The 52,803-nt window shown below is 70.6% G+C and carries 42 protein-coding genes, 5 tRNA genes and 3 pseudogenes; 26 read left to right on the top strand and 24 right to left on the bottom strand.

Features of this window, described 5'->3' with window-relative positions; translation table 11 throughout:
* Positions 1–283: pseudogene (locus V8688_RS15180) on the top strand (hypothetical protein); the annotation flags it as partial.
* On the opposite strand, the gene V8688_RS15175 reads toward V8688_RS15180, so the two are convergent.
* From V8688_RS15175 to V8688_RS15165, 3 genes are all read right to left on the bottom strand, one after another.
* Complete coding sequence (locus V8688_RS15175; RefSeq protein WP_342801067.1) at positions 284–1,675, bottom strand: M1 family metallopeptidase; 1,392 nt, start codon at positions 1,673–1,675, stop codon at positions 284–286.
* 108 nt (positions 1,676–1,783) lie between these two features.
* Positions 1,784–2,449, bottom strand: coding sequence for a DUF3239 domain-containing protein (locus tag V8688_RS15170; protein ID WP_218717501.1), 666 nt, complete (start codon positions 2,447–2,449; stop codon positions 1,784–1,786).
* Positions 2,450–2,543: 94 nt separating this feature from the next.
* The gene (locus V8688_RS15165; protein WP_342801066.1) at positions 2,544–4,211 is read right to left on the bottom strand and encodes a DNA repair helicase XPB; all 1,668 of its coding nucleotides are present in this window, start codon (positions 4,209–4,211) and stop codon (positions 2,544–2,546) included.
* Between the two features lie 312 nt (positions 4,212–4,523).
* Here V8688_RS15165 and V8688_RS15160 point away from each other — a divergent pair, with 312 nt between their 5' ends.
* On the top strand, positions 4,524–5,168 hold the full coding sequence (locus tag V8688_RS15160; RefSeq protein WP_218717503.1) for a LysE family translocator: 645 nt from the start codon (positions 4,524–4,526) through the stop codon (positions 5,166–5,168).
* A 132-nt stretch (positions 5,169–5,300) separates the two neighbouring features.
* On the top strand, positions 5,301–5,990 hold the full coding sequence (locus tag V8688_RS15155) for a trimeric intracellular cation channel family protein (RefSeq protein WP_308248422.1): 690 nt from the start codon (positions 5,301–5,303) through the stop codon (positions 5,988–5,990).
* Positions 5,991–5,998: 8 nt separating this feature from the next.
* Here V8688_RS15155 and V8688_RS15150 read toward each other — a convergent pair whose 3' ends face one another.
* On the bottom strand, positions 5,999–7,177 hold the full coding sequence (locus V8688_RS15150; RefSeq protein ID WP_342801065.1) for a pyridoxal phosphate-dependent aminotransferase: 1,179 nt from the start codon (positions 7,175–7,177) through the stop codon (positions 5,999–6,001).
* 261 nt (positions 7,178–7,438) lie between these two features.
* On the opposite strand from V8688_RS15150, the gene V8688_RS15145 reads away from it, so the two are divergent.
* A complete protein-coding gene (locus V8688_RS15145) occupies positions 7,439–7,567 on the top strand; it encodes a hypothetical protein (protein ID WP_316573465.1) in 129 nt (42 codons plus the stop codon).
* 48 nt (positions 7,568–7,615) lie between these two features.
* Here the strand turns inward: V8688_RS15145 and sigJ are convergent, their stop codons facing one another.
* Complete coding sequence (gene sigJ, locus V8688_RS15140; RefSeq protein ID WP_218717506.1) at positions 7,616–8,509, bottom strand: RNA polymerase sigma factor SigJ; 894 nt, start codon at positions 8,507–8,509, stop codon at positions 7,616–7,618.
* Between the two features lie 67 nt (positions 8,510–8,576).
* Here sigJ and V8688_RS15135 point away from each other — a divergent pair, with 67 nt between their 5' ends.
* Positions 8,577–9,155 (top strand): GNAT family N-acetyltransferase, encoded by a 579-nt coding sequence (locus V8688_RS15135; protein ID WP_218717507.1) that lies wholly within the window; start codon positions 8,577–8,579, stop codon positions 9,153–9,155.
* 90 nt (positions 9,156–9,245) lie between these two features.
* On the top strand, positions 9,246–9,785 hold the full coding sequence (locus V8688_RS15130) for a class I SAM-dependent methyltransferase (protein WP_342801064.1): 540 nt from the start codon (positions 9,246–9,248) through the stop codon (positions 9,783–9,785).
* Between the two features lie 355 nt (positions 9,786–10,140).
* Here the strand turns inward: V8688_RS15130 and hrpB are convergent, their stop codons facing one another.
* Both hrpB and V8688_RS15120 read right to left on the bottom strand, forming a co-directional pair.
* Positions 10,141–12,993, bottom strand: a complete 2,853-nt coding sequence (hrpB, locus tag V8688_RS15125) for an ATP-dependent helicase HrpB (RefSeq protein WP_342801063.1) — start codon at positions 12,991–12,993, stop codon at positions 10,141–10,143.
* Positions 12,994–13,076: 83 nt separating this feature from the next.
* A complete protein-coding gene (locus tag V8688_RS15120) occupies positions 13,077–13,589 on the bottom strand; it encodes a hypothetical protein (protein ID WP_342801062.1) in 513 nt (170 codons plus the stop codon).
* 192 nt (positions 13,590–13,781) lie between these two features.
* On the opposite strand from V8688_RS15120, the gene V8688_RS15115 reads away from it, so the two are divergent.
* Entirely contained in the window at positions 13,782–14,399 is a 618-nt protein-coding gene (locus V8688_RS15115; protein WP_342801061.1) for a LysE family translocator, read from the top strand.
* 51 nt (positions 14,400–14,450) lie between these two features.
* Here the strand turns inward: V8688_RS15115 and V8688_RS15110 are convergent, their stop codons facing one another.
* The gene (locus V8688_RS15110; RefSeq protein WP_316573460.1) at positions 14,451–15,539 is read right to left on the bottom strand and encodes a 3-deoxy-7-phosphoheptulonate synthase; all 1,089 of its coding nucleotides are present in this window, start codon (positions 15,537–15,539) and stop codon (positions 14,451–14,453) included.
* 314 nt (positions 15,540–15,853) lie between these two features.
* Between V8688_RS15110 and V8688_RS15105 the strand changes: the two genes are divergently transcribed.
* A complete protein-coding gene (locus tag V8688_RS15105; protein WP_218717512.1) occupies positions 15,854–16,672 on the top strand; it encodes an NAD(P)H-binding protein in 819 nt (272 codons plus the stop codon).
* Between the two features lie 43 nt (positions 16,673–16,715).
* On the opposite strand, the gene V8688_RS15100 is transcribed toward V8688_RS15105, so the two are convergent.
* The 4 genes and pseudogenes from V8688_RS15100 to V8688_RS15085 form a co-directional block, all read right to left on the bottom strand.
* Complete coding sequence (locus V8688_RS15100) at positions 16,716–17,186, bottom strand: carboxymuconolactone decarboxylase family protein (RefSeq protein WP_218717513.1); 471 nt, start codon at positions 17,184–17,186, stop codon at positions 16,716–16,718.
* A 94-nt stretch (positions 17,187–17,280) separates the two neighbouring features.
* A complete protein-coding gene (locus tag V8688_RS15095) occupies positions 17,281–18,144 on the bottom strand; it encodes an oxidoreductase (protein WP_218717514.1) in 864 nt (287 codons plus the stop codon).
* A 76-nt stretch (positions 18,145–18,220) separates the two neighbouring features.
* Positions 18,221–21,583: pseudogene (locus V8688_RS15090) on the bottom strand (amino acid adenylation domain-containing protein); the annotation flags it as partial.
* 198 nt (positions 21,584–21,781) lie between these two features.
* Positions 21,782–22,003 (bottom strand): annotated as a pseudogene (locus V8688_RS15085) (phosphopantetheine-binding protein); the annotation flags it as partial.
* 161 nt (positions 22,004–22,164) lie between these two features.
* Between V8688_RS15085 and V8688_RS15080 the strand changes: the two are divergent.
* Complete coding sequence (locus V8688_RS15080) at positions 22,165–23,784, top strand: AMP-binding protein (RefSeq protein ID WP_342801060.1); 1,620 nt, start codon at positions 22,165–22,167, stop codon at positions 23,782–23,784.
* A gap of 118 nt (positions 23,785–23,902) precedes the next feature.
* On the opposite strand, the gene V8688_RS15075 is transcribed toward V8688_RS15080, so the two are convergent.
* Entirely contained in the window at positions 23,903–25,159 is a 1,257-nt protein-coding gene (locus V8688_RS15075; protein ID WP_342801059.1) for a salicylate synthase, read from the bottom strand.
* Between the two features lie 223 nt (positions 25,160–25,382).
* Here V8688_RS15075 and V8688_RS15070 point away from each other — a divergent pair, with 223 nt between their 5' ends.
* Both V8688_RS15070 and V8688_RS15065 read left to right on the top strand, forming a co-directional pair.
* Positions 25,383–27,812 carry a glycerol-3-phosphate 1-O-acyltransferase gene (locus V8688_RS15070; protein WP_218717518.1) on the top strand — a complete coding sequence of 810 codons (2,430 nt, stop codon included), beginning with the start codon at positions 25,383–25,385 and terminating at the stop codon, positions 27,810–27,812.
* Entirely contained in the window at positions 27,812–29,230 is a 1,419-nt protein-coding gene (locus tag V8688_RS15065; RefSeq protein ID WP_218717519.1) for an HAD-IB family hydrolase, read from the top strand. Before V8688_RS15070 ends, V8688_RS15065 begins: the two co-directional genes overlap by 1 nt.
* Positions 29,231–29,248: 18 nt before the next feature.
* Here the strand turns inward: V8688_RS15065 and V8688_RS15060 are convergent, their stop codons facing one another.
* The 3 genes from V8688_RS15060 to V8688_RS15050 form a co-directional block, all read right to left on the bottom strand.
* Complete coding sequence (locus tag V8688_RS15060; RefSeq protein ID WP_342801058.1) at positions 29,249–30,454, bottom strand: Dyp-type peroxidase; 1,206 nt, start codon at positions 30,452–30,454, stop codon at positions 29,249–29,251.
* Positions 30,447–31,007: a copper chaperone PCu(A)C gene (locus V8688_RS15055; protein WP_308248423.1), complete on the bottom strand. Its 561-nt coding sequence runs from the start codon at positions 31,005–31,007 to the stop codon at positions 30,447–30,449. The genes V8688_RS15060 and V8688_RS15055 overlap by 8 nt, the downstream gene beginning before the upstream one ends.
* 80 nt (positions 31,008–31,087) lie before the next feature.
* Positions 31,088–31,639 carry a hypothetical protein gene (locus V8688_RS15050; protein WP_342801057.1) on the bottom strand — a complete coding sequence of 184 codons (552 nt, stop codon included), beginning with the start codon at positions 31,637–31,639 and terminating at the stop codon, positions 31,088–31,090.
* Positions 31,640–31,792: 153 nt separating this feature from the next.
* On the opposite strand from V8688_RS15050, the gene V8688_RS15045 reads away from it, so the two are divergent.
* The gene (locus V8688_RS15045) at positions 31,793–32,233 is read left to right on the top strand and encodes a DUF6069 family protein (protein ID WP_342801056.1); all 441 of its coding nucleotides are present in this window, start codon (positions 31,793–31,795) and stop codon (positions 32,231–32,233) included.
* 55 nt (positions 32,234–32,288) lie between these two features.
* Here the strand turns inward: V8688_RS15045 and V8688_RS15040 are convergent, their stop codons facing one another.
* Complete coding sequence (locus V8688_RS15040) at positions 32,289–33,008, bottom strand: polyprenol monophosphomannose synthase (RefSeq protein WP_255587442.1); 720 nt, start codon at positions 33,006–33,008, stop codon at positions 32,289–32,291.
* A 124-nt stretch (positions 33,009–33,132) separates the two neighbouring features.
* The gene (locus V8688_RS15035) at positions 33,133–33,816 is read right to left on the bottom strand and encodes a GAP family protein (RefSeq protein ID WP_218717523.1); all 684 of its coding nucleotides are present in this window, start codon (positions 33,814–33,816) and stop codon (positions 33,133–33,135) included.
* Between the two features lie 150 nt (positions 33,817–33,966).
* On the opposite strand from V8688_RS15035, the gene V8688_RS15030 reads away from it, so the two are divergent.
* The 5 genes from V8688_RS15030 (at position 33,967) to V8688_RS15010 (ending at position 37,797) form a co-directional block, all read left to right on the top strand.
* Positions 33,967–34,983 (top strand): RNA-guided endonuclease TnpB family protein, encoded by a 1,017-nt coding sequence (locus V8688_RS15030; RefSeq protein WP_342801055.1) that lies wholly within the window; start codon positions 33,967–33,969, stop codon positions 34,981–34,983.
* A complete protein-coding gene (locus V8688_RS15025; RefSeq protein ID WP_255587452.1) occupies positions 34,899–35,081 on the top strand; it encodes a transposase in 183 nt (60 codons plus the stop codon). Before V8688_RS15030 ends, V8688_RS15025 begins: the two co-directional genes overlap by 85 nt.
* Before the next feature lie 83 nt (positions 35,082–35,164).
* On the top strand, positions 35,165–35,473 hold the full coding sequence (locus V8688_RS15020; protein ID WP_218717525.1) for a hypothetical protein: 309 nt from the start codon (positions 35,165–35,167) through the stop codon (positions 35,471–35,473).
* Positions 35,473–36,753 (top strand): hypothetical protein, encoded by a 1,281-nt coding sequence (locus V8688_RS15015; protein WP_342801054.1) that lies wholly within the window; start codon positions 35,473–35,475, stop codon positions 36,751–36,753. Before V8688_RS15020 ends, V8688_RS15015 begins: the two co-directional genes overlap by 1 nt.
* 9 nt (positions 36,754–36,762) lie before the next feature.
* The gene (locus tag V8688_RS15010) at positions 36,763–37,797 is read left to right on the top strand and encodes a hypothetical protein (protein ID WP_218717527.1); all 1,035 of its coding nucleotides are present in this window, start codon (positions 36,763–36,765) and stop codon (positions 37,795–37,797) included.
* Positions 37,798–37,952: 155 nt separating this feature from the next.
* Here V8688_RS15010 and V8688_RS15005 read toward each other — a convergent pair.
* Positions 37,953–38,026 (bottom strand) — tRNA-Asp (locus V8688_RS15005).
* 120 nt (positions 38,027–38,146) lie between these two features.
* Here V8688_RS15005 and V8688_RS15000 point away from each other — a divergent pair.
* From V8688_RS15000 to V8688_RS14970, 7 genes are all read left to right on the top strand, one after another.
* Positions 38,147–38,779: a helix-turn-helix domain-containing protein gene (locus V8688_RS15000; RefSeq protein WP_342801053.1), complete on the top strand. Its 633-nt coding sequence runs from the start codon at positions 38,147–38,149 to the stop codon at positions 38,777–38,779.
* A 30-nt stretch (positions 38,780–38,809) separates the two neighbouring features.
* The gene (locus tag V8688_RS14995; protein WP_342801052.1) at positions 38,810–42,031 is read left to right on the top strand and encodes a carboxyl transferase domain-containing protein; all 3,222 of its coding nucleotides are present in this window, start codon (positions 38,810–38,812) and stop codon (positions 42,029–42,031) included.
* 110 nt (positions 42,032–42,141) lie between these two features.
* Complete coding sequence (locus V8688_RS14990) at positions 42,142–43,362, top strand: acyl-CoA dehydrogenase family protein (protein ID WP_218717530.1); 1,221 nt, start codon at positions 42,142–42,144, stop codon at positions 43,360–43,362.
* A complete protein-coding gene (locus tag V8688_RS14985) occupies positions 43,362–44,144 on the top strand; it encodes an SDR family oxidoreductase (RefSeq protein WP_316573445.1) in 783 nt (260 codons plus the stop codon). The genes V8688_RS14990 and V8688_RS14985 overlap by 1 nt, the downstream gene beginning before the upstream one ends.
* On the top strand, positions 44,137–45,174 hold the full coding sequence (locus V8688_RS14980; RefSeq protein WP_342801051.1) for a phosphotransferase family protein: 1,038 nt from the start codon (positions 44,137–44,139) through the stop codon (positions 45,172–45,174). The genes V8688_RS14985 and V8688_RS14980 overlap by 8 nt, the downstream gene beginning before the upstream one ends.
* A gap of 12 nt (positions 45,175–45,186) precedes the next feature.
* Positions 45,187–46,170 (top strand): NADPH:quinone oxidoreductase family protein, encoded by a 984-nt coding sequence (locus tag V8688_RS14975; protein WP_218717532.1) that lies wholly within the window; start codon positions 45,187–45,189, stop codon positions 46,168–46,170.
* 16 nt (positions 46,171–46,186) lie between these two features.
* A complete protein-coding gene (locus V8688_RS14970) occupies positions 46,187–46,864 on the top strand; it encodes a TetR/AcrR family transcriptional regulator (protein WP_342801050.1) in 678 nt (225 codons plus the stop codon).
* Between the two features lie 41 nt (positions 46,865–46,905).
* Here the strand turns inward: V8688_RS14970 and V8688_RS14965 are convergent.
* The 4 genes from V8688_RS14965 to V8688_RS14950 all read right to left on the bottom strand — a co-directional run bounded on the left by V8688_RS14965 (position 46,906) and on the right by V8688_RS14950 (position 47,978).
* Positions 46,906–46,982, bottom strand: a tRNA-Phe gene (locus V8688_RS14965).
* A 58-nt stretch (positions 46,983–47,040) separates the two neighbouring features.
* Positions 47,041–47,114: transfer RNA gene (locus tag V8688_RS14960), tRNA-Asp, on the bottom strand.
* Between the two features lie 27 nt (positions 47,115–47,141).
* A tRNA-Glu gene (locus tag V8688_RS14955) sits at positions 47,142–47,214 on the bottom strand.
* Positions 47,215–47,306: 92 nt separating this feature from the next.
* Positions 47,307–47,978 carry a TetR family transcriptional regulator gene (locus tag V8688_RS14950; protein WP_218717534.1) on the bottom strand — a complete coding sequence of 224 codons (672 nt, stop codon included), beginning with the start codon at positions 47,976–47,978 and terminating at the stop codon, positions 47,307–47,309.
* A gap of 795 nt (positions 47,979–48,773) precedes the next feature.
* On the opposite strand from V8688_RS14950, the gene V8688_RS14945 reads away from it, so the two are divergent.
* Positions 48,774–48,849 (top strand) — tRNA-Lys (locus tag V8688_RS14945).
* Positions 48,850–49,045: 196 nt separating this feature from the next.
* Here the strand turns inward: V8688_RS14945 and V8688_RS14940 are convergent.
* Positions 49,046–52,099: a TIR domain-containing protein gene (locus V8688_RS14940; RefSeq protein WP_342801049.1), complete on the bottom strand. Its 3,054-nt coding sequence runs from the start codon at positions 52,097–52,099 to the stop codon at positions 49,046–49,048.
* Positions 52,100–52,359: 260 nt separating this feature from the next.
* Here V8688_RS14940 and V8688_RS14935 point away from each other — a divergent pair.
* Positions 52,360–52,803, top strand: a 444-nt coding sequence (locus V8688_RS14935) for a DUF937 domain-containing protein (RefSeq protein ID WP_342801048.1), incomplete at its 3' end; no start/stop codon positions are given.

Here is a 52,803-nt window from a genome sequence, read left to right as displayed (position 1 = left end):
CGAGGCGCGGCAGGAACTCGACGACGCCGAGGCCGCGCTGGCCACGGCTCGCTCCGCGCGCGACGAGGCCGAAGCCGCCGCCGCGCGGGCGAAAGCCGCGCTCGACGAGATCGAGGCCCGCATCGACGAACTGCGCGCCGACCTCGAGCACGCCGAGCAGCAGCGCCATTTCGCCCGGACCGCCGACCATCGGGCCAGGGGCGAACTCACTTCGGCGCGCAGCCAATTCGAGCGCATGCAGCGGCTGACCGATCGCGCGCGAGCCCGCCTGGACGAGGACTGACTACCGGCCCAGCGTGCCCGGGTACAGGAACGACTCGCGCGGCGGCGTGGTCGCGTCCAGCCATTCGGCCAGGAACTCACCGAGCGGCAGCGAGGTCCGGCTCTGCAGGAACTCCCGGAACTCCGGCATCGAGGCGTTGCCGTCGCGGTGCGCGTTCACGAAATCGCGGATGGCGGTGAAGAACACGTCCTCGCCGAGCAGTTTGCGCAGCGCGTGCAGGAACAGCGGGCCGCGATAGTAGACCGAGGTGAACTCGTTGCCCGCGCCCGGACTCGCGAGCGCGACCTCCCAGAACTCCGGATCATCACGGTATTTCGCGATCTTCTCGCGGTACTTGGTGTCGACGTCGGCGTGGTCGATCCGCTCCGGCCACAGGTAGTCGGCGGTGTAGCTGGCGAAGCACTCGTTCAGACAGATGTCGGACCACTGCCGCACCGACATCGTGTCGCCCCACCACTGGTGCGCCAGTTCGTGCACGACGGTGTTCAGGTCGGTCCACGGCGCGTAGGTGGGCCGGGTCTGGGTTTCCAGCGAGAACGGGATCACGGCGTCGACGTAGATGCCACCGGCGACGTCGAACGGGTAGGGCCCGTAGAGGTTTTCGAGGAAGGCGAGGATCTCCGGCAGGCGCTGCTCGTCGTCGCGATTGCCCTCCGATTCCGGCGCGAAGGCGCTGAGCACCGGCGTGCCGTCGGCGGTGCGCTGTTCGAGGAAGGTGAAGTGGTCGACGGCGATCGTGGTCAGGTAGCCGATGACGGGTTGCCGCGTCTCCCAGGTGGTGTGCAGGCGGCCGTCGACGACCTCGTGCCGGGTGCGCTCGCCGGTCGACATCACCTCCCACTCGGCGGGCACCGTGGCGTGCAGTGTGAAGGTCGCCTTGTCCAACGGGGTGTCGTTGAGCGGGTACCAGGTGCCGGCGCTGTGCGGCTGGCCGACGGCGAACGCGCCGCCGCTGGGCGCGTAGGTCCAGCCCTCGCCCTCGGTGTCGGCGACCGGGCCCGCGTAGTCGACGACGACGCGCATGGGCAGGCCGGGCGGCAGCGGCAGCAGCGGCGTGACGACCAGTTCCTGGTCGCCGTCGTGGGTGAAGCCCGCGGGCTGCCCGTTGATCGTCACCATCAGCACCTCGGGGCCGCGGTAGTCCAGATCGAACTGGGCCAGCGGATGAGTCGCGCGGGCGTCGACGGTCGCGGTGCCGCGTAGGACATAGGTGGCCGGGTCGTAGTCGACCACCACGTCGTAGTGAGCGACGTCGTAGCCGCCGTTGCCGTCGAGCGGGTAGTAGGGATCACCGAGTCCCGGCGCGCCGATCAGGCCAGGGTCGGCGTCGACCGGGCGCACACCCAGCGCCAGCAGGGCGAGCACCGCGCACACTCCGGCCGACCATCGCATCCTCGACTGACACCTTTCGCCTGCTCCGGCTCGGATCCCGCGGACACCCTCCATCGTCGCAGGCACGCCGCGCAGGTCCTAATACGCGCGGTCGGTGCGAGCCCGCGCTCAGCCCAGGTCGCCGGGCAGCTGCTGCGGGTCGAGCAGCAGCCGTTTGGTCGCGGTCCGCTTCACCCGCGCGGCCAGTGCCAGATTCTCGGCGAGCAACCGCCATTCCCGTTCGGTGATGGCGTCGCGGGCCCGCTCGATCACCAGGCGATCACGCGTTCCCCAGGCGATCGGCATGGCCGTGACCAGCTGCCATCGTTCGCCGACCTGGCGCGGCGCGCGATCGGTGCGCACCGCCACGGCGGGCACGCGCTCCCCCGGTTCGGGCAGGTGTCCGGGCAGCGCGCGCACCTTGCGCGTGATCAGCGCCCAGCTGCGCGTCGGCGCGGCGGGCTCGGCGATGTCGACGAGGGCGAGCAGCACGATGCCGGAGTCCTCGGCCTCGGTGACCACGGCCGGCACCAATGCGCCGTCCTGGTAGAGCTTTTCGATACTGGAGCGGTGCGGGGTCCACAGCGCGACCCACAGCGCGATCGCCGCGACCAGCACGCACACGACGGCGAGCAGAAACCCCCAGGCCTGCCCGCTCCACAGCAGGGCGGCCGTGGCCGCGACGGCGAGCCCGGCGACCAGCAGGGCGACCACCCGCAACCTGCGTAACCCGGTGAACGTCTCGTTGACCGCATGAGCGTGCTCACGGTCGACCACGAATTCGAAGCGGCGCACGGTTCCTTCCTAGCACAAGTTGCGGAGGAGTTGCCTCCACTTATCTGCCGAGGACTTCACCGCACGGTACCGCGTTCCGACCGGGCGATCGTCGCTACGCGCCGTCGCCGATGGGCGGTCCGAGCAGATCGTCGGCGTCGGTGATGCGGTAGGCGTAGCCCTGCTCGGCGAGGAAGCGCTGCCGATGGGCCGCGTACTCCGCGTCGAGAGTGTCGCGGGCGACCACCGAATAGAAATGCGCCTGTCCCCCATCCTGTTTCGGCCGCAGCAGCCGGCCGAGGCGCTGCGCCTCCTCCTGCCGCGAGCCGAACGTGCCCGAAACCTGCACCGCCACCGAGGCTTCCGGCAGATCGATGGAGAAGTTCGCGACCTTGCTGACCACCAGCACCGGCACCTCGCCGGACCGGAACGCGTCGAAGAGCGCCTCGCGTTCCTTGTTCTTGGTGGCGCCGGTGATGACCGGCGCGTTCAGGTCAACGCCCAGCTCCTCGAGCTGGTCCAGGTACGCGCCGATCACCAGCGTCGGCGCGTCCTTGTGCTTGGCCAGGATGGACTCCACCACCGGGATCTTGGTGCGCGCGGTGGAGCACAGCTTGTAGCGCTCTTCCGGCTCGGCGGTGGCGTAGGCCATCCGCTCGGCGTCGGTGAGCGTCACCCGCACCTCGACACAGTCGGCGGGGGCGATCCAGCCCTGCGCCTCGATGTCCTTCCACGGCGCGTCGTAGCGCTTGGGACCGATCAGCGAGAAGACGTCGCCCTCGCGGCCGTCCTCACGCACCAGCGTGGCCGTCAGGCCGAGCCTGCGCCGCGATTGCAGGTCGGCGGTCATCCGGAACACCGGCGCGGGCAGCAGGTGCACCTCGTCGTAGATCACCAGGCCCCAGTCCCGGCTGTCGAACAGCTCCAGGTGCTTGTACTCGCCCTTGGTCTTGCGGGTGATCACCTGGTACGTCGCGATGGTGACCGGGCGGATCTCCTTGCGCTCGCCGGAGTACTCGCCGATCTCGTCCTCGGTGAGCGTGGTGCGCGCCAGTAGCTCACGCCGCCACTGCCTGCCCGCGACGGTATTGGTGACCAGGATCAACGTGGTGGCCTTGGCCTTGGCCATGGCTGCCGCGCCGACCATCGTCTTGCCCGCGCCACACGGCAGCACGACCACGCCGGAGCCGCCCGCCCAGAACGAATCGGCGGCCATCTCCTGATAGTCGCGCAGGTGCCACTTGCCCGCGGTGTAGTCCAGGCCGATGTCGTGCGCCTCGCCGTCGACGTAACCGGCCAGATCCTCGGCGGGCCAGCCGATCTTGAGCAGCATCTGCTTGATGTGACCGCGCTCGGAGGGGTGCACGATCACCGTGTCGTCATCGATCCTGGCCCCGAGCATGGGCGCGATCTTCTTGTGCCGCAGCACTTCCTCGAGCACCGCGCGGTCCAGGCTCACCAGGCACAGCCCGTGCGCCGGATGCTTGACCAGCTGCAGCCTGCCGTAGCGGCCCATCGTGTCGACGATGTCGACCAGCAGCGGTTGCGGCACCGCGTAGCGCGAGAAGTTCACCAGCGCGTCGACGACCTGCTCGGCGTCGTGACCGGCCGCGCGGGCGTTCCACAACGCCAGCGGCGTGATCCGGTAGGTGTGCACGTGTTCGGGCGCGCGCTCGAGCTCCGCGAACGGCGCGATGGCCTGCCGCGCGTTGCCTGCCAGCTCGTGGTCGACCTCGAGCAGCAGGGTCTTGTCGCTCTGCACGATCAGCGGACCGTCGGTCACTGTGCTCCTCGGCGGCCGGGGCCGCAGGTTCGGGGCCTCGTGACCCCTCGGTTCAACGCTCGAGACTCGCGCCTGCGCTTCGAGCGTTGAACCGAGGGGCGGCCCCGAACGGGCTCGTCGAGCTCGCCCTGTGCGGGGTGCGTTCGGCCTGGATGTTTGACGTTGGCGCCGCCGCGGGCGGATCGCTTCGGCGGCCTTTGTCGATTGTACGGACCCGAGCCGACACGACCTGGGGCGAAGCGGTGGGTGAGCGGTCCAGCAGGTGTCGACTGGACCGCGACAAGGCCCGGCTGACCAGGTCAGACTCAGGGCGTGCTTCAGACTACGGCGGTACTCGGGGTTGGTGCGGCGGCGCTCGGCATGGTCCTCACGCCGGGGCCGAACATGATGTATCTCGTGTCACGGACGGTGGCGCAGGGCCGGCGCGCCGGGTTGATCTCGCTGGCCGGGGTCGCGGCGGGGTTCGGGGTGTATCTGCTGGCCGCGGCGGCCGGGATCACGGCGGTGTTCGCGGTGGTTCCGGGGCTCTACCTGGGGCTCAAGCTCGCCGGGGCCTGCTATCTGCTGTGGCTGGCCTGGCAGGCGGTGCGGCCGGGTGGGGTGTCGGTCTTCGCGCCGGTCGACCTGCCCGTCGACCCGGCCCGGCGACTGTTCACCATGGGATTGGTCACCAATCTGCTCAATCCCAAGATCGCGATCATGTACATGGCGCTGATCCCGCAGTTCGTCGATCCCGAGCGCGGGGCGCTGTGGTTGCAGAGCCTGTCGCTCGGTGCGATCCAGATCACCGTCGCGCTCACCGTCAACGCGCTGATCGTGCTCGGCGCGGCCGGGCTGGCCGGGTTCCTCACCGCCCGCCCGCTCTGGCTGCGCACCCAGCGGTACCTCATGGGCACCGCGCTCGGCGGCATCGCGATCATGCTCGCCACCGACCGCGCCCGCCCGACCCCGGCCTGACCCCCGCACGACCCGACGCGCTGTCGGAGCTCGCCGGCGCGACCACGGGCACGCGACACGTGTGGCCGGGTCGCCCTCGCCGCACCCCGCCGTGTCACGCTGCTGTGTGGCGCAGGCGAGAAGGAGCGAGTGGTGAGTGTTGGGGTGCTGGTGGCGATGGTCGCGGCCGGGCCGTCGGCGACGGAGCTGGATTCGGCGCTGACCGCCGTGCATCACAGCGGCGAGCTGATGGGCGTCGTCTCGTTCGCGGCATCGGGCGCGCTGGTGGCCGTGCGCAAGCGGCTCGACCTGTTCGGCATGGCGATCCTGGCCACCGCCACCGCGCTGGGCGGCGGCATCGTGCGCGACCTGCTCATCGGGCGCACGCCGCCGGGCGCGTTCACCGACCTGACCTACCTGTCGGCGTCGCTGCTGACGGCGCTGGTCCTGTACTTCATCGCGCCCTCGCGCCGGCTCACCAAGGGACCGCTCGAGATCGCCGACGCGATCGGACTCGGCCTGTTCTGCGTCACCGGCACGGTCATCGCGTACTCGGCCGGGGTGGGCGCGCCAACCGCCGCGCTGCTCGGCATGACGACGGCCATCGGCGGCGGTGTCCTGCGCGACGTGCTCAGCGGCGAGGTGCCCAGCGTGCTGCGCCCCGACCAGGACCTCTACGCGATCCCGGCCCTGTTCGGCGCGGCCGCCACGGCCACCCTGCTGCACTTCGACCTGTACCGGTCGTGGACCGGGCTGCTCGCCGCCGTCGGCGCCATCGGCTTCCGCCTGCTGGCCCGCCACTACCAGTGGCACGCGCCGCTGGCCCGGCACGCTCGCGACTGAGCGCGCCCTCAGCGCACCGCTATGCCCGCGCGCAGGCGGCGCACGCCTTCGTCGATGGTCTCGTCGCGCTTGCTGAAGGTGAAGCGCACCAGGTGTTTCCAGTCGTCGGCGTGGTCGGCGAACACACTCACCGGCACCGCGGCGACGCCGAGCCGGGCCGGCAGTTCCCGGCAGAACGCCATCCCGTCCTCGGCGCCGAGCGGGCGGATGTCCGCACACACGAAATACCCGCCGGAACTGGCCGCGACGCCGAACCCGGTGTCACGCAACGCGGCCGAGAGCCGAAGCCGCTTGTCGGACAGGCTGTCGCGCAGGGCGTGCACCCAGTCGATCTCGGCGTTGATCGCGTGCGCGACCGCGGGCTGGAACGGTCCACCGCCGACGAAGGTGAGGAACTGCTTGGCCGCGAGCACACCGTCGAGCAGCGGCGCCGGCGCGCACACCCAGCCGATCTTCCAGCCGGTGACATTGAACGTCTTCGCCGCGCTCGACACCACGATCGTGCGCTCGCGCATGCCCGGCAGCGTGGAGATGCTGATGTGCTCGACGCCGTCGTAGACCAGGTGCTCGTACACCTCGTCGGCCAGCACCAGCAGATCGTGCTCGCGCGCCAGCTCCGCGATGGCGGTGAGGTCGGCGCGGTCGAGCACCGCGCCGGTGGGGTTGTGCGGTGAATTGATCACCAGCATGCGGGTTTTCGGGGTGATCGCGGCGCGCAGGCTGTCCAGGTCGAGGACGAAACGATCACCGTCGGCGACCAGGCGCGCGGTGCGCCGCTGCGCACCGGCCAGCGCGACCGAGGCGGCGTAGGAGTCGTAGTACGGCTCGATCAGCGCCACCTCCTGCCCCGGTTCGACCAAACCGAGCACGGCGGCGCTGATCGCCTCGGTGGCGCCGACGGTCACCAGTACCTCGGTGGCCGGGTCGTAGGCGGTGCCGTAGCGGCGGGCGCGGTCGTCGGCGATCGCCTGGCGCAGCACCGGCATGCCGCGGCCCGGCGGGTACTGGTTGAGCCCGTCGGCGATGGCTGCCCTGGCGACCTCGAGCATGCCCGCGGGTCCGTCGGTATCCGGAAATCCCTGCCCCAGATTCACCGCGTCATGGCGGAGGGCCAGTTCGGTCATCTCGGCGAAGATGGTCGATCCGAACGGGCGCAAACGGGAGACAGTGGGCGGCGCAGACGACATCTCCGCAGCGTATCCCACTTTTCGGCACCGTTGCCGACCGATAGCGAACACGCATGTTTCACAAACATTTTGCGGGGTTGACCTGCACTATTGTGCGATCACCCAGGCTGAGCTAGCCTCGCCGTGTTCTACCTCACACACCACAGCGTGGTGGCATATCGAAAGGGGCTCCTTATGGCCTCACCCTTGCTCGATTTCATTGTCGACCCGGCTGCGTCGGAGGTTGCCGGTTCGGCTCTGCGGTTCATCCACGATCACCTGATGGGCAGCCCCATCGTCGACTACTTCACCGGCTCGGCGACCCCGGACAACAACATGGGTTCCTCGACCGGGGACATGAACCTCGGTTCGTCCACCGGCGACCATCAGTGGGGGTCGACCTACCCGTAGACACTCGGCGCGTCGGACCGGATCGCGCGGGTCCGGTCCGACGCGGGGTCAACGCGACCGCGCGCCCGACAGCTTCGCCACATTGGCGAAATCGTAGGCAGCCCAGACTTTTCCCTCGCGCACCGCGAAGCCGAGCACCCGCACGGGGCGACCGAACGGCGAGTTCGGATCGGTGAACACGAGGCCCGATTGCCCGTTCACCGTGGCGAAGCCCAGCTCCAGACCCGGTTCCTCCTGCTGCTTGCGCCACAGGCCGAGCGCGAGGCGCGCGATCTTCTCCGCTCCCGCAACGACATTGAGCGCCGTCCTGGTGGTGCCGCCGGCATCGGCGACGAAGGTCGCGGCCGGATGCAGGGTGGCCGCTACCGCCTCGACGTCGCCGGTGGCCAGTGCCGCCAGGAAGCGTCGCACCGCCGCGTCGTGCACCTCGTCGGCGACCGGTTGCGGCGCCTTCGCCGCCGCCTTACGGGCGCGCACCGCCAATTGCCGTGCGGCGTCGGCCGATACCCCGAGGATGTCGGCGATCTCGTCGAACGGCACGTCCAGGCTGTCGTGCAAGACCAGCGCGACCCGCTGCTGCGGAGTCAGCGCGTCGAGTACCACCAGCGCCGCCAGCCGGCTGTCCTGATGCCGGACCACCACGTCCAGCGGATCCGGGGTGCTGCTCGCCGTGGTGACGATCGGCTCGGGCAGCCACTGCCCCACATAGGTTTCCCGGCGCACCGCCGCGCTGCGCAGGTGATCCAGGCAGATCCGGCTGACCACGGTCGTCAGCCAGGCCCGCAGGTCCTCGATCTCGGACTGGTGCACACCGGCCATCCGCAGCCAGCTCTCCTGCACGGCGTCCTCGGCGTCGCCGACGCTGCCGGTGAGCCGATAGGCCACCGAAAGCAGATGCGCTCGATGCGATTCGAACAGGTCGGCGAGAAGCGGGGAAACCATCGCCGCAGATCCTACGGACGGCGAAAACCAGCTGAGAAACCGGGCGCCGACCTGTCACGATGACACGATGTACGAGCACACGCTCACCGACGGCACCCTCTGGCTCACCCGCCCCACCGGTGCCGACATCGACCGCATCGTCGAGTGCTGCCAGGACCCCGAGGTAGGCCACTGGACGACGATCCCCGTTCCCTACGCCCGCTCCGACGCCGAGGAATTCCTCGACACGGTCGTCGCCCCCGGCTGGGCGAGCAACACGCCGGTGTGGGCGCTGCGCACCGCCCCGGACGGCTCCGTCGAAGGCATGCTCGGCCTGCACGCCCGGGGCCCCGGCGTCTGCGAGATCGGCTTCTGGCTCACCGCGGACCACCGCGGCAAGGGCCTGATGACCCGCGCCATCACCCTGGCCTGCGACTTCGCCTTCGCCCCCGACGGCCTCGCCCTCGACCGCGTCACCTGGCGCGCCATGGTCGGCAATCATCCCTCGGCCGCCGCCGTCCGCCGGGTCGGGTTCCATTACGAGGGCCTGGCCCGGCAGGGCGGGATGCAGCGCGGCACTCGCGTCGACGAATGGCACGCGGCGCGCCTCGCCACCGACCCCGGCGTCTTCGCCGAAGGCTGGCCTGCCGAGATCGCGCCGCGCTGAGCCGCCGGTCCGGGCCGACCCCACGGTGACCAGAATCGATTGCCGAGGCGGCGTGTCAACATGGAGGCATGGGCACTCCGAGGAGTTCCGATGTCTGACGACGCGCGGTTCGAGTGGTTCGCCGACCTCATGGGTGTGCGGGCGGACGACCGTGTGCTCGAGTTCGGGCCGGGGACCGGCGCTTCGCTGCCGCGGATCGCGGACCGCTTGCGGAGCGGGCGGATCGTCGGTCTCGATCGGTCGGCCACCGCGATCGGCCGGGCCCAGGAACGCTGCGCCGCCGAGATCGCGGACGGCCGGGTTCGGCTGGTCGAGGCGGCGATCGGCCCGGCGTCGACGAGCACGGTGCTGGCCCAGCTCGACGGGGACCGGCGTTTCGACCTCGTGTTCGCGGTGAACGTCAACCTCTTCTGGACCGGCCCCGCGACGGCGGCCTGGTCGATGATCCGAGAGTGCCTGTCCCCCACCGGGCGACTGTGGCTCTGTTACGGCTACGGCAGCCCTACCGATCCGCCTACCAGCCCGAAACCTACCCCCGACCAACTCACCACGCGCTTCGCCGCAGCCGGATTCCGCTGCGAAATCACCACTTCCGGCGACCTCCTGGCCGCACGGGCGGTATCGAGGTAGAGCGTCCACCGCGCCTCCGCGCCACCCCCATGGCGTCACCGCGTCACCGCGCCGCGCCCCACGGCGTCACCGCGCCACCGCGTGACCGCCTCACCGCCCCACGGCGCCACCGCTTCACCGAGTCACCGAGTCACCGCGTGACCGCGTCAGCGCCGCACGCGTCGCCGAGGTCCTGCGGGCGCGTGCGCAGACCGGGCCACGACGCGATCCGCCCCGGCCGAAGCACTCTCGCCGTCAGGAGTGACCGATTCGGAACGCTGTCGGATGGTCCCGGGCCGGGCTCGATCTCTCACCTTTGAGCGGACGCTGGGCGTGCCTCTTGCCTGTGCCCCGTGCGAACGTCCGGTCGTCGGGATCAGCGGTTGGCGTTGCGGGCGGTGCCTCGGTGGGCGGTGACGGTGGTGGGGTCCTCGGGCCAGGCGTGTTTGGGGTAGCGGCCGCGGAGGTCGGCGCGGACCTGCGGCCAGCCGTTCTGCCAGAAGGACGGGAGGTCGGCGGTGACGGCGACGGGACGCTGGGCGGGCGACAGCAGGTGCAGCACGATCGTGACACGGCCGCCGGCGAGGGTGGGCGGCTCGGTCCAGCCGAAGATCTCCTGGACCTTCACCGCCAGCACCGGCGGGTCGGCGCTGTAGTCGAGGCGGATGCGGCTGCCCGACGGCACCTCCAGGCGTTCCGGGGCGAGCTCGTCGAGGCGGGCGGCCGCCGGCCAGGGCAGCAGTCGGCGCAGCGCGGTGCCGGCGTCGATACGAGCCAGGTCGGAGCGACGGCGGGCCGTGCCGAGCTCGGGGCCGAGCCACGCATCGAGGTCGGCGAGCAGGGTGTCGTCGTCGACGGCGGGCCAGGGTGCGCCGAGGGTGCGGTGCAGGAAGTCGAGGCGCTGGCGCAGACCACGGGCGTCCTCGTCCCAGCGCAGCAGGTCGAGCCCCTCCGAACGCAACCCCTCGCGCACCGCTTCTGCCAGCAATCGCGAATCCGGTTCGCGCAGGGCCTTTTCCGACAGGACGATCGCCCCGAGCCGTTCCACCCGCCGGGCGACGACATCACCGGACTCCCAGCGCACTTCGTCGGCGCGCGTCACCAACCCCGGCGCGGCCGCCCGCGCGAGATCCTCATCGGCGATGGCCGCCAGCCGAATCCGCCCCTCGGCCCGCCCCGGATCCCGATCGGCCACCGCGACCGCGAGCCACTCCGCCGCCGCGAGCCCGGACCCCGGCGGCAAGGTCACCGCCGTCCCACCCGCCATCAGATACGACGCCCCGTTCGCCCGCCGCCGAGCCAACCGCTCCGGATGCGCCAACGCGATGAGGAGCGCCGCCGGATCCGCCGACGCCGAACTCACGACACCACCCCGGTCATCGCCCGCAACCTTCGCTCCGCCACGCCGCCCAGCAGCCGACCCGGCGTTCGGACCACCGCGGGCGGCTCCAGCGCCCTGGTCACCAGCTGTCGCCGCGCCCGCGCTCGCATCGATCAGCCGGATCAGGCGTTGGACCTCTCGCGTCCAGCGGGGCGGTCGTTCGGCGCGCAGAGCGCGCAGGGCAGCTGCCGCGTCGACCCCGGAGGCGAGGGCATCGTCATCCATCAGAACCACCATCTCGGCGGCCGCGCGAGCACCGACGTCGGCGGCCCCGTCGAGGAGGGCGCGGGCGAGGCGGGGGTGCAGGCCGAGGGCCGCCATGGCGCGGCCACGTTCGGTGACGTGGTCCGCGTCGTCGAGGGCACCCAGGGCATGCAGGACCGCACGGCCGGCGGCGAGGCCACCTTCCGGCGGGGCGTCCCACCAGGTGAGGCCGGTGCCGTCGGGAGTTCCCCAGCATGCCAATTCCAGTGCGAGGCGGGTGAGTTCGGCGGTGCGGATCTCCGGCTCGGGATAGGCGGGCAGCGTCTGATGCTCGTACACGGGCCAGCAGCGCCACGCATGACCAGGCGCCTCACGCCCGGCCCGCCCCGCGCGCTGCTCGGCGACGGCGGCCGAAACCCGCACGGTCGCAAGGCCGGACAACCCACGACGGTGATCGATGCGAGGCACCCGCGACAGACCCGAGTCGACGACCGCGCGAACCCCGGGCACGGTGAGACTGGATTCGGCTACCGCCGTGGACAATACGACGCGCCGCCTGGCCCCCGGCCGCAACGCGACATCCTGCACCGAGCTCCCCAATCGCCCGTGCAACGGCACCACATCGACACCGTCGAGATCCCGCAACAACCCCGCGGTCCGAGTGATCTCACCGACGCCGGGCAAGAACACCAGCACATCCCCCTCGGTCTCGGCCAGCGCCCGCCGAGTCGCCCGCGCGACCTGCGCCTCCACCCGCTCCCGAGCCAGCGCCGGAACATAGTCCACCGCAACCGGATACGCCCGCCCCCGAACGTCGACCACCGGTGCCGCGCCACTCGCGTCAGCGCTCACCCGCGCCCCCGAGCCACCGCCGGACACATCAGCCGAGCCCACGCCGGGCCGACCCTCCGCGCCCATCGAGCCCACGGCAGGCCGAACCTCCGCGCCCACTGAGCGCACGCCGGGCCGAACCTGCGGGCCCACGCGAGACTCGGCCGGGTCCGCCGCACCGCCATCAGCCACGACCGCCGACGACACCGCGCCGCCCCCGACCATCGGGCCAGCCTCGAGCGCAGTGCCCGCACCACCCGCCGATGGCGGCGCCGAGCCCGGCGGCGCCTCCCCCGAGCCGAGCAGCACCGCGAGGCGACCGGCCGCGACCGTCGCCGAGGTAGCGAGGACCCGCAGGTCGGGCCGGAGTCCGGAGCGGGCGTCGAGAAGCAGGGCCAACAGCAGGTCGGCGTCCAGGTGCCGCTCGTGGCATTCGTCGAGCACGACGGTGCCGACGCCATCCAACTCGGGATCACTCTGCAACCGCCGCACCAGCAGCCCCGAGGTCACCACCTCGATCCGCGTCCGCGACCCGACCTTTCGATCCCCGCGCACGGAATACCCGACGCTGTCCCCCACCCGTTCCCCGAGCAAGGCCGCCATCCGAGCCGCCGCCGCCCGCGCCGCCAGCCGCCGTGGCTCGGCCACGACAACCTTCCCCGCGGTCCCCGCCGCCAACGCCAACGGCACCAGGGTCGTCTTCCCGGTCCCCGGCGGCGCGACCAGCACCGCTACCCCCCGCTCGACCAGCGTCTCGACGATCTCCCCCAGCGCGGGCCGCACCGGCAGATCAGGTAGTTCAGGCAGCTTCATCGCCTACCAGTGTGCCGACCCGGGACAAACCTCCAGCACGCACCCGGCCAGCTCGCGAACTCGTCCCGCGGCCGCCACAGCGATCAGCGCAGCGTTTCCTCGATCGTGTTCGCGGTCAGAATCTGCCCAGCCCATCGATTCAGATCCTCGGGGTCGGCAGCACGGACGGTGTCGACAACAGAAGCAGGCACAACACCGAATTTGAGCTGGAGCTGATTCAGCAGCGTCTTGACCACGCCCCGAACTTCTCCTCGAGCCTCGCCTTCGGCACGCCCACGCAACTCCCCCTCGGCACGAAGCCGATCAGCAGCAGTCACGAGCGCCTCCTTCGCTTCCGGTCCGAGCCCATCGAACAGCGGCGTCAACGCCTTCTCTTCGGTCTCACCGACCAGCATAATGTCGCGAACTAGCATATTCAGGACCCGAAAGGCGTCCACGCCATCGGCTACCTCGGCCAGGTCCCATTCGGCGAGCGCCCGACCCAGATCGGAATTGTTCGGGGCGGACTTCATCACATTCAGCATCAGCCGCACTTCCGGTGCGAGCGGGCGCTCGGCCAGTTCTGCCGAATCCACCGCCGTGATGTCGTCGAGCATGAACCGGAATCGCGGCAGATAGTGCGTTCGGGTAGCACCGACCGCAATTCGGAAGCCGCGTAGGTCGGCTCGCCCATGATGCCACGAAACAAGCTGTCGTGTGGGTTGTCTCGGCGCCCGGTCACCGGCACACCCTACGCTCGCCGGGGATGGGCCTTCCTCGAGGTTCGGCGAGCGGTTACCCTGCGGGAGATGAGCATCGAATTCGCGCTGACCACGCTCGTCATCGTCGCTACGCCGGGGACCGGGGTGCTGTTCACGCTGGCTGCCGGGTTGGCTCGGGGGGTGCGGGCCAGTGTTGTCGCCGCGTTCGGGTGCACGCTCGGCATCGTGCCGCACATGATCGCCGCGATCACCGGGCTGGCGGCCGTCTTGAACACCAGTGCGGTCGCGTTTCAGACGTTGAAGTATCTCGGCGTCGCCTATCTGCTGTACATGGCGTGGAGCACCTTCCGGGACAAGGGCGCGCTGGGGGTTCCCGACGCGGAGGCGGGGCCCGCGCCGTCGGCGCGGAAGGTGATCGGGTCGGCGATTCTGCTCAATGTGCTGAACCCGAAGCTGACGATCTTCTTCTTCGCGTTCCTGCCGCAGTTCGTGCCCACAGGCGCCCCGAATGCCCTGGCGCGCATGCTCGAACTGAGCGGGCTGTTCATGCTGGCGACCTTCGTGGTCTTCGCCGTCTACGGGGCGGCCGCGGCGGCGGTGCGCTCGCACATTCTGGCGCGACCGGTCGTGGTGACGTGGATGCGACGGGTGTTCGGCGCCTCGTTCGTCGCGCTGGCCGGTCGCCTCGCGGTGCAGAACCAGTAGCGAAAAGCACTGTGGCCCCGGATTTCTCCGGGGCCACAGGACGAGAAAGGCTCAGCCGCGCCGGGATTCGACGGCGGCGGCGAGGCGGTCGAGCTGGGCCGCGGTGACGTCCCAGTCGATGCACGCGTCGGTGATGGACTGGCCGTAGGTGAGCTCGTCGGCCTTGCCGAGGGTCAGGTCCTGGCGGCCCGCGACGAGGAACGACTCCAGCATGACGCCGACCACGCCCTGCTCGCCGGCGGCGAGCCGCTCGGCGATGTCGGTGACGACGTCGACCTGGCGGTTGTGGTCCTTGTTGCTGTTGCCGTGGCTGGCGTCGACGACCACGCGCTGGGCCAGCGAGGACTTCTCCAGCCGCAGCTTGGCCTCGGCGACGGAGGCGGCGTCGTAGTTGGTGCCGTTGCTGCCACCGCGCAGGATGACGTGGCAGTCCGGGTTGCCGGTGGTGCGGATCAGCGCGGAGCGGCCGTCGAGGTCGGTGCCGGGGAAGACGTGGCTGGCCGCGGCGGCGCGCACGCCGTCGACGGCGACCTGCACGTCACCGTCGGTGCCGTTCTTGATGCCGACCGGCATGGACAGCGCCGAGGAGAGCTGGCGGTGCACCTGGCTGGCCGCCGTGCGGGCGCCGATCGCGCCGTAGGAGACCAGGTCCGCGATGTACTGCGGGGTGATCGGGTCGAGGAACTCACACGCGACCGGCAGACCGAGCGCGGTGATGTCGACGAGCACCTTGCGGCCGATGCCGAGGCCGGTGTTGACGTCGAACGAACCGTCCAGGTGCGGATCGTTGATCAGCCCCTTCCAGCCCAGCGTGGTGCGCGGCTTCTCGAAGTACACCCGCATCACCACGTGCAGCCGGTCGCTCAGCTCGGCGGCCTTGGCGGCCAGCTTGCGGGCGTAGTCCAGCGCGGCGGCCGGGTCGTGCACCGAGCACGGGCCGACGATCACCATGAGGCGGTCGTCGTCGCCGTTGAGCACGTCGACGGTGGCCTTGCGGCCGGCGCGCACGGTGTCGGCGAGCTGGTCGGTGATGGGATGGACGGTGCGGACCTCGGCGGGCGAGCGCAGGGGGCTCACGCTGAGGGTGCGCTGATCATCGAGATCGGAATGCCGCGAGTCGACATCGGCTGCGGTGGTCATGTGTGGGTTTCCTATTCTTCGAGGCCGACCCACGGACTTTCGCGAACCCGTCGAGCCGGTCAGTGTCCGGCTCGGGGCGGAAGAGGTCAGCGCGCAGGGTCGCAGACCGGCCCACCCAGGGCCGGCTCGCTAAACCAGAAATATGCGCGCTGCATGCCGTGGACTGTACCACCGGTGAAACGTCGTCGGCCGGGGCATGGTTGCCCGGAGTGCGGACCATCACACCGCCGCGCCCGCGGGTCCGCAGACCGAAACCCTTGACCTCTACCTCGCTCGAGCTTTTAGCGTCGGTAGCCGAGGAAAGGAAAACGACTGTGACAACACTGGTTACGGGCGCGACCGGCAATACCGGCCGCCAGGTGGTCCGCGAACTCGTCGGTCGCGGAGAGAAGGTCAAGGCACTCACCCGCGATGCCGCCGCCGCGCGCACGCTGCTCGGCGCGGAGGTGGAACTGGTCACCGGCACGCACACCGTGCCGTCGACCCTCGACGACGCCTGGCACGGCGTCGACCGGCTGCACGTGACGGCGACGGCCGGACTGGCCGAGGTCGGACCGGAGCTGATCGGCCGGGCGGTGGACGCGGGTGTGCGCCGCATCACCGTGGTCTGGGGCGGCGGCGTCGGGCCGGTCGAGCGGGCCGTCGCCGAGTCCGGCGTGGAATGGACGCGGCTGGAGCCGCAGGAGTTCATGTCGAACGCGCTCACCTGGCGGGAGACGATCCTGGCCGACGGCGTGGTCCGCGAGCCCTACGACCACCCGAGCGCGGTGGTCCACGAGGCCGATATCGGCGCGGTCGCGGCGGCGGCGCTGCTGGAGGACGGCCATCACGGCCGCGCCTACAACCTGACCGGACCCGCGCCGCTCACGACCCGCGAGCGGATCGCGATCCTGGCCGCGGCGGCGGGCAGGCCGATCGAGTTCGCCAGGATCACCCACCAGCAGGCCGTCGACCGGCTGCTGGCCACCGGTGTCTCGCGGGCCGACGCCGAGTACGTGATCGGCTGGTACGCCGAGTCGAGCCCGGAGTCGTACACGGTCGATCCGACGGTGGAACAGGTGCTCGGCCGCCCGGCGCGCACGTTCGCGCAGTGGGCGGCCGAACACGGGCACCGGTTCGCGCGGCCCCGCTGACCGCGACGTCGTCACCGGCGGGGCCGCGCGGGCACCGGCTCGCTCAGCCCCACTGACCGGGGACGTAGTCGCCCGCGGGGGTGCGGGCGATGGCGTTCATCCGGTTCCAGGCGTTGATCATCGCGATGGCGGCGATCAGCGCGGCGGTCTGGTCGTCGTCGAAGTGCTTGCGCACCTGCTCCCAGGTGTCGTCGGAGACGTGGCCGCCGTCGGCGACGCGAGTCGCCTCCTCGGTCAGCGCGAGCGCGGCCCGCTCGGCCTCGGTGAAGACGGTGGCCTCGTGCCAGGCGGCGACCAGGTTCAACCGCGTCGCGGACTCGCCCGCGTGCACGGCGTCCTTGAAGTGCATGTCCGTGCAGTAGCTACAGCCGTTGATCTGCGAGGCGCGCAGCTTTACCAGCTCGTAGGTGGCCTTGTCCAGCGTCGAATCGTCGATCACCTTGCTCGCCATGGTCAGGCGCTTGGCGAAGCCGGCGGCGACGGGGTTACCGAAGAGGTTGAAGCGCGGTTCCATGATGGCTCCTTCGTCGTTCTGTGGGGTTCTACAGAGAGGACGAGGGAGCCACCCGGGATGTGACATCACCGAAGGTGATGCCGGTCACCGCATCTCAGATCAGGCCGCAGAGCTTCTCGGAGAGCTCCCACAGTTCGGCCGCGACCGCGCGGTCCTTCGACGCGGCGCTGCTGCCGCAGCGGGCCGGGTAGCCGCGCAGGCCGAGCAGGCCGTCGGGGCCGTAGAACGCGCCGGGCACGATGTCGGCGGTGGCGGCGAACAGCGTCGGCAGCGCGCCCTGCTCGGCGCTCTGCGCCAGGGTGCGGTTGCCCAGCCACATGACCGCGTCCTGGATGGTCTCGGTGTGCGACATGAGTTCGGTGGCGGCGTAGCCGGGGTGCGCGGCGACCGACACCACGGCGGCGCCCTCCCCGGCCAGCCTGCGCTGCAATTCGTAGGCGAACATCAGATTGGCCAGCTTGGACTGGCCGTAGGCCATCCAGCGGTCGTAGCGGCGGCGCTCCCAGTTGGGGTCGTCGAGATCGATCCGGCCGATGCGATGCGCGCCGCTGGACACCGTGACCACCCGGTCGGTGACCCGGTCGAGCAGCAGGTTGGTGAGCGCGAAGTGGCCGAGGTGGTTGGTGCCGAACTGCATCTCGAAGCCGTCGGCGGTGCGGCGCAGCGGCAGCGCCATCACGCCGGCGTTGTTGATGAGCACGTCGACCCGCTCGATCGAGTCGGCGAAGGCCCGCACCGAGTCCAGGTTCGCCAGGTCGAGCGGGCGGACCTCGGTCTCGCCCGGCAGACTCGCCGCGACCCGCTCCGCCTTGCCCGTATCTCGGCACGCCAGGATCACCTGGGCGCCCGCGCCGGCGAGCGCCCGCGCGGTGGCGGCGCCTAAGCCACTGTTGGCTCCGGTGACGACGATGGTGCGGCCGGTCTGGTCGGGCAGGTTCGCGGTAGTCCACTTGCTCACCGGCGAAAGTCTACTGCGACCTGCGCAAAGCGCGAATCGACAAGAGCCGGTGCGTGGTTCGCACCGGCTCTGGTCATCAGGACTGCGCGAGGATTTCCTCGTCGGTCATCGCGGCGACCTCGAGGTACATCGCGGCGACCGCCTCGAGCCTGCCGGTGGCGCCCGCCGCGGCTTCCCGTTCGAGCATGCGCGCCGCCAGCCCGGCGATACTGCGCGCGGTGAACAGGTCGGCGACGACGGTGTCGGGAGCGTCGAGCCACTCGCGGATGCGGGCCACGGCGGTGGTGGCGAGCACCGAGTCGCCGCCGAGGGCGAAGAAGTCGTCGGTCACGCCGATCCGCTCGGTCGCGAGCACCTCGCCGACCACCGACGCGAGCGCGCGCTCCAGATCGGTCCGCGGCGCGACGAATTCGACCACGGTCTCGCTGCGCTCGAGCACCGCGCGCACCGCCTTGCGGTCCGGCTTGGCGTTCGAGGTGAGCGGGAGTTCGGCGAGCAGTTCCAGCCGGGTCGGAACCATATAGGCGGGCACCAGCTCGGCGGTCGCCGCCAGCACGGCATCGACGTCGAGGGCGGTGTCCGGGGTGGCGACGACCGCGGCGACCAGCTTCGGGGCCGCGGCGCCGACCACGGCCGCGACCGCGTGCCGGATGCCGGGAACCGCGCGCAGGGCACTCTCCACCTCGCCGAGCTCCACCCGGTAACCCCGGATCTTGACCTGGTGATCGGCGCGACCGAGGAACTCCAGGCCGCCGTCGGGCAGGTAGCGGGCCAGGTCGCCGGTGCGGTACCAGCGCACGCCCTCGTGGGTGACGAACCGGTCGGCGGTGCGTTCCGGATCGGCGCGGTAGCCGGCCGCGACGCCGTCGCCACCGATCCACAGCTCACCGGTGACCCAGTCGGGGCAGTCGTTGCCCGCGGGCCCGACGACGCGGCAGCGCACATTGCGCAGCGGGGTGCCGTAGGGCACCGCGCTCCACTCGGCGGGCACCCGCGCGTCGACGACCTCGCAGATGGTCGAGTGGATCGCGGTCTCGGTGGCGCCGCCGAGACCGGCGAACCGGCACTCCGGCGCCACCGCGGCCAGGCGCGCGGGCAGGGCCACGTCGACCCAGTCGCCGCCGAGGATCACCGTGCGCAGCGACGGCAGTGCCGCACCCGCCGCGGCGGTGAGCAGCATGTCGAGCAGGCTCGGAACGCAGTTGAGCATCGACACCCGGTGGCGGCCGATCAGGTCCACCCACGCGACCGGGTCCGCGCGCTGGGTGTCGTCCACCGCGACGACCGCGCCGCCGACGGCGAGCAGGCCGAAGATGTCGTAGACGGACAGGTCGAACTCCAGCGCCGAGAGGGCCAGCGCCCGATCGGCGGCGCCGAGGCCGAAGCGCTCGTTGAGGTCGTCGATGGTGTTCATCGCGGCGCGATGCGGCACCTCGACACCCTTGGGCTTGCCGGTGGAGCCGGAGGTGAACAGCACGTAGGCGATGTTCTCCGGATCACCGAAGACGGGGCGCGCCAACGGTTCCGCGTGCGCGCGGGCCTCTGCCAGATCGATCGCTCGCACGTCGGGGATCCGCGCGCCGCCGACGGTCAGCACCGCGACCGCGTCGGCGGTGCGCAGGATCTCCGCGCGCCGGGCGGCGGGCTGATCGAAGCCGATCGGCACGTACACCGCGCCGGCCGCCAGCACACCGAGCACCGCGACGATCTGATCCGGCCCCTTCGGCAGCTGCACCGCGACCGAATCACCCGGCGCCACACCGGCTTCGCGCAACGCACCGGCGACCGCCAGCGCGTCGGCGGCCAGTTCGCCGTAGGTCAGCTGCCCGGCGGGCTCCCAGAGCACCGCCGGCGCGGACGGGTTGGTTGCGGCGTTGGCGAAGAAGCCCGTGTGCAGCAGTCCCCCGCTGACCGGACCGGCCGTGGCATTCACGCGGGCCCGAGTCGCGGCCTGCTCCACCGGGATTCGCACGCCTGCCTCGGCCTGCCACCCGGCACCGCCGATCGCGGCGGCAGACCGTCCACGGCCACCGGGGTCGGCCGCCTCCGGCGTCGCGGAGTCCGCCACGGGCTCGGTGGCACCGGCGACCGACTCGGCACTCACCGGCGCGTCGGCAGGCGCGGAGGTCTGCCCGCCGAGACGTTCGATGGCCTCGATGTAGCGGGCGAACATGGACTCGACCATGCCCGCGGGGAAGGCGGATTCGCGGATGTCCCAGTTCAGCAGGAGGCCGCCGCGGACCTCGGTGATCTGGGCGTCCAGCAGCACCTGCGGGCCCTGCGAGATGATCCAGACCGGCTCGCCGAAGGTGTCGGTGACGGCGTCGGCGAACAGTTCGCCCAGGTTGAGCGCGCTGGTGTAGACGATGGGGGCCAGCACTGGTTCGCCGCGGTGCCTGCCCAGATCGCGCAGCACTTCCAGGCCCGAGTAGGCCGAGTGCGCGCCCGCCTCGTGCAGCCGCTGCTGCAGGGCGCGGGCCCGGTCGGCGACGGTGGCCGGCTCGGTGACGTCGACCTCGAGCAGCACCGAGGAGGTGAAGTCGCCGACGACGCCGTCGACCTGCGGGTGCACCGGCTCACGGTGGAACAGCGGCAGATTCAGCAGGAACCGGCGCTGCGCCGACCACCCGCCGATGGTCTCGGCGAACACCGAGGCCAGCGCCATCGCCGGGGTGATGCCGCGCGCGTGGGCGGCGTCGAACACCTGGGCCTTGGCCTGCGGCGACAGCCAGCGATGCAGGCGGACGGTCCGGCTGGGGTCGGAAATGTGCTGGGACTGCGGCAGTTCCGGCGAGCCGGGCAGCTCGGGCAGACGATCCTGCCACCAGGCGCGGTCGCGGGCGTGCTCGTCACCGGTGCCCGCCGGGTGCTCGGCCAGGTACTGCCGGAAGGTGTAGTCCTGCGGCGGCAGCTGTTCGCCGTGGTAGAGCCGGGCCAGGTCGGTGACGAGGATGCGGTAGCTCATCGCGTCGGCGGCGAGCATGTCGACATCGAGGTGCAGGCGGGTGCGGCCCTCGGGCAGGCGGGTCAGCGCGATATCGATCACCTGGCCGTCCTGCACCGCCATCCGCTGATGGGTGCGCGCGGTCCGCAGGTCCCCGAGCCGCCGCTCGGCGTCCTCGGCGGAGGACGCACGCAGGTCGGTGACGCTGTAGACGGGGCGACCGGGACGGTCGAGGGTCTGCTGGGTGCCGTCTGGCAGGAACCGGGTGCGCAGCATGGGGTGGCGCACCAGCAGCTGGTCGACGGCCCGCGCGAGCCGCTCGGGATCGACATCCGCGCCGTCGAATTCGACGTAGAGGTGCGCGGCGACGCCGCCGAGTTCCTGGGCGTCGGACCGGCCGATCCAGTAGGCGTGTTGCATGGGGGCCAGCGCGAACGGCGTCCCGTCGTCGGGGACGATCTCCGATTCGCTTGCCGCCGACTCGAAGTCGGGGGCCCCGACCGGGTCGCCGACGGGCTGCGCGCCATCAGCCGTCGTGGATTCGAGGCGGTCGCGCACGAGCGGGCCACGCGCTACCGCGCTCGGTGCGGCGGCCGAGCCCTCGGCGGAGCCGGCCGGCGACGCATCCTCCGCGGACGTATTCGGAGCGGCGGCATCGAGTTCGCCCGGATGCGCGCCGTTGAGTAAGGCGTACCAGGCGTCGACCGTCGGATGGGCCGCCAGCAGCGCGAAGTTCACCGCGATGCCGCGTTTGCGCCAGCCGCCGGCGAGCTTCATGGTGCGGATCGAGTCCAGGCCGAGCTGGATGAGGTCGGTGGCGTCGGCGACATCGTCGGGCGTGAGCTCGAGCTGGCGGGCGATCGCGGCGCGGATCTCGGCGCGGTCGATCACGACGCCTGCGGGTGCGGTATCCATCTGCCGGTTCACTCCTTGCTCGCCGTCCGTGGCCGGACGGATTCCGGTACTGCTCGGCGGCAGCCTACTCCATTGAGATAGGGTTGCCTAACCTATGCAAGGGTAGCCTGCGACGCGGGCGCCGAACCACCGGACCACCGGCCAGAGCAGCGAGGCAGAACGTGACGTCGACATCAGCCGCAGCAGACCATCGCCAGGGCTACGTCCCCTTCCCCGAGGCCGCCGCACAGCAGTACCGCGCCGACGGCTACTGGGCCGGACGCACCCTCGGCGACCTCCTGCGCGACTCCGCCCGCACCCAGCCGGACCGGCCCGCGATCCTCGCCGACACGGGCGTGCGCACCTACGCCGACCTCGACGCCGCCGCCGACCGGATGGCGCACGGCCTGCTCGCGCTCGGCATCGAACCCGGCGACCGGGTGGTCGTGCAGCTGCCCAACATTCCCGAGTTCGCCACCGCCCTGTTCGGACTGCTGCGAGCGGGCATCATCCCCGTGCTGACCCTGCCCGCGCATCGCCGCGCCGAGATCGAGCACCTGGCCGCGCTTTCCGGCGCCGTGGCCTACCTGATCCCCGACACCCTGGGCGATTTCGACTACCGCGAGCTCGCCGCCACGGTGCGCCAGACCGTCCCGAGCTTGCGCCACGTCCTCGTCGCCGGTGATCCGGGTGAGTTCACCGCGCTGGATTCGATCGCGGCCGACGGCGCATCACTGCCGGTGATCGACCCGTCCGAGATCGCGCTGATGCTGGTCTCCGGCGGCACCACCGGCCTGCCCAAACTGATCGCCCGCACCCACGACGACTACGCCTACAACGCGACCGCCAGCGCCCGGATCTGCGAACTCACCGCCGACGACGTCTACCTCGCGACCCTGCCCGCCGCGCACAACTTCCCGCTGGCCTGCCCCGGCATCCTCGGCGTGGTGGCGACCGGCGGCGCGATCGCCTTCACTGTCGACCCGAGCCCGGAGGCGGCCTTCGCCGCGATCGAGAAGCACGGCGTCACCGTCACCGCGGTCGTCCCGCCGCTGGCCCAATTGTGGAGCGCGGCGGTCGACTGGGAGGACGCCGACCTGAGCTCGCTGCGGCTGTTGCAGGTCGGCGGCGCGCGTCTGGCCGAGGTCAACGCCCGCGACGTCGAGCCAGCCCTGCACTGCCGTCTCCAACAGGTGTTCGGCATGGCCGAGGGCCTGCTCAACTACACCCGCCTCGACGATGACGACGAGCTCGTCTACACCACTCAGGGCCGCCCGCTCTCCCCCGCTGACGAACTGCGCGTCGTCGACGCCGACGGCAACGACGTCGCGCCCGGCGAGGAGGGCGAACTGCTCACCCGCGGCCCGTACACGCTGCGCGGGTACTACCGCGCGCCCGAACACAACGCGCGCGCCTTCACCCCCGACGGCTACTACCGCAGCGGTGACCTGGTGCGGCAGCTGCCCAGTGGGCACCTGGTGGTCAGCGGCCGGATCAAGGACGTGATCAACCGCGGCGGCGAGAACATCTCGTGCGACGAGCTGGAGGAGCACCTGCTCGCCCATCCCGCCGTCCGGCACGCGGCGGCGGTCGGTCTGCCGGACGCCTCGCTCGGCGAGAAGGCCTGCGTGGTCCTGGTCGTCACCGGCGAACTGCCCAGCCTGGGCGAGCTCAAGACCTTCCTCACCGAGCGCGGGCTGGCCACCTACAAGCTGCCCGACCTGTTGCGCCAGGCGAATTCGCTGCCGATCACCGCCGTCGGCAAGATCGACAAGAAGGCCCTACGCGCCGATTTCGCCTGACCCCGCGCACTGATCTCGCGTGAACACGGGTACGCCCGGCATCGGGCCGACGGCCACCACCGTCGGCCCGATGCCCAAGTCCCGCGCACCCGACGATCGGCAGAATTCGCGGACAGGCTCAAGCCTTGACGACGTAGGGCGCGACGCTGCCGAGCTTCTCGCAGGTCTCCTCGAACTCACGCTCGGGCCGCGACTGCCCGACGATGCCCGCACCGGCGCGCAGCCAGGCGCCCTCGCCGGTCTGATAGATCGCGCGCAGTACCAGGGTCGCCTCGAGCGCGCCGGTCGGCGAGACGCACACCACCGCACCGGAGTACAGGCCGCGCGGGTCGTGGTCGTTGCGGAAGACGGAGTCGACGCCCTCGCGCTTGGGGATGCCGGAGGCGGTCACCGAGGGGAACAGCACCTCGAGCGCGTCCCAGCTGGTCCGGTCGGCGGCGAGGGTGCCGCGCACGGTCGAGGCCAGGTGCTGCACGCTGCCGCGCTCGCGCACCGCCATGAAGTCGGACACAGCGGGCGTGCCGGGCGCGGCCACCTCGGTGATCTCGGCGAACGAGGTCTGCACCGAGATCGCGTGCTCCACGATCTCCTTCGGATCGGCGAGCAGGTCCGCGCGGGCCGCGTCGTCGGCCTCGACACCGAGCCCGAAGGCGCGGGTGCCCGCCAGCGGCTCGGTGGTGACGATGCGATCGTCGTCGACCGAGGCCACCAGCTCCGGGCTGAACCCGGCCGCTTCCAGCCCGCCCAGGCGCAGCAGGAACGAGCGGGCGGGGGTGTTGTTGACGCGGCCGAGGCGATAGGTGCCGGGCACATCGACGGCGAAGGGCAGCGCGACCTTCCGCGACAGGATGACCTTCTGGTAGCTGCCGGAACGGATCTCGGCCACCGCTGCGGCGACGCGGTCCTGGTAGCCGGTCGGGTCGGGCCGCACGTCGATGGGGTGCGCGACCGGCAGGTCGGTGCCCTGCGACGCGGCGATCAGGTCGTGGATATCGCACGCCTCCCCCGGGGTCGCACCGCTGATCCGCACGCCGGAGGCGTCGATGCGCACCTCGATCCGCGGAATCATCAGGTGCGCCAGCGGGGTCCGCTGGTTCAGGTAGCGGGTGGCCGCCAGCGAGTACGCGCAGAACTCGAATCCGATCCAGCCGAAGGCGTTGCGGCCGTCGAGCGGCAGTTCGGCCAGCGCGGCGTCGACGACCTGCGCGGGACTGCCCGTCCACGCGCGCGCGGTGGTCTTGCCGCCCCACACCGTGCGCAGCTCACCGGCGTCGAGTTCCACGCTGCCGAGCGGATCGGCGGCGAACACCCACTCCCCCGGCTGCTCGTACATCACGTACTCACCGAAGCGGTCCGCCGCCGCCAGACGAGACATCGCTGCCGCTGGATCGGTCACATACTCCACCCGTACGGGCTGCTCCGTCGACGACAACGATCCTCCAAGGTAATGCTGACCTAACTTCTTCGGGTTAGGTTAGCATTACCTCGTCGATTGGCCAGCCCAGCATTGGGTAACCTATGCCACCCCGAGCGGTCCCCGCCACGCGCTGTCGTCGAAGTTCGGTGCGCCGAGGCGGAACTGCCGCTTGAATGGAGGGATGATCGACATCGGTGGGCGGCGCGGCCCGCGAACGGGATCCGGGGCAGACTCGGTGGTCGCCCTGGTCGACGCGGCCTCCGGCGTCGAACGCGAACTGATCGGCAACTGGATCGCCGAGGGCGGGCTGGCCCGCGACATCGGCTCCGACGCCCCGGTGACCCAGCTCGACCTCGACGCCAAGGCGATCACCAAACGCCTGGTCGGCAGGCACGACGACCCACTCGTCGTCCCGGTCCGGGTGCTGTGGCTGCCGCCGGAGCGCGACGGCGTCCGCCGGGTCACCTTCGCCGATCTGGCCCTGCTCACCAACCCCCGCAAGCCCAATCGACTGGTCCAGCGCAGGCTGCTGCGCACCGAACCCGACCGGCACCGGGTGCTCGTCGGCGCGCCGGCCCGGCTCAGCGAACTGCGCACCAACAACCCCGAGGCCGCCGCCCTGCTGCGGGCCGGCTCGGCCGATCCGTTCGCGCGGTCGGTGGTGCGCGCGGCCGTGGTGGCGCTGGAACGGGCCGAACGCACCGTGATCGGCGACCGCTACAAGGTGCCGCAGCTGGTGGCCGAGGAGATCCTCGACTCCCCCGAATTCCAGCGCAAACTCGACTACATCGCCGAGGAGATCGGCTCCGAGCCGGACCAGGTGTACCGCAACGCGGAGAAGGCGCTGCGCGAGCTCGTCGCCGCGCAGAGCCGACTGGTCTCGGACCTGTTCACCCAGGCCATGCGGCCGGTGCACGCCTCGACCTGGAAGGTCGACACCGACCTGCACGGCCTGGACGCGTTGCGCAAGCTCAACCGCAAGTTCCCGCTGGTGTTCCTGCCCTCGCACCGCTCCTACGTCGACGCGTTCGTCCTCGGTGACGTGCTGGCGCGCAACGACTTCCCCCCCAATCACGTGATCGGCGGCGCGAACCTGAACTTCTGGCCGATGGGCCCGATCGCGCGGCGCACCGGAACGGTGTTCATCCGCCGCAGCTTCGGCGACGACGAGGTGTACAAGGCCGTCGTCGAGGAGTACTTCGCCTATCTGCTGGCCAAGCGATTCAACATGGAGTGGTACTTCGAGGGCGGGCGCACCCGCACCGGCAAGCTGCGGCCGCCGCGCTACGGTCTGCTCAATTACCTCGCCGCCGCGGTCCGTTCACGCCGCGTCGAAGACGTGCTGCTGGTGCCGGTGTCGATCACCTACGAGCGGCTCAACGAGCTGGGGGCGATCGCCAGCGAACAGTCCGGCGGCAAGAAGAAGCCGGAGGGCATCGGCTGGCTCGCCAGATATGTCCGCAGCCAGCAGCATTCGGCCGGACGCGTGTATGTGCGCTTCGGCGAGCCGCTCTCGGCGCGGGAACGGCTGGGCGCGCACGGTGATCCGCTCGACCAGCGGCCGACGACCATCCCGTTGCGCGACACCACGACCGGCGCGACAAGCGTTCCCGACGAGTCGGCGCTGAGCGAGACCGAGCGCAAAGCGGTGCAGCGGTTGGCCTTCGACGTCGCCGTCGGGATCAACGCCGTCACCCCGATCACGGTGAACGCGCTGGTCACCCTAGCCCTGCTCGGCGTGCACGAGCGCGCGCTGACGCTCGGACAGGTCCGCACCGTGGTCGACCCGGTGCTCGGTTATATCGCCCAGCGCGGCCTGCCCAGCGGCGAGCTGTCCGCCCTGCGCGACGACCAGGGCCTGCGTGTAGTGCTGGAACAGCTCGCGCTGGCCGGGGTGGTCACCGTGTATCGCGGTGGGCTGGAACCGGTCTACGCGATCGAACCGGGCGCGCACCTGGAGGCCGCCTTCTATCGCAACAGCGCGGTGCACTGGTTCGTCAACCGCGCCATCCTCGAGCTGGCCGCGCTCACCGCCGTCGAGGAACCGGGTGACGACCCGCTGCGCTCGGCCTGGAAGGCCGCCTTCGCGCTGCGCGACCTGCTCAAGTTCGAGTTCTTCTTCCCCGAACGCCAGGAATTCGCCGAGCAGATCATCGACGAGGTGCGCCTGATCGTGCCGGAATGGGACGAGAACACCCCCGACGACCGGCTGGATCGTCAATTCCTCGGCGCGCTCACCGATTCCGGGTTCGTGATGGCCCATCGCGTCCTGCGCTCGTTCTTCGACGCCCAGCTCGTGGTGGCCGAGCGACTGGCCGCGCGCCCGGCCGACGCGACGATCGATCGCAAGGAGTTCATCGACGAGTGCGTCGCCGTCGGCAAGCAGATGCTGTTGCAGCAGCGGCTGCACAGCCCCGAATCGGTATCGACCGAATTGTTCACCAGCGCCTGGAAATTGGCGGCCAACCACGGACTGATCGGCCCAGCCCCCGAGGGCGCCGAGGACGAGTTGGTCGCGCGCAGAAAAGAATTCGCCGATCGGCTGCGTGATCTCGGCGAGCGGATCGCGCGCGCGGCCAGCCTCGACCCGTCGAACCGGACCACGATCTGATGGGCACCCTCGCCGCGGCCGTCGCCGCGATCAGGTCGGGTCCGCAGGGACCGGGCGTCGCCGCCGTGTTCGACTTCGGGGGCACCGTCGTCGACGGGCTGCCCCGCCGTGGGCTGCCGAGCCGGGTGCTGCGCCGTGGCGACGCGCGCCGGGCCGCACTGCTCGGGGGCATTCGGCGCGGTGGCGGCGACGGTGACTTCGGGCGGTTCCTGCAAGCCGTCGAACGGAGCTGGGCCGGGATGTCGGAGGCCGAGCTGGACGAGCTGGGCCGCAGCGCCTTCCGCCGGGAGATCTACGGGCGGCTGTTCCCCGAGGCGTGGCAGCTCGTGCGCGCGCATCAGCTCGCCGGGCACACGGTGGTGCTGGTCAGCGAGCTCACCCGCTTCCAGGTGCAGCCCGCCGCCGAGCGGCTCGGCATCGACCACGTGCTGTGCACCCAGCTGGCCGTGCGCGACGGGGTCGTGACCGGGCAGCCGGACGGCGCGCCGCTGTGGCGGGTCGAGAAGGCCGAGGCGGTGGCCGAATTCGCCGCCGCCGCCGAGGTGCAGATCGGCTACGCCTACGCCGACAGCATCACCGATCTGACGCTGCTCGACCTGGCCGAGATCCCGACCGTCGTCGACCCGGATCCCGAACTCGCCGAGCTCGCCACCGAACGCGGCTGGCCCGCGCTGACGTTCCGGCCCCGGCAGGCCCCACGGCCGGTCGACTACCTGCGCACCCTCGCCGGATTCGCCGCGCTCCTCGGCGGCGCGCTGGTCGGCGTGCTGCGCAAGAGCTACACCCGCGAGCGTCAGGCGATGGCCGACGCGCTGATGCACGACGGCACCACCGCGACCCTGGCGGCGATCGATGTGCGGCTGCGGGTCGTCGGCGCCGAGCACGCCCGCTCCCCGCGCCCCGCGGTGTTCCTGTTCAACCACCAGAGCCAGTTCGACGTGATCATCGTGCCCAAGGTGCTCGACGGCGCGGTCACCGGCATCGGCAAGAAGGAACTCGCCAACCATCCCCTGTTCGGCCCGCTCATGCGGTTCGTCGGCGTCACCTTCATCGACCGCACCGACACCGAACGCGCCAAAGCCGCGCTCGCGCCGGTGGTCTCGACCCTGCGCGACGGCCTGTCCATCGCCGTCGCGCCGGAGGGCACCCGGTCTTACACGCCCGGCGTCGGCCCGTTCAAGAAGGGCGCCTTCCACATCGCCATCCAGGCCGGCGTCCCGGTGATCCCCGTGGTGATCCGCAACGCGGGCGAGATCGCCTGGCGCGATTCACCGATCGCCCGGTCCGGAGTCGTCGATGTCGCGGTACTGCCGCCCATCGACGTCTCCGGCTGGGACCCCACCGACATGGACGACGAGGTCGAAAGCGTCCGCCGGCTGTTCGAGAACACCCTGCTGGACTGGCCGCAGGCCGACTGAGCCCGGCCGGACTCGGTCTCAGCCCTCGAACAGCTGCTGGCCGAGGTAGCGACCAGGGCCGGGGACACCGGGTGGGATGGCGAAGACCGCCGAGCCGACCGGGGTCGTCCATTGGTTCAGCGCGTCGAATTCCGCCAGGCGCGCCTGGACCGGGAGGTACTGGGCGGCGATGTCGCGCTGGTAGGCGACGAACAGCAGGCCCGAGTTCGACACCTGCCCCGGCGCGGGGGCCTCGTCGTAGTTGAATCCCCGGCGCAGGAACCGTTCCCCGGCGTGGGTGTGCCTGGCCCTGGCGACATGCGACGACGGCGGGATGACCGGGATGCCGTTGCGGTCGACGGCGGCCAGGTCCGGCTCGTCGTGTTCGGCGGTGCCGGTCAGGGGAGCGCCGTTGGACACCCGGCGGCCGACCGTCAGTTCCCGGCCGTCGGCGTCGAGCTCGTCCCAGGTGTCGAGGTCCATGGCGATGCGGCGCAGCACCAGGGAGGAGCCACCGGCCAGCCACGGCGTCGACGTGCCGTCGTCCCACACCAGCCGATCGAAGTCGACCGTGCGCGGGGCGATGTTGACGGTGCCGTCGACCTGGCCCATGAGGTTGCGCATGGTCTGGCCGCGCGGCGCGTCCCGGAAACCGCGCTGCACCCAGCGCACCGTCACCAGCGACTTCACGTGCTTGGACAGCACCCGCACGGCGTGCGCGACCGTCGTCGCCTCCTCGGCACAGACCTGGAGCACCAGATCGGCGCCGGTATAGGCGGGTTCGAGCCGGTCGATGGGGTACGGCGGCAGCGGCCGCAACCAGCTCGGCCGCCGTTCGGTCAGGCCGACAGCGGTGAACAGCTCGGGGCCGAAACCGACCGTGATCGTCAAACGCGCGGGGCGGACGGCGAGCTCCGGTTCGGTGTCGGCGAGCGCGGGCCGACCCTGGGTGAGCCGGGACGCGTCGTCGGTCCAGATCCGGAGCAGCCCGATGACGTCCTCGCGGCCGACACCCGGCGCCAGGTCGAAACCGGCGAAGGCGACATGACCGGGCGGGGTCGTCTCGATGCCCGCCTGATGGACGCCGTAGAACGGGACGACCTCGAGCGCGTCGTCGCGTTCGGGTTCGCGCTGCGCGAGACCGGCCGCACCCCAGCCGATCCCGGCCGCGCCGACCACGCCCGCCGCCGCCGCTCCCCCGCCGAGCAATCGCCGGCGGGAGAGCTTGGTCTGCGGATCAGCCACCGTGCGAAGAGTTCTCGGTGCCCGGCGCGTAGTTCTCCTTGCCGCCGGCGAAGTCGCGCACCTGCGCGGTGACGACGGTGCTCGAGCCGTCGGCGAAGGTGAGGGTCAGCGAGGTTTCCGAGCCGGTGCGCAGCGGCTGCTTCAGGTCCATGAACATCAGGTGCTCGGCGCCGGGCTTCAGCGTCACCTCGCCGTGCGCGGGGATGGTGATGCCACCTTCCTTCGGGCGCATGGTCTTGGCGCCGGTGCTGTCCGGGACCACCTCGTGGATCTCGACCCGATCCGAGACGGGGCTGGTCGCGGCGACCAACGTCACCGGCGCGTCACCGGTGTTCTTCAGATTGCCGAAGGCGGCGGACATGCCGGAGTCGGCGGCCTTGATCCACTGGTCGCTCATGGTGATCCGGTCACCCGCCGCGGCGGGCGCGGCGGGCGCGGGCTCGGCGTCCGAGCAGGCGGTGGCGAAGACGGCGAGGACGGACAGCGCGGTCGCGGCGCCGAGCCGGCGGGCGGCGCGGGACGAACGCAGGAGGGTATGCGGGAATGCGGACACGGCAGATCTCCGATCATCGGGTGAGGTGAGGACCCGGACCGGCACGGCGAATCATCCGCCGCGTCGGCGGATGTCGGCGGCTACGCCGGAACGGGGTGAAGTGCGGTACGACCTGCGGCAGGCGGACCGCGCAGTCCGATCCCGGGTCGCCGGAGCAGTTGCCGCGCGAGGGCGCGCTCGTCGGCGCGGGGCAGCGGACACGGTCGCGCGGACGGGGCAGGCGGACCATCCAGCGCGAGGACCAGCCGTCGCACGCTGGTGATCGCCCGGCGCACCCCGACCTCGGCGGCGCGGATCGCGAGCGCGCCCCCCGGGATCGCCACCAGGTGGGCGACCAGCATGGCGGCGGAGAAGGCGTGGTGATGCTGGGCGTGTCCCAGCGACAGCGCGGTGTGCCCGACGCCTTGGCCGACGGCCAGCACGGCCATCGTCGCCAGCGGCGTGTTCCCGCGCGGCAGGGCCGAGGTGATGACGCCGATCAGCGCGCAGGCTGCGAGCAGCAGGGCCACCGACGATCCGCCGGGAACCGAGCTCGCGCCACCGAGTCCGTGCGCCAGGACGGCGACCGCACCGGAGGCGGCACCCACCGCGGCGCCACGTAAGCGCGCGGTGTGATCCCTCGGTGAACGCACCCCGCCATGCTACGACCATCTGTCGTAGTGACCGGGCGCAGGGCCTATGACCAGCGTCTCATCGATGCGAAGCGAAAGAATTCGACCGACGGCTTGACCTCAATATTTGTTTAGGTTTGATGATGGTCTCACCACCGAATGAGGGAGAACGACATGACCACCACCACCGCCCCCGCCACCCGCACCCTGACCCTGCCCGCGCTGTCCCGCCCCGTCGCCGTGCTGGGCGGCGTCGTCGCCGCCGTCGCGCTCAACCTGATCGTGTGGGCGATCGGCGCCGCGGCGGGCGGTGACTTCACCATGACCAACGCGGGGAAGGTCTCCGATGTCGCCCCCGGCGGGGTGGTCCTGATGTCGTCCGTGCCGCTGCTGATCGGCCTGACGGTCGCGGTCGCGGCGTCCTACCTGTGGACCGGCGTGCTGCGGGTCGCCGCCGTCGTCGGGTCGCTGCTGTCGATCGCGACCATCGCGCTGACCGTCGACGCCGACTTCGACACCGCCTCCACCATCGCGCTGTCGGTGATGCACGTTGTGCTGGTGCCGGTGATCGTGGTCGCGCTGGAAGGTGTGCGCCGCGGCATCACCACCGGATAGTCCGAACATGACGAAGGGCCCCACCGGAAACCGGTGGGGCCCTTCGCCGTAAGTCCTAGACCGAGCGGCCGAACAGCAGCTTCCACGGCATCAGCGCCGACTCCAGCTGCACCTTCAGGCTCATCTTCGACGCGCCGAGGGTGCGCTCCTCGAACCGGATCGGCACCTCCGCGATCGTGTAACCCTTCTTGATCGCGCGGTAGTTCATCTCGACCTGGAACGAGTAGCCGTTGCTGCGGATCGACGCCACGTCGATCGCGCGCAGGGTGTCGGCCTTCCACGCCTTGAAGCCGGCGGTCGCGTCCTTCACGCCGAGACGCAGGATCAGGTTCACGTAGAAGTTCGCCCAGGCCGACAGCGCCTTGCGGTACCACTTCCACTCCGCGGCGGTCGAGCCACCGGGGACGTAGCGCGAGCCCAGCACGACGCCGACATCGGCGGAGCTCAGCTTCTCCAGCATCGCCGGGATCACCTCGGCGGGGTGCGACAGGTCGGCGTCCATCTGGATCACCACGTCGGCACCCTCGTCGAGGGCCTGGGTGATGCCGGCGATGTAGGCGCGGCCGAGGCCGTCCTTCTCGGTGCGGTGCAGCACGCTCACCACGTTCGGCAGCTCGGCGGCCAGCTTGTCGGCCACCTCCCCCGTGCCGTCGGGTGAGTTGTCGTCCACCACCAGCACGTGCAGATCGGGAACCGGCAGTGCCGTCAGCCGCTCCACCGCCACCGGCAGATTTTCCCGCTCGTTGTAGGTCGGCACAACAACGGTAACCCTCAAGGGTCGCCCTCCCTGCTCACCTGGTTACGCTGCGCGACCCACCGAACGGGTGCGCGAGCATGTCATCGATTCGTTATGACCGTACTCGATCGACCTGACGCGAACCTGAGCGGCCGTGGCCGCGTCACCACAGCTGGCGGGCGTGGACCAGCGCGTCGACCACCAGGACCACGCCGAAAACGACGAACAACACCCGGACGACCGGCGGACCGTAGCGGGTGATCGCCCGCACCAGCACCCGATAGACCCGGCGGGCGCGCGGAGTCGTGCGCAGGGCCAGCGCCAGCACCACCAGCGGCACCAGCAGCGCGATCGCGCAGTACGCGACCACGATCAGCGGCCACACCACCGGCAGCGGACGCTGCGCCGACACCATCGCCAGCGCCGCCAGGTACGGCACCGAGGTCGGCACCTTCGCCAGCCCCAGCGTGACCCCGACCACCCCCATCAACCACGGATACTTCCGCACCGGCCGTACCCAGCGCCCGCCGCTGCCCATCGTCGTGTCCATCGGCAACGCCGCCACCACGATCAGCACCACACCGATCAGCAGCTCACCCCAGTACCGCAGCAGCGGCGTCAGCTCGAAGTCGAACAGCCGGACCAGGAAATCGATCCCCAGCACCGTGGCGATCCCGAACGCCACCGACACCGCGAACACGCCACCGAGAAAACTGAGCCCCCCGACCACCGGCGACCGCCGCGCCAACCGACTGTCCGCCACCACCGCCGTCGTGATCGCCACCAACAGCACATCCAACGCGTCGACCACCGCAAACCCGAGCAACGTGATCAGCAGGACACCCATGACCCCCGCGACCCTACTCGCCGGTCACGGTCGAGCCGACGACCGCCGACCTCGCGAAGCTGCGATCGAGGACGGCACGAGTGACAATGACCGGGTGAGACCGAACACTCCGGGGGAAGTGGCGACCTCCACCGCCGACGACGACGCGCGATGATCCGCGCGTTCGTTTTCGCACTCGACCCCACCGACGCGCAGGCCGATGCGATGCGGTCGCATTGTGGTGCACAACGCTTGGCCTTCAACTGGTGTCTGGCGCGTGTGCTGGCGAACTGGTCCCAACGCCGGGCCGAGGAGTCGTATGGCCTGGCGCCCGACGAGTTGACCCCATGGATCAGCGCCTCGGCGTACAGCTTGCGCAAGGCCTGGAATGCGGCCAAAGGCGAGGTGGCCCCGTGGTGGGCGGAGAACAGTAAGGAAGCGTATGCCTCCGGCTGCGCGAACCTCGCCACTGCGTTGAAGAACTACAGCGCCGGGCTCACGCGGCTACCTCGCTTCAAGTCGAAACATCGAACGCGTCCGACGTGCCGGTTCACCACCGGCGCATTCGGGCTGGGGGCCGATCGCCGACACATCAAACTGCCGGTGATCGGTCCGGTCCGCACCCATGAGTCCACTCGTAAGCTGGCGCGGAAGGTGGCCTGCGGGTCTGCCCGGATACGCTCGGCCACGCTGAGCTTCGGGAGGGGCCGATGGAGCGTGTCATTCTCGGTCGAGTTGCGGGACCCGGCCCCTCGTTCCCGTGCGGGGAACCGGACAGTCGGCGTCGACCTGGGGATCAAGTCGCTGGCCGTGCTGTCCACCGGCGAACAGGTGCCGAATCCACGACACCTCGACCGCATGCAGACGTCGTTGCGGCGGGTGCAGCGGCAGATCGCACGCCGACAGGGCCCCGATCGGCGCGGTGGTCTGATGCCGTCCCGGCGCTGGACCAAGGCCCATGCGCGAGCCGACACACTGCATGCCCGAGTCGCGAACCGGCGCCGCGATACACAGCAAAAGCTGACCACCCGTCTGGTTGCCGAGTTCGACACGATCGTCATAAGACATGTTCCGGATGCGGCGCGGCGAAAGCCAAGCTCGCCCTGTCCGAACGCAGCTACGTCTGCAAGGCCTGCGGTTACACCCTCGACCGGGACGTCAACGCCGCGAGAAACCTCGCCGCGCTAGCGGCCGACACCGTACAGTTGGTGCGGGAGCAGCCCGAAGGAACTCCTGTCGGACACGACCTCGTCGTGCAGGGAGACTGCCTCGGGAAGAGTCACTGACTCAACCTCGTCGTCGCAAGACGGCGAGTCGATGACCGGGACACATTGTCTGGCTTCATGGAACGGAAGACATCGTGGCGGAAATGTCATTCGACCCATCAGCGCTCGACGCGTATCAGCGCGCTGCTGCTCGGGTCGCGGATCTACTCGGAGAAGCGGCGACGAGCACGACGACGGCGGCGGGGGTGGACCTGTCGGGGCTCGGGGTGCTGGGGAAGGAATTCGCGGCCGCGTGGACGGCGGCCGCGGGGGCGCACGCGTCGACGTTGAGTACCGCGGGGAATCTGGTCAGCGCGTATCAGGACATCCTGAATCAGTACGGCGCCAACGTCACCGGGGTCGACAGCGGGCTGGCGGGCGACCTGGGCGCGATCGAGAGCGAGGTGGCGTGATGCGCGCGAAATCCCTGGTCACCGAGACCACACTGAGCACGATCACGCAGGAAGAGGCCGAGGCCAAGATCGCGCCGGTGGTCGCCCTGCTCGAGGTGCCGCTGCTGGAGCTGCGGAAATCGCTGGGCTCCAACACCTCCGCCGACCCCGATACCGACGTGGTCAACGCCCTGACCACGGCCAGCGCCGCGACCAGCGCCACCGAGGACCCGCACCGGCTCGGCCTGTACGCGCTGGAGTCGACCGATACTGCGGTGCCCGCCACCCCAGCCCTGCGCCAGACCGCCACCGAGGTGTCGGCGGCCGCCGACCGCGGTCATAAGCTCAGCACCCTGCTCGGCCAGGCGCATTCGACCCAGTCGACCGCGGCGGCCAAGGTCGACGCGATCATCGCCGACTTCCGCGCCAAGGCGAAGGCCGCCGCACCCGCGGTGAACGGCAACAACCTGGACGCGATCGTCGCGCTGGCGGAGGAGGCGATCCAGGAGGCCGTCACCGTCGTCGGGACCGCGAGCACCGAGATGGACGAGCACACCCGCAACACCAAGGAGCTGACCTCCGATCTCGGCGGCACCAACGGGGTCACCGTGCCGCCGGGCGCGGTCGAGGTGTCGCCGGGCGTCTACGTTCTCGGCACCGGCGGCACGTCGACGAACACCATCGATACCGACACGACCACGACCACCACCGATCCGGCGACGGCGGCGCAGATCGCGCTGCAGGAGGCGCTGATCGACGGTGGCGTCTCGCTGGGCACCGCGGCGATCGACGCGGGCGTCACCTTCGGCACGCATCTGATCGACAAGATCGCCGAGGTCGCGATGCACGGCATCGACAAGGGCGCCGAACTGGCGACCACCGGGATCGACACCCTCGCCGCGAATGTCACCGGCACGGGCACCGAGGGCACGGCGACCACGCCGGCCACGACGACACCGACGCCGACCAGCCCGTCCACCAACGGCGGCGGGAACTCCGGCGGCCTGTTCGCCGGGCTCGGCAACGGCGACACCACCACCAAACCGGAGACCTCCGGCGGCAACGGCACCGCGACCAAGCCCGCGCCCGCGGCGCCGACGACACCGGCGCCCACGGTGCAGGCGCCGGTCGTCGAGCAGCCCCAGCAGCAGGCCCCCGCCGCGCCCGCACCCGCGCAGCAGCAGCCGAGCCAGACCGGGGTGATTCCGCCGACGAGCCGTCCGCAACAGGATCAGGAGAGCGAGCGCCCGTCGGCCGCGCCCAAGCACGGGCAGCCGGGAGTCGTCCCGGCTACGGCGTAAGGGCGCCGGATGGACAACCCGTTCGGGGCCTATTTCGCCTCGCCCGCCGATCCGGCGCGCCGTCGTCCGCAGGGCAAACGGCGACGCCGGCGGCGGCGTGAGGCCGAGCCGCAGACCATCGGCACCAATCCGGAGACCTGGCCGCCACCGGAGCCGGAACACTACGACGAGGTTCCCGGCGCGCTCACCACCGCGCCGACCGAGCCGATCTATCGCACCGCCGCCGAGGAGGACGGGTTCACCGGCGACTGGAACGACTGGAACGACGAGGCGCCCGTCGAGGAACCGCCGCGCCGGACCGACGACGTCGACTGGAACGACTGGGCCACCGCCACCGCGACCGAGCAGAGCGGTGATCGGGTCGAGATGCCGGTGCTGCCGCGGCTCAAGGACTTCGGTGGTGGCGGCCCGATCGCGCGCAGGCCACGCAAGAAGTACGACGACGAACGCTACGACGATCCGCACGGCCGGGCGAAGGCCGCCGCCGCGGTGAAGGGCATCGTCGGCGCGCTGATCTTCGTGGTGGTGCTCGGTCTGGCGGCGAACATCTTCCTCGGCTCGGGCGACAAACCGGTCGCGGCGAAACAGGCCTCCGTCTCCGGTTCGCCGACCACGGGATCCACCGCGACCACCGTCGCCCCGCTGCCCGCGCACGCGGTGGCGGGCTGTGAGTCCTTCCGCAGCCAGTCCATCACGATCAGCGCCGAACGCGGCGACACCGCCACCCCGCAGGGCGCCATCCTCGGCTTCGAATACAGCTACTACGTCGACCGCGATGCCGCGAAGGCCCGCACCTACGTCACCGACGACGCTCACGTGGGCGACGAATCAGCCCTGGCCGCAGGCATTTCCACCTTCCCCACCGGCGTCAAGTACTGCATCCACATCACCCGCGCCGACTCCACCGACCCCACCGTCTGGAACGTCACCGTCCAGCAGCAGTGGCCCGGCGACACCGCCATCGAGAAGATCCAGCAGACCATGCGCACCGCCGAAGTGGCCCCCGGCCGCTACCGCATCACCAGCATCGACCACCGCCGCTGACCTCGCCCCCGAACGCAGAAATCCCCGCACCGATACTCGGTGCGGGGATTTTNGGCCCCCGGCCGCTACCGCATCACCAGCATCGACCACCGCCGCTGACCTCGCCCCCGAACGCAGAAATCCCCGCACCGATACTCGGTGCGGGGATTTTCTTGCGACCCTGACGGGACTCGAACCCGCGACCTCCGCCGTGACAGGGCGGCGCGCTAACCAACTGCGCCACAGGGCCGTGATGTATCGCTACATCGCGGGTGGACTGTACCCGGTGGAACGGTGTGGGCGGTAATCACGCAGGTGGGGCCCGCGAGGAAGCGTTGACATTGACGTCAATGTCAACGACACTCGGGCGGTGACCACGAGTGCGGCGCAGGAGCGGGCCCGGTCGGCCCGCAAGGACAGTGGTGGGCCGCGGCGGGGCGAATTGCTCGACGCGGCGGCGGGGTGTTTCGCCGAGCTCGGGTACGACCAGACCTCGGTGGAGACGATCACCACGCGGGCGCGGGTCTCGCGGGCGACGTTCTACGCGTACTTCTCCTCCAAAGACGAGGTGTTCCAGGCGATCACCGAGCGGGTGTGCGCGCGGTTCCTGGACGCGCAGCTGGTGGTCGACGTCGAGGTCACCGCGCCTGCGGAGGTCATCGCCGCCACCACGCGGGCGTTCGCGGAGGCGGTGTTCGCCAACGGCGCCCTGGGGACCTTGATCGAGCATCGCGCCGACGTGGACCCGGCGATCGGCGCGCAGTGGACCCGGATGCGGGAACGCCTGCGGCAGCGGTTCATCGCCTTTCTCGAACGCGTCGACGCCGAGGGCGCGATCGACCCGTGCGCGCCGCTGCCGCGCATCGTCGAAACCCTGTCCGACGCACTGCTCATCGGCGCCGCCCGCGTACGCGCCGACCAGCGCGCCGAGTTCGTCACCGACCACATCGCCATCGCCCACCGGCTGATCGGCTTCACCGAGCAACCCCACCGAGCTCCCTGACCGGCACGGTCGACGACATCGAGGACGCCCATGACCCTGTTGATCGCCAATCGCGGCGAGATCGCCCTGCGCATCATCCGCACCGCCACCGAACTCGGCCTGCGCACCGTGGCGGTCTACGCCGAGGACGACGCCGCCACTCCCCCTGTGCACGCGGCCGACGAGGCGATCTGCCTGACCGGCGCCGGACCCGCACCGTATCTCGACCATGCCGCGATCCTGGCCGCCGCCAAGGAATCCGGCGCCGAGCTCATCCACCCCGGCTACGGCTTCCTGAGCGAGAACGCCGAGTTCGCCAGGGCCTGCGCGGCGGCGGGCCACACCTTCGTCGGCCCCGACCCCGCCGTCCTTGACCTGTTCGGCGACAAGTCCGCGGCCCGCCGGAGCGCCGACGCCGCCGGCGTCCCCGTGCTGCCCGCCACCGCGGGCGCGAGCACGCTCGCCGAGGTCGGCGCGTTCTTCGCGGCCCAATCCGGCCCGATCATGATCAAGGCGCTGGCCGGTGGCGGTGGGCGCGGCATGCGCGTGGTGCGCACCGCCGCCGAGCTCGACGACGCCTACCGGCAGTGCGCCGCCGAGGCGGAGCTCGGCTTCGGCGATCCGGCGGTGTTCGCCGAGGCGCTGATGACCGACGCCCGGCACATCGAGGTGCAGGTCGTCGCCGCGGCGGCCGGCGACGGCACCACCGCGCTCGCGCTCGGCGACCGGGATTGCAGTGTGCAGCGCAGGCATCAGAAGCTGATCGAAATCGCTCCGGCGCAGGGTCTTCCGGACGAGCTGCGCCGTGGCCTGCACGAGGCGGCGGCCCGGCTGTGCGCGCGGGTCGGCTATCGCGGCCTGGCCACCGTCGAATTCCTGGTCGCCGGTGACCGTTTCGTCTTCCTGGAGGTCAATCCGCGCATCCAGGTGGAGCACACCGTCACCGAGGAGGTGACCGGGGTCGACCTGGTCGCGGTCCAGCTCGACATCGCCCGGGGCGCGACCTTCGACGCGCTGGGCCTGCCGAGCGGAATCGTCTCGGACGGAACCCGAGCCGAAGGGGAACCGGCCGCCGCCGACGGCATCGCCATTCAGGCCAGGGTGAACATGGAGACCATGGCGGCCGACGGATCGGCGGTGCCGACGGCGGGCACGCTGACCGCCTTCGCCCCGCCCACCGGTCCGGGCGTGCGCGTCGACACCTTCGGCCGACCGGGCCTCACCCCGAGCCCGCGCTACGACTCGCTGCTGGCCAAGGTGATCACCCGCACCAGGGGGAACTCCTTCCCCGCCGCCGCGCGCAAGGCGGCGACCGCACTGGCCGAATTCACCGTCGACGGCCTCCGCACCAACAGCGGCTTCCTGCGGGAAGTGCTCACCGACCGCCGATTCCAGACCGGCACCGTCCCGACCTCCTATCTCGGCGAGCACCTGGCCACGCTGGTCGCGGCGGCCGAGGCCGGGCAGCCGGAGCTCGCGGTCGCGGCGGTCGAGCTGTATCCGGGGCAGGAGGCGGTGCGGGCGCAGCTGGCGGGCACCGTGGTCGAGGTGACCGGCGAGGATGTCGAGATCGCGGCGGGCGGACAGCTCGTCGTGCTCGAGGCGATGAAGATGCAGCACGTGCTCGCCGCACCGGCCGCCGCGCGCACGGTCCGGGTGCTGGTCCGCCCGGGCCAGGTCGTCGCGCCCGGCGATCCGCTGGTGATCATCGCCCCCACCGGTGCCGACGCCACCGGCGCCGCGCAGGCCGAGCTCGACCCGGCGCGCGCCCGGGCCGACGTCGACGAGATCCGCGCGCGCCACCGCGTCACACTCGACGAAGCTCGCCCGGACGTGGTGGCCAAGCGACACCGGCTCGGCCGCCGCACGGCCAGGGAGAACATCGCCGACCTGGTCGACCCGGGCAGCTTCGTCGAGTACGGCGCGCTGGCCGTCGCCGCGCAGCGCAGCAGGCGCTCCGAGCAGGACCTGATCGCCAACACCCCCGCCGACGGCCTGGTCACCGGGTTGGCCACCATCGGCGCGGACCGCTTCGGCACTGCGGCCGCCGAGGCCGTGGTGGTCTCCTACGACTACACCGTGCTCGCGGGCACCCAGGGCAAGAACAATCACGCCAAGACCGACCGCGCCTTCGAGCTGGCCGCCCGCAAGCGGGTGCCGGTGGTGCTGTTCGCCGAGGGTGGTGGCGGCAGGCCCGGCGACACCGACGTGACCGGCATGGGTCTGGACGTGCCGACCTTCCGCGCGCTCGCCGCGCTGCGCGGGCGGGTGCCGCTGGTGACGATCGTGTCGGGCCGCTGCTTCGCCGGCAATGCCGCGCTGGCCGGGGTCTGTGATGTCATCATCGCGACGCCGGACGCCAATCTGGGCATGGGCGGCCCGGCGATGATCGAGGGCGGCGGGCTCGGCGTGTACCGGCCCGAGGACATCGGGCCGATCGAGGTGCAGCGGCGCAACGGTGTCGTGCACCTGGTGGCCCGCGACGAGGCGCACGCGGTCGCGCTGGCCAAGCAGTACCTCGGCTACTTCCAGGGCCCGGTCGAGGACTTCGAGGCGCCCGATCCGCGCCTGGCCCGGCATGTGGTGCCGGAGAATCGCCTGCGCGCCTATGACATCCACCGCGCGATCGAGGCGATCGCCGATCTCGGCTCGATCCTGGAACTGCGGCCCGACTACGGAGTCGGCGTCGTCACCGCGCTGGTCCGGGTCGACGGCGTGCCGTTCGGCCTGGTGGCCAACAGCAGTCATCATCTCGGCGGCGCCATCGACGCCGAGGCCGCCGACAAGATGGGCGACTTCCTGGGATTGTGCGAGTCGTTCGGGTTGCCGATCGTCTCCCTGTGCGACACACCGGGATTCATGGTCGGCCCGGACGCGGAGCGGACCGCGACGGTGCGCCGGTTCAGCGATCTGTTCGTGCTCGGCGCCCGGCTGACCGTCCCCTTCGGCACCATCATCCTGCGCAAGGGCTACGGCCTGGGCGCGATGGCGATGGCGGCCGGGCACTTCCGCGCGCCGAACTTCACCGTCGCCTGGCCGACCGGCGAGATCGGGCCGATGGGGCTCGAGGGCGCGGTGCGCCTGGGCTTCCGCAAGGAGCTGGCCGCCGTCGCGGATCCGGCCGAGCGCGAGACGCTGTTCGGGCAGCTGCTCGCCCTGGCCTATCAGCAGGGCAAGGCGCTCACCGCGGCGACCGGGTTCGAACTCGACGACGTGATCGACCCCGCCGACACCCGTGCCTGGATCACCACGCTGGTCCGGAATCGGCCGTGAGGTAGCCCCGGCACCGCCCCGCCGGGCGGTCGCACACCCATAAACTTGAAGTTGACGTCAACTTCTAATAGGTTCGCTGACAAGTCACCGCCGACCATCGGGAGCACCCCATGTCGCTGTTCGATCTCTCCGAGCGCGCCGAGAAATACCGCGCGGACCTGCTCGTTTTCATGGACGAGCACGTCTACCCCGCCGAAGCCGTCTACGACGAGCAGATGCGGGAGTCCGGCGACCCGCACTTCCAGCCACCGATCCTCGAGGAGCTCAAGGCCGAGGCCAAGCGGCGCGGTCTGTGGAATCTCTTCCATCCGCATCCCGGTCGCGGCCCCGGCCTGACCAACCTCGAGTACGCGCCGCTCGCCGAGATCATGGGCCGCAGCCATCTCGCCTCGGAGGCCTGCAACTGCAACGCCCCCGACACCGGGAACATGGAGGTGCTCGAGCTGTTCGGCACCGAGGAGCACAAGAAGAAGTACCTCGAACCGCTGCTCGACGGCACCATGGCCTCCGCGTTCGCGATGACCGAACCCGGCGTGGCCAGCTCCGACGCCACCAATGTGGAACTGTCGATGGTGCGCGACGGCGAGGAGTACGTCCTCAACGGCCGCAAGTGGTTCGCCACCAACGCCTTGCACCGCAACTGCAAGGTGCTGATCGTGATGGGCAAGACCGATCCGACCGCCGCGCCGCACCGACAGCAGTCGATGATGGTCGTCCCGATCGACGCGCCGGGCGTCACGATCGTGCGCGGTTTGCCGGTGTTCGGCTACCAGGAGCGCGAGGGCCACGCCGAGATCGATTTCACCGATGTCCGCGTGCCGGTGGCCGACGTACTGAAGGGTGAGGGCGAGGGCTTCGCGATCAGTCAGGCCCGGCTCGGGCCCGGCCGCATCCACCACTGCATGCGCAGCATCGGCATGGCCGAACGCGCGCTGGAGATGATGTGCAAGCGGGCGCAGTCGCGCGTCACCTTCGGCAAGCCGATCGCCGAGAACGCCAATATCCAGGACTGGATCGCCGAGTCGCGCATCGAGATCGAGATGATCCGGCTGCTCACGCTCAAGGCCGCGCACCTGATGGACACCGTCGGCAACAAGGAAGCCCGCACCGAGATCGCCGCCATCAAGGTGGCCGCGCCGACCATCGCGCTGAAGGTCCTCGACCGCGCGATCCAGGTGCACGGCGCCGGTGGCGTCACCGACGACTTCCCCCTCGCGATGGCATGGGCCCAGCTGCGCACCCTGCGCCTGGCCGACGGCCCCGACGAGGTGCACAAGCGCGCCATCGCGCGCCAGGAACTGAGCAAGTACCGCAGCAAGGAGAGCAACTGATGACCGGACTCGACCTGACCGGGCGCACCGCCATCGTCACCGGCGCCTCGCGCGGCATCGGGCTGGCGATCGCCCGGTCCATCGCCGCGGCGGGCGGGACCGTCGTACTGACCGCGCGCACCCAGGAAGCCGCCGACGCGGCCGCCGCGCAGGTGGACGGCACCGCCCTCGGTGTCGCCGCGCACGCCACGGACGAGGAAGCGGCTCGCCGGTGCGTCGAGCTGACCGTGGAGCGCTTCGGCAGCGTCGACATCCTGGTCAACAACGCGGGCACCAACCCCGCCTTCGGCCCGGTGACCGGCCAGGACCACGGGCGGTTCGCCAAGACCTTCGACGTGAACGTGTGGGCACCGATCCTGTGGACCTCGCTGGTCACCGCGGCCTGGATGGGCGAGCACGGCGGCGCCGTCGTGAACACGACGTCGATCGGCGGGCTGACCATGGAGCCCGACATCGGCCTGTACAACGCGTCCAAGGCCGCGCTGATCCATCTGACCAAGCAGATGGCGCTGGAGCTGTCGCCGAAGGTGCGCGTCAACGCGATCGCGCCGGGCGTCGTCCGCACCAAGCTGGCCGAGGCCCTGTGGAAGAACCATGAGGAGTCGGTCGCCGGCGCCACCGCGCTGGACCGGATCGGCGAGCCCGAGGACATCGGCGCCGCCGTGGCGTTCCTCGTCTCCGACGCCGCGAGCTGGATCACCGGCGAGGTCATGGTGATCGACGGCGGGCAGCGGCTCGGCGACGCGCCGCTGTTCCGGAGCGGAGCATCGCTCGGTGTCTGACACACGTGACGTCGTCGGGATCGACCCGGCCGTGGTGACCAGCTGGTTCGGCACGCTCGGCATCGAGTGGGCCGCACCGCTGCGCTTCGACCGGATCGGGCTCGGCCAATCGAACCTGACCTACCTGGTCACCGATGCCGAAGACCGGCGGTGGGTATTGCGCAGGCCGCCGCTCGGCACGTTGCTGGCCTCGGCCCACGATGTGGTGCGGGAAGCGCGGATCATCGCCGCGCTCGAGTCCACCGAGGTGCCGGTGCCGCGGATCTTCGGGGTGCTCGCCGATCCGGACGTGGTCGACGCGCCGCTGGTGCTGATGGAGTACGTCGACGGGCAGGTGGTCGACACCATGTCGATCGCGGAATCGCTCACGCCGCAGCGCCGCCGGGCCATCGCGGAATCGCTGCCGCGCACGCTCGCGCGCATCCACGCGGTCGACCCGGCCGCCGTCGGCCTGGCCGACCTCGCCGCGCACACCCCGTACGCGCCGCGTCAGCTCAAGCGCTGGAGCGGTCAGCTGGAACGGTCCAAGACCAGGGACCTGCCCGAGCTCGACGACCTCACCCGCCGCCTCGCCGCCGCGGTACCGGAGCAGACCGAAGTGTGTCTCGTGCACGGCGATTTCCATCTCCGCAACGTCATCACCTCGCGCGAGACCGGCGCCGTGACGGCCGCGCTGGACTGGGAACTGTCCACCCTCGGCGACCCGCTGGCCGATATGGGCAGCATGCTCGCCTACTGGGCAGAGCCGGGCGAGCTGATCGGCGGCGACTTCCCGGCGTCCGCGCTCGACGGCTTCCCGAACCGCGCCGAGATGTCGCGGATGTACCTCGAGCTGACCGGCCGCGACCCGGCCGCGCTGCGGTACTGGCAGGTCCTGGGCCTGTGGAAGCTCGCGATCATCGCCGAGGGCGTGCTGCGCCGGGCACAGGACACCCCCGCGAACAAGGCGGCGGCGGGCACGCCGACCGTCGAACGCATCGACGCCGTGGTGCGGCTGGCCCGCGACGTCGCCGACGGCGCCGGAATCTGACAGGAGATCATCATGAAGGCTTGGCAGGTGCGCGAACTCGGCGAACCGCGCGAGGTACTGCGGCTCGACGACGTCGACGACCCCGTCGCGGGCCCCGGCCAGGTGCTGGTGCGGGTGCTGGCCGCCCCGGCCAACTTCCCGGACGTGCTGCTGTGCCGAGGGCAGTATCAGATCAAGCCGCCGCTGCCGTTCACGCCCGGTGTGGAGCTGTGCGGCACGGTGGTGGCGGTGGGCGCCGATGTCACCCGGTGCGCGGTCGGCGATCGAGTCGTCGGCACCACGACGCTGCCCGGCGGCGCGTTCGCCGAACTGGCGGTCCTGGACGCGGACAACGTCTTTCCCGCACCGGCGGCGCTCGACGACGCCGAGGCGGCCGCGCTGTCCATCGGCTACCAGACGAGCTGGTTCGCGCTGCACCGGCGCACCCAGCTGATGGCGGGCGAGACGCTGCTGGTGCACGCGGCCGCGGGCGGCGTCGGCAGCACCGCCGTGCAGCTGGGCAAGGCCGCGGGCGCGACGGTGATCGGCGTGGTGGGCGGGCCGGACAAGGCCGAGTACTGCCGCCGCCTCGGCGCCGACCTCGTCATCGATCGGCACACCGAGGACTTCGTGCCGATCGTGAAGGAGTTCACCGGCGGGCGCGGCGCGGACGTGATCTACGACCCGGTCGGCGGCGACGCCTACGCCAAGTCGACCAAATGCGTCGCCTTCGAGGGCCGCATCCTGGTGATCGGCTTCGCCGGCGGCACCATCCCGCAGCCCGCGCTCAACCACGCGCTGATCAAGAACTACTCGATCATCGGTCTGCACTGGGGCCTGTACAAGCAGTACAACCAGCAGGCGATCGCGGACTGCCACGCCGAACTGACCCGGCTGGCCGCCGAGGGACAGCTGAAACCGCTGATCAGCGAGCGGCTTTCGCTGGCCGAGGTGCCCGATGGCCTCGGCAGGCTCGGCGACGGCAGCACGGTCGGTCGCGTCGTCTTCCAGCCCTGAGCGCTATAAATACTGCATGGACGACACCGACAGCGAAGGCGCGCTGCCCTCGATGGCGCGCACTTCGCTGCTGCGTGAACTACCCGCCACCCCGCGCGGTCTGCGGACGCGGGCGGCCCTGATCGACGCGGGCCGCAAGGTCTTCGAGCGGCTGGGTTATCTCGACACCCGGCTGGTCGACATCACCCAGGAAGCCAACTGCTCCTCGGGCACCTTCTACACCTATTTCGCCGGCAAGGAAGAGATCTTCGCGGCGATCCTGGAGCACGCACAGGAGGACATGCTGCATCCCGGTATGCAGCATGTGGCCGGTGACGACGACCCGGCCTCCATCGTCGAGGCGAGCAACCGCGCCTACTTCGAGGCCTACCGGCGCAATGCCAAGCTGATGGGCCTGCTCGAGCAGGTCGCCACGATCGATCCCGAGTTCAGCAAGCTGCGCCAGAACCGCGCCGACGCCTTCATCCAGCGCAACGCCCGCAGCATCGCCGACCTGCAGCAGCGCGGCCTGGCCGACCCGGATCTCGACCCGATGCTCACCTCCCGCGCCCTCTCGGGCATGGTCAGCCGCCTGGCCTTCAACTACTTCGTCGTCGCCGACGGCCACCTCGACGGCGAACCCCGCCCCCTGGAAGACATCGTCTACACCGTCACCCGCCTCTGGGTGAACGCCCTGCGCATGCCCACCCGCTGACGAGAAAATCCCCTCGACCAGGAACTGGTGAGGGGATTTCGTGGTGGCCAGGGCCGGGATCGAACCGGCGACCTTCCGCTTTTCAGGCGGACGCTCGTACCAACTGAGCTACCTGGCCGCAGGCACCCGTACTGAATGCCATACGCGAAGCGCCGGATCACTCCGGCGCTTACTTGCGACCCTGACGGGACTCGAACCCGCGACCTCCGCCGTGACAGGGCGGCGCGCTAACCAACTGCGCCACAGGGCCTTGCTGTACTACACAGTCCGAAGACTGTACCCCCTACGGGATTCGAACCCGCGCTACCGCCTTGAAAGGGCGGCGTCCTAGGCCGCTAGACGAAGGGGGCTCGTCCCGGATCTCTCCGGACCGGCTTTCAACGTTTCCGTTGGGAGCTCGCATAGCTTATGACAGGTGTGCGCAGACTTCCAAATCGGCTGGTCAGGCGCCCAAACCGAGGTCGTCCAGGCGCGCCTGAGAACGCCACCCGTCGCTGCGGAAGTTCTGGATCCACACCGGGGTCGCCATCGCCTCCACGATAACCTCCAGCACCTCGGCGAACCGGGCGCGCAGGTCGGCGGCCGACCCGTTGGCGATCGGGTCGACCAGATAGCGCTGGCCGGCCAGGGCCGCGGAGAGGGTGCGGGTGAAGCGATCAGGGTCGGCGTCGGCGCGCAGCTGCCCGTCGTCGATCGCGCGCACCGCCAGCACCCGGGTGGCCCGGCCGACGATGCGGCCGCCACCGTTGCCCGCGTCGCGGTGGAACTCGGGCTCGATCACGAGCCGGTACTCGGCCTGCACGATGGTGTCGTGCTCGAGCCGCAGCGCGATCTCGTCGACCATCCCGTGCAGGACGTCGAGCGGCCCCAGATCGGCGCGGGCCAGCCAGCGCTCCGCACAGATGCGGTAGCGCTCGACCGCGGTCTCCAGGACCGCGCGCGCCAGATCCTCCTTGGAGTCGAAGTGGAAGTACATCGCGCCCTTGGTCGCGCGCGAACCCTCCAGAATGCGGTTGAGGGATGCCGCGGCATATCCACTCTTCCCGAACTCGACGGCCGCGGACTTGATTATCGCCGCGCGTGTCCGGCGCGCCCGCTCTTGCTGCCGTGCCATGCTCGAAACGCCTCCGAACCTTCTCGTCGCTAACGATCAATAACCAACCGATAGCGCGAATTGTGGTTTTATTACATACTTTCGGTATGAAATCTCGCAGAAAAGCCGGTACCCCTCCGGCTGGTATAGTTCGCCTGCCCGAGTGCGCCGCAGGGGGTGCACACTCGGGCCCAACTACCTGTGAGAACCGCCTCCTCCTGCGGTAACGACTGCCCCTTTGCCGAAGATTCGCGCGCCCACCGCGTGTGCCCCGGCACTTTGAACCCTCGATGAATTCCGCGACACCGCACCCAGCACCGGGCCGTCGGATAACGCAGCACCCGTGATTGTTCCGAAATTCACCAGGCGATCACCGTACCCGCATTCCGCAGCCGACACGCGGCAAATGGAACACCCATCCGAACATCCGGTTCGGTTATCCAGTCCAGCAAACGAGGCGCAACCGAATTGGTTTCGTAAGCTACGAATTCCATAGGCGCACAGCCCGGTTGACCCGGCCCACCACCCGCGCGCGAACCCCCTGCTGTTCGCCCGCCGGTCGCGAGACCCGCGCCCACACCGGACCACCTCATCGGCCACGAAACCCCTGCTCATCGAAAACTGTTGCGATACAACAGTATTCGATACCATGCCGACGCCGGAAGCGCGAACGGTGATGGGTACCAGTTGTTTACCACGAATCGTCGGACTCCGACGGTTCGTTACCGGCGCCCACCAGCGCCGACCCCGGGCCGCGACGGGGCCGGGGACCGGTATTCGGCCCGACGGCACGGTGTCGGTTAGACTCCCCACCGCGCCCCTTTAGCTCAGTTGGTAGAGCTGGTGACTTTTAATCACTAGGTCGTAGGTTCGAGTCCTACAGGGGGCACCATGATTTTCCTGGTTGACCTGCGGGGATAGGCACTGCGAGCCATCGAGGCCGCCCGCAGGCCACGACTTCGCGCGGGTACCACCGCCGAGACATCCCGCCGACAACCACTCCCGAGGCTCGCTCGTCGAGATTCCCCGTGCGTGGACCCGAGGTCCGCCGGTGCGAGTTCTTGTGATTCCCGCCACGCTCAGCGGTGTCATCCTTCGTCCGGCCGGGGCGCAAGGCCAGGGCAGCCGGAGCGATATTCCAGGTCAGGGGAAACCCAATCCGCCCACTGCTGCCGACTCATCTCGAAAGTCAGTTTGTCGCACAGCAGGTCCGCCCAGGTGGTGGGACCGGGCCAAGTCCACAGGGCCGAGTTGTTGCCGAAGTCCTGACTCCTGGTGAGGACGCCCGAACCGTCCGCGTAGAGCCAGACGCTCTCGATCCAGCCCGGTGACCCGTGCAAGGGTTCGCCGAGGGGGTGGCCGTCGCCGAGGTCCCAGAAACGCAAGGTCTGATCACTGGAACCGGAGACGATGTAGCGGCTGTCGGCACTGATCGCCACGCTGCGCACCATCGCGGTGTGGCCTTCCATCGCGGGGCCGAGTTGCTCGCCGGTCCGCAGGTCCCACCGGCGCAACGTGGTTTCCTCACCGGTGACGAAGCGGGAACCGTCGGGAGCCATCGCCACCGACCAGATCGACGTCGCCTGGATTTCTTTGACGAGCGCTCCGGTGCGCAGATCCCACAGGCGGACCGAATCGGGGCTGTGCGTCAGCAGGCGAGTGCCGGTGGCGTCGAACTCGAGGCTGCTGAGGTCTGAGGTGTGGCCGGTCATCGGTTCGCCGATCGTGGCGCCGGTCTCGGTGTTCCACAGGCGTACGGTCCGGCCGTCGGTGCCGGCGAGAAGGCGACCGTCCGAGCTGAGTACGACCCCATCGGCATCGGGCAGCCCTTCGAACGGGCCGCCGACGGCGGCCGCGGTCTCGGTGTCCCACAACTGGAGGACGTTGGCCAGCGTGACAGTGGCCAGACGCGCACCGCCGGCATCGAATTCCAGCGCACTGACCGGCTCCGCGAAACCGGTCAGCGGGCGACCGATTCGCGCACCGGTCGCGGTGTCGTAGAAGGTGACGGTCTTGTCCGGCCCGGCGACCGCGACCAGACGGCCGTCTCCACTGAGCGCGGCGCGGGCGCCGGAGCCGTCGGGGAAGTCCACCAGAGCGAGACTGCCGCCGGTCTGCGTGTCCGTCAGCCAGACCGTGGCGGTCCCCTCTTCCATCTTCACGAACCGCCGACCGTCCCTCTCGAACGCCAGCACGGGACCGAAACCCGGCTTGGGGGATCCCGCTGCCTGCTGCCAGGGAGCGCCGAGCGACCCGGAACCAGGGGTGCCGACGTTCCACACGCGCATCGTTCCGTCCCACGCCGTGGAGGCCAGGCGCCGGCCATCAGGACTGAAGGCCACACCCATGACCATCCCCGCATGGCCGGTCAGCGGCTGCCCTTCGGCACGCCCGGAGCCGACGTCCCACAGCCGGACCGTGTTGTCGGACGACCCGGATGCCAACGTGCTGCTGTCCGGACTGAACGCGACGGATTGGACCGCATTGACGAGCACCTCGTTCCCGACCAGCGGTGTGCCGACAGGCTGACGTGTCCGCGCATCCCAGAGCAGCAGCGCCGTACCGAATTCGGGCGCCACTTCCGCCGCCTTGGCCGATCCGACGCTGCCGGACGCGATGCGCCGGCCGTCGGGGCTCCACGCGACCGATTTCACCGGATAGGTGTGTCGGCGCAGGGTCTCGGGGCCGTCGCCGGGGGCGTCGACCTTCCAGATCCGCACGGTGGTGTCCTCGCCGCCCGAGACGAGGTCGCGCCCGTCCGGGCCGAATGCCACGGAGTGCACCGGTCCGTCGTGGCCGGTGAAGACCGTCGTCCGGCCGTCGGCGATATCCCACCACCGGATCGTGCCGTCCTTTCCGGAGGCTGCCACCGACCCGCCGTCCGGCGAGAAGGTGATGCTGTTCGGGGCCGTGTCGTAACCGGCCAAGGGCGTGGCTACGAGCCTGCCCGTCTCGACGTCCCAGATCCGGATCGGGCCGTCACCGGTGGCGGCGGCGATCCGCCGACCATCCGGGCTGAACGCCGCGGCGAACAGCGCGCGTGATCCGGGCGACGGCGCCTCGAAGTCCCGATCGATCCGAGATCCGGTCGCCGCGTCCCAGAGCCGCATCTCGATGCCGATGGTCAGGATTCGGTCGCCGACCGGGCTGAACGCTATGCCCATGTCCGGCTTGACCGTCCGGATGTAGTCGCCAAGCACCCCGACGTCCTCAGGCAGGTAGAGCGGATCGTAGGGCTTGCCCGTCTGCACGATCTTGTCCACCGCCACTTCGGCATTCAGCGTCCGCAGCAACGCTCCCTCGTCGAAGTCGGGCGTGATCTGGCGCGCGGCCAGCGTCTGCTGGATCGCGCGCACGTCGTCGCGTGGTCGGGCACCGCCCAGCATCGACTCGGTGTCGGAGATCAACCGCAGCCCGATCGCCTGGTTGCGTTGGCGCACCGCCTCCTGCTGGCGGTCGATGGCGATGAACGCGGCGACCAAGGCGAGGACGGTGAGCAGCACCAGCCCGGCGACGGCGGCGCGACGCAACCGCCGGAATCTCCGCTGTTCCCGCAGGTCCTCCCCCGCCAGTTCGTATTTCGGCTTGCCGTGGATCGGCGCCGCCAGGTCGGTGAGCTTCTCGCGGAAGAGCGCGGCGCGCGGGTCCCATGGGGCGTCCTCGGTGACGTCGACGTAGAGGGGCTCGGTGGGCAGTGACCCCGGCTGGGTCAGGACCGGTAGCGCCACGGTCGAGCGCGCGGGGTCGAAGCGGTGGGTGTCGCGGTCCCACTTCACCTGTCCGCCGGCGACGACGAACAGCAGCTGATCCGGTCCGCGGGTGCGCAGCCAGTAGCCGATCTCGCGGTCGACCCACTCCGACGCAGCCGAATGCGGGGACAGCACGACGATGCAGTAGCGGGCCTGGTCCATCGCCTCGGCGACCTTGCCCCACAGATCGGGACTGGCGGTCAGGTCGGTCGCGTCGCGGAACACACGCAGGGCGTGCAGGCGGCCCACGCGGCGGCCGATGCGGTGCAGACCGCGCTGGATGCCGGCGGCGATCGCGCGGTCGGCGTGCGAATAGGACAGGAAGGCGTCGTAGGCCGGAGGCGGCGCCGGACTCGGCGGCGGATCCGCCGCGATCATCGTCTGCTCGGCCATCGTCCTCACTCCCAACGCCCTTGGCTCGTTTTCTCCACGGTCCGACTTCGGCGGGCGCGGGGCACGCGTACCCGGCTACTCGGGTTCGGCGGCGGCCGACTCCCACGGGGCGGATGGCCAACGTCACGTGGCGACGCGCCAGACGCAGACGCCGCCGAAACCCCCGGTTCCGCCATCTCGGTCCCCTACCCTGAGCCCGACCCGGGCACTACCGGGCCGAGCACGCGCAGCGTGCGACTACCTCGACACAGGCGGAGCCGATGACTTCCTTCGATGACCTGCTCTCCCAAGTACCGATCGCCCAGATCGCCGACCAGCTCGGCGTCGACCAGGCGACCGCGACCAACGCCGTCCAGGCCGCGCTGCCGACGCTGCTCGGCGGGCTGCAGGCCAACGCGGCCGAACCGCAGGGCGCGGCGTCGCTGCTGGGCGCGCTCGACAACCACGGCGGGCTCGTCGAGGGCGAGGGCGCCGTCGATCTGCAGCAGGTGGACGTCGCCGACGGCGAGAAGATCGTCGACAACGTCTTCGGCGACGAGAAGAACACCGTCATCAGCGCCCTCGGCGGCACCGGCGGGACCGGCGGCAACGACCTGATCGGCAAGCTGCTGCCGATCCTGGCGCCGATCGTGCTGGCCTATGTCGCCAAGCAGCTCACCGGCGGTGGCGGCGCGGCCGCGCCCGCGCCCGCCCCGCAGCCGCAG

Source organism: Nocardia sp. No.11 (genome assembly GCF_038752175.1).
Taxonomy (GTDB): domain Bacteria; phylum Actinomycetota; class Actinomycetes; order Mycobacteriales; family Mycobacteriaceae; genus Nocardia; species Nocardia canadensis.
This window is presented reverse-complemented; position numbering and strand designations above follow the sequence as displayed.

Excerpts from the sequence above, each read along its gene's own strand:
- V8688_RS15175 (WP_342801067.1), bottom strand. The coding sequence starts at position 1,675 with ATGCGATGGTCGGCCGGAGTGTGCGCGGTGCTCGCCCTGCTGGCGCTG.
- V8688_RS15150 (WP_342801065.1), bottom strand. The coding sequence starts at position 7,177 with ATGTCGTCTGCGCCGCCCACTGTCTCCCGTTTGCGCCCGTTCGGATCG.
- V8688_RS15145 (WP_316573465.1), top strand. The coding sequence starts at position 7,439 with ATGGGCAGCCCCATCGTCGACTACTTCACCGGCTCGGCGACCCCGGAC.
- sigJ (WP_218717506.1), bottom strand. The coding sequence starts at position 8,509 with ATGGTTTCCCCGCTTCTCGCCGACCTGTTCGAATCGCATCGAGCGCAT.
- V8688_RS15135 (WP_218717507.1), top strand. The coding sequence starts at position 8,577 with ATGTACGAGCACACGCTCACCGACGGCACCCTCTGGCTCACCCGCCCC.
- V8688_RS15130 (WP_342801064.1), top strand. The coding sequence starts at position 9,246 with ATGTCTGACGACGCGCGGTTCGAGTGGTTCGCCGACCTCATGGGTGTG.
- hrpB (WP_342801063.1), bottom strand. The coding sequence starts at position 12,993 with ATGAAGCTGCCTGAACTACCTGATCTGCCGGTGCGGCCCGCGCTGGGG.
- V8688_RS15120 (WP_342801062.1), bottom strand. The coding sequence starts at position 13,589 with ATGCTCGACGACATCACGGCGGTGGATTCGGCAGAACTGGCCGAGCGC.
- V8688_RS15115 (WP_342801061.1), top strand. The coding sequence starts at position 13,782 with ATGAGCATCGAATTCGCGCTGACCACGCTCGTCATCGTCGCTACGCCG.
- V8688_RS15110 (WP_316573460.1), bottom strand. The coding sequence starts at position 15,539 with ATGACCACCGCAGCCGATGTCGACTCGCGGCATTCCGATCTCGATGAT.
- V8688_RS15100 (WP_218717513.1), bottom strand. The coding sequence starts at position 17,186 with ATGGAACCGCGCTTCAACCTCTTCGGTAACCCCGTCGCCGCCGGCTTC.
- V8688_RS15075 (WP_342801059.1), bottom strand. The coding sequence starts at position 25,159 with ATGTCTCGTCTGGCGGCGGCGGACCGCTTCGGTGAGTACGTGATGTAC.
- V8688_RS15070 (WP_218717518.1), top strand. The coding sequence starts at position 25,383 with ATGATCGACATCGGTGGGCGGCGCGGCCCGCGAACGGGATCCGGGGCA.
- V8688_RS15065 (WP_218717519.1), top strand. The coding sequence starts at position 27,812 with ATGGGCACCCTCGCCGCGGCCGTCGCCGCGATCAGGTCGGGTCCGCAG.
- V8688_RS15045 (WP_342801056.1), top strand. The coding sequence starts at position 31,793 with ATGACCACCACCACCGCCCCCGCCACCCGCACCCTGACCCTGCCCGCG.
- V8688_RS15035 (WP_218717523.1), bottom strand. The coding sequence starts at position 33,816 with ATGGGTGTCCTGCTGATCACGTTGCTCGGGTTTGCGGTGGTCGACGCG.
- V8688_RS15030 (WP_342801055.1), top strand. The coding sequence starts at position 33,967 with ATGATCCGCGCGTTCGTTTTCGCACTCGACCCCACCGACGCGCAGGCC.
- V8688_RS15020 (WP_218717525.1), top strand. The coding sequence starts at position 35,165 with ATGTCATTCGACCCATCAGCGCTCGACGCGTATCAGCGCGCTGCTGCT.
- V8688_RS15015 (WP_342801054.1), top strand. The coding sequence starts at position 35,473 with ATGCGCGCGAAATCCCTGGTCACCGAGACCACACTGAGCACGATCACG.
- V8688_RS15010 (WP_218717527.1), top strand. The coding sequence starts at position 36,763 with ATGGACAACCCGTTCGGGGCCTATTTCGCCTCGCCCGCCGATCCGGCG.
- V8688_RS14995 (WP_342801052.1), top strand. The coding sequence starts at position 38,810 with ATGACCCTGTTGATCGCCAATCGCGGCGAGATCGCCCTGCGCATCATC.
- V8688_RS14990 (WP_218717530.1), top strand. The coding sequence starts at position 42,142 with ATGTCGCTGTTCGATCTCTCCGAGCGCGCCGAGAAATACCGCGCGGAC.
- V8688_RS14985 (WP_316573445.1), top strand. The coding sequence starts at position 43,362 with ATGACCGGACTCGACCTGACCGGGCGCACCGCCATCGTCACCGGCGCC.
- V8688_RS14975 (WP_218717532.1), top strand. The coding sequence starts at position 45,187 with ATGAAGGCTTGGCAGGTGCGCGAACTCGGCGAACCGCGCGAGGTACTG.
- V8688_RS14970 (WP_342801050.1), top strand. The coding sequence starts at position 46,187 with ATGGACGACACCGACAGCGAAGGCGCGCTGCCCTCGATGGCGCGCACT.
- V8688_RS14950 (WP_218717534.1), bottom strand. The coding sequence starts at position 47,978 with ATGGCACGGCAGCAAGAGCGGGCGCGCCGGACACGCGCGGCGATAATC.
- V8688_RS14940 (WP_342801049.1), bottom strand. The coding sequence starts at position 52,099 with ATGGCCGAGCAGACGATGATCGCGGCGGATCCGCCGCCGAGTCCGGCG.